The sequence below is a fragment of the Shinella sp. M31 genome (assembly GCF_049199205.1).
In the GTDB taxonomy this organism is placed as follows: Bacteria; Pseudomonadota; Alphaproteobacteria; order Rhizobiales; family Rhizobiaceae; genus Shinella.
The window spans coordinates 1-45485 of the sequence record NZ_JBLZPH010000079.1 but is presented as its reverse complement, the minus strand read 5'-3'; the positions used below and the strand labels follow the sequence as shown (position 1 = coordinate 45485).

Below are 45485 nucleotides of genomic sequence, written 5' to 3'. Positions count from 1 at the left end.
GCCATATTCCTTGAGCGACTTTTCCGAGGAATGGATCAGGCTTTCGGCCTGATTCTTCGCCTCGACGCCCTCACGGCGCTTCTTGTCGTTCTCGGCATTGGCTTCGGCGTCCTTGACCATCTTCTCGATGTCGGCGTCGGAGAGGCCACCGGAGGCCTGGATGCGGATCTGGTGCTCCTTGCCGGTGCCCTTGTCCTTGGCCGAAACCTGCACGATGCCGTTGGCGTCGATGTCGAAGGTCACTTCGATCTGCGGCATGCCGCGCGGGGCCGGCGGAATGCCGACGAGGTCGAACTGGCCGAGCAGCTTGTTGTCGGCAGCCATTTCGCGCTCGCCCTGCGAGACGCGGATGGTCACGGCCGACTGGTTGTCTTCGGCGGTCGAGAAGGTCTGCGACTTCTTCGTCGGGATCGTCGTGTTGCGCTCGATCAGACGGGTGAAGACGCCACCCAGCGTTTCGATGCCGAGCGACAGCGGGGTTACGTCGAGGAGCAGAACGTCCTTGACGTCGCCCTGCAGAACGCCGGCCTGGATGGCCGCACCCATGGCGACGACTTCATCCGGGTTGACGCCCTTGTGCGGCTCCTTGCCGAACAGCTGCTTGACGACTTCCTGCACCTTGGGCATGCGGCTCATGCCGCCGACGAGAACGACTTCGTCGATCTCGGCCGCCGTGACGCCGGCATCCTTGAGGGCTGCCTTGCACGGAGCGACGGTGCGCTGGATGAGGTCGTCGACCAGAGCCTCGAACTTGGCGCGGGTCAGCTTCATCGTCAGGTGCTTCGGGCCGGATGCATCCGCCGTGATGAACGGCAGGTTGATTTCGGTCTGCTGCGAGGACGAGAGTTCGATCTTGGCCTTTTCGGCAGCTTCCTTGAGGCGCTGCAGAGCGAGCTTGTCGTTCTTCAGATCGATGCCCTGGTCCTTCTTGAACTCGGCCGCCAGGTACTCGACCAGGCGCATGTCAAAATCTTCACCGCCGAGGAAGGTGTCGCCGTTGGTCGACTTCACTTCGAAGACGCCATCGCCGATTTCGAGCACCGAGATATCGAACGTGCCGCCGCCAAGGTCGTAAACGGCGATGGTCTTGCCGTCCTTCTTGTCGAGGCCGTAAGCGAGGGCCGCAGCCGTCGGCTCGTTGATGATGCGCAGGACTTCAAGACCCGCGATCTTGCCGGCATCCTTGGTTGCCTGGCGCTGCGCGTCGTTGAAGTAGGCGGGAACCGTGATGACGGCCTGCGTGACCTTTTCACCGAGGTAGGATTCGGCGGTTTCCTTCATCTTCTGAAGGATCATCGCGGATATCTGCGAGGGGGAATAGCCGGTGCCCTGGGCCTGGACCCAGGCGTCGCCATTATCGCCCTTGACGATCTTGTAGGGAACGAGACCCTTGTCCTTCTCGACGAGCTTGTCGTCGTAGCGGCGGCCGATGAGGCGCTTGACGGCGAACAGGGTGTTTTCCGGGTTGGTGACGGCCTGGCGCTTTGCCGGCTGGCCGGTCAGGCGCTCGCCATCATCATTGAAGGCGACGATCGAAGGGGTCGTGCGCGCGCCTTCCGCATTTTCAATGACCTTCGCGTCCTTGCCGTCCATGACGGATACGCAGGAATTGGTCGTCCCGAGGTCGATACCGATTACTTTAGCCATGTCATTCTCTCCTTCAAGCGAACTGCCGGAACCCATTCAGGCATTCTGTTGGCAGCCCCTAATGGTATGGTCTTAGCGAAAGCATCGAACGGATCCGAAGCTTTGCGGGGTATATAAGGATGCCTCCAGACGACTGCAAGACATTGCCGCGCCGCAACGCGCGCAAAATCAGCAGGTCTAAGACGGATAAGCGATCCCCGGCGGCAATGTGGGGGCCTTCCTGACAGGCGTCAAGCCGGCAACAGCATCAGCCGCCCAGGAGAACGTCGAGAAGGGTCGTGCGCCGCGTGGCCGGCTGGCGCTGTTCGCCGACATCGGCTGGCGGCGTCATGCCGTCGTCGAGGGGGAGCGAACCGGTCTGGTCGGTCGCGACGGCCTGACCGTTTCCGGCGGGCCGTTCGTCCGTGCCGAGCGTGCGCGAGATGATGTCGAACAGCTGGTCGCCTTCGGGCGCGGGCTCCGTGCCGCCGGCCGCCGGCAGCTCGACGCCGCCATTGGCTGTCCCGAAGAGCGGCGAAGGCGAAAGACCGTTGTGGGCCGCGATCATGAACTGGCTGAAGGCCTTGGCCGGCAGCCCGCCCCCCGTCACCTTCTTCATCGACTTGCCGTCGTCGTTGCCGAACCAGACGCCGGTCGTCAGGTTGCTGGTATAGCCGACGAAGAGCGCGTCGCGGAACGACTGGGTCGTGCCCGACTTGCCGGCGACCGGCCAGCCGGGAACGCGGGCATTCTTGCCGGTGCCTTCGGTGATGACGCGCATCATCATGCCGTTCATCTGGGCGACAATATTTTCCGCCAGCACGCGCGGCGGGTTGTCATAGGTGTTTTCGTAGAGAACCTTGCCATCGGCCGTCGAAATGCGGCGAATGATATGCGGCGTCGCCTTGTAGCCGCCGTTCATGAAGGGCGCATAGGCGGAGGTGAGCTCCACCAGCGTCACTTCCGACGTGCCGAGTGCGATGGAGGCGTTCGACTGCAGCTCCGATTCGATGCCGAGCCGGCGGGCGAGCTTGATCACCTCGTCGGGGCCAACTTCCATGACGAGCTGGGCGGCGATGGTGTTCAGCGAATTGGCAAGCGCCGAGGCCAGCGTCACCTCGCCGCGATATTTCTGGTCGTAGTTCTCCGGCGTCCATTTGCCGATCCGGACCGGCGCGTCGTTGCGGATGGAGAGCGGCGAGCGGCCGGCTTCGAGCGCCGTCGCATAGACGAAGGGCTTGAAGGCCGAGCCGGGCTGACGCTTGGCCTTGGAGGCGCGGTCGAACTGGCTTTCGGCATAATCACGCCCGCCGACCAACGCGCGAATGGCGCCCGTACCGTCGATGGAGACGAGGGCAGCCTGCGAGGCGTTCAGCTTGGCGCCTTCCTTGTCCATGACCATGGTGATCGCCTCGTCGGCCTTCTTTTCAAGGTCGAGGTCGATCGTCGTGTCGATGACGAGGTCTTCCTTGGTGTCGCCGATCATGCCGGGGAGCTGGGCCATGACCATGTCGGCGGCATAGTGCTGCGCGCCCGACCAGTAGCTTTTCGCCCGCGCCGGCGTCTGCGACATGGCGGTCTTGATCTCGTTTTCGGTGACGAAGCCTTCTTCACGCATAGCTCCGAGCACGACCTGCGCGCGGGCTTCGGCGGCTTCCGGATCGCGCGCCGGGGACAGTCGGGACGGCGCCTTGAGAAGACCGGCGAGAAGGGCGGCCTCGCCGAGGTTCACGTCACGCGCCGACTTGTTGAAATAGCGCCGCGAGGCGGCCTCGACGCCGTAGGAATTCGAGCCGAAGAACACGCGGTTGAGATACATCGCAAGGATCTGGTCCTTGGAATATTTGTGCTCCAGCCACAGCGCGAGCAGCACTTCCTGCACCTTGCGCTCCAGGGTGCGGTCCGGCGAGAGGAACATGTTCTTCGCCAGCTGCTGCGTCAGCGTCGAGCCGCCCTGCACCATGCGACCGGTCGTGACATTGGTCAGCATCGCGCGGGCGAGGCCGAGCGGATCGATGCCGAAATGCGAATAAAACCGGCGGTCCTCGATGGCGATGACGGCCTGCGGGATATAGGGCGACATGTTTTCGAGCGACAGAGCCTCGCCGCCGGTCAGGCCGCGATTGGCGATCGTATCGCCGCTGACGGCGAGGATCTTGATGTTGGGCGGCCGGTCGGGGATCGACCAGCTGGTGGCGCTCGGCATGCGCGCGCCGTAATAGAGCACCAGACCGCCGACGCCGATGGCGCCCCAGATGCCGAGCACGACGCACCAGTAGATGAGCCGGCGCACAAGGCCGAAAAGGCCGCCGCCGCCACCCGAACCACCGCGCCTGCGGCGTGCGCCGCGCTGCGGCTTCTCGGCCTTCTGCGCCTTGCCGCGCGGCTTGCGCCCGCCGCCCCCTGCCACGCGATCGCCGGCGCCGACATGAAATTCGTCGTCGTCTCGGCCCCCGGATGCCTGGAACGAGGGCTCGATGCGCTGGGATTTGCGATTGGCTACCATGAACGGTCGGATATACCCTTGAAAACGTTGCGGTCCCTGAACCTTAAATGAGGCGATTTAAGGGGTGGTTAAGGAATAGCAAACGCCCCATTCCGGTTTTGAGGCTTTCCACCGATCCTTCCTCCGCCGCAAAACCCGGACCATTTCAGCCACGCGCATTAAAGCCATAGCTAATCCATTGAGATGTTTGGTAAAAATTGGGTGATTTATATTTCGTTAACCATAATTCCGCTTAATCGGCGCGACCTTCCAGGCCCATGACGGGCACAATCCCCTTTTGAATGATTTGATATGACCAGCATCCTGACGAATGCGGGCGCGGTGTCCGCGCTCCAGACCCTTCGCGCGGTCAATTCCAGCATGATAGATGCGCAAGGCCGCGTTTCCAGTGGCCTTCGCGTGCAAGCCGCCAGGGACAACGCCGCCTATTGGGCCGTCGCCACCACCATGCGCTCCGACAGCATGGCGCTGGATGCGGTGTCCGACGCGCTCGGCATCAGCGAAAGCATCGTCAACACCGCTTATGCCGGCATGTCCTCGGCCATCGAGGTGATGCACGAGGTCAAGGCCAAGCTCGTGGCCGCCCACGAGGATGGCGTCGACAAGATGAAGATCAACACGGAACTCGACCAGCTGAAGGATCAGCTGCGGTCGATTGCCGCCTCGGCCTCGTTCGCCGGCCAGAACTGGCTGCACATGACGGATCCGACCGACCCGACGCAGAACGGCATGAAATCGCTGCCCGCCTCCTTCGTGCGCAACGAGGCCGGCGGTGTCTCGATCACCGATATCACGTTCGACATGACCGCCGTCTTCGACACGGACCAGGTCTTCTACCTCGTCTCGGATGGCGGCTGCGACGGCATCATCACCAATTCCGGCTTTGCCACCATGCAGGGCTACAGCCAGGACTGGGTGCTGATCAGCGGCGCCAACCATACCGGCCATCCGGAAATCACGCTGACGCCGGAGACGACGCGGCAGGAGCTCGAGGAAATGACCGTGGTCGTCGACCTGATGACGGAACGCATGATCAAGGTCGCTTCGATGTTCGGCGCGCTGGAGAGCCGTATCTCCCTATCGTCGGCCTTCCTGGAAAATCTGAGCGACGCCATCGGCCAGGGCATCGGCCGGCTCGTCGATGCCGACATGAACGAGGAATCGACCCGGCTCAAGGCTTTGGAAACCCAGCAACAGCTGGGCATCCAGACGCTCCAGATCGCCAACACCAATGCCGAGGGCGTGCTGCGGCTGTTCCAATAGTTCCCTGAAACAGATCGGGCGGCTTTCAAAGCCGCCCGATCGAAAATCTTAGTAGTAAGGCGAATAGCACTGGCGGCGGCCACCATAGTTGGGCTGGAACGTGTTGTCGTAAGCCCGGTAGGAACGATAACGCGAATAGCACCATTCGGTGTGACGCGGGTTGATGCCCTCGTAGCGCGGCTCGGCATAGCCGTCATTGGCAATGGCGCCACCGATGATCGCGCCAGCGCCGAATGCGGCGAGCGGGTACCACCAGCCATCCGAATGGCGGCGATAGCCGTGGCGATGATGCCTGTAGCCACGATGGCCACCATGCCAGCCGCGACGCTCACGGTACTGCACCTGTTCGACATCGCTGGTCTGCGCAACGCCGGCCTTGGCCAGCGGCATGGCGATGGCCGGTGCCGAGACGAAGGTGGTGGCGAACATGGCGACGGCCATGGCAGCGGCAAAGCCGCTCTTGATCGTTGTCTTCATGTCGATCTCCCTTGATATCACTGTTTTACAGTGCACTAGACGGATCATACCATGAAAGAATTCGACTGAACCCGCGATGAACCAAAACTATCCGTTGTATCAGTCCTCGCCGCTGCCGAGCCGCGCGAGGAACCGCTGGCGCTCGTAGATCAGAATGACCACCAGCGCCATGATGAACGGAATGATGAGGTAGAACAGCCGGAAGACCGCGAGCGCCGCCAGCACCTTAGCCGGATCGATATCCGGCAGGCCGGCGAGGAAGACCAGCTCCAGAACGCCGATGCCGCCGGGCGCATGCGAGAGAAGGGCCACCGAGAAGGAGGCGAGGAAGATGCCGAGCACGACGAAGAAGCCGGGATTGCCCTCCGCAGGCAGCACGAAATAGATGATCGCGGCCGCGCCGATCAACTCGATCGGTGCGATGAACAGTTGGCGGAAGACCAGCGAGGGTTTGGGATATTCGAGCTTCAGCCAGCGCGTGTTGATCGGCCGGAAGCCGACGAGGCTGCCGATCACGTAGAGCGCGACCAGCGCCAAGATGAAGATGCCGGTCGAAAAGGCTGCCTCGATCGGCAGAACATGGGAAAAGCGCCCGACGATCTCCGGCTCAAACACCAGAACGAGGCCGAACAGCATCACCGTGCCGAGCGCGAAGGTGAACGAGCAGAAGGCGACGAGAACGCCGACCTCTGAGGCCGTCAGGCCCTTTGCCGTATAGGCCCGGTAGCGCACCAGCGCACCGGAAAAGACCGAGGCGCCGATATTGTGCGAGAGCGCATAGGTCGTAAACGATGTGACGGTGATGAACCACAGCGAGATGCGATGGCCGAGATGCTCCAGCGCCAGATGGTCATAGGCCGCCAGCGCCGCATAGGCGACGAGCGTCGCGCAGCAGGCCAGCACCCAGCCCGAGACGGGAATGGCATGGATGCTCGCCATGAACTCGTCGAGCGACAAGCCCCTCAGGTCCTTATAGAGGATGTAGAGCGACAGAATGATCGCGGCCGTACTGACCAGCGGCCAGAAGAATTTCTTCAGTCGCTTCATTCCGCCTTCCCCCGCGTGCCCGGCGTCCCACCGCCGGGGCAGCAGGGTTTCCCCGCATTTGCCCCGTAAAAAGCCATCTCGTTATCCCCACCGTCCGGTCCTGTCATTCGCCCTGAAGCGACGCGGCCCTTTGTTCGGTCAGTGGACCAGCATTTCCGTGTCATCGGGTTAACGCTGGTCCAGATCGTCATCACATCTTGGTCAGTGCGCCGCGAGCGCGGAGAGAATGCGCACCCACGAGCGGATGCCCTTTTCAAAGGAACGCAGCTCGTATTTCTCGTTCGGCGAATGGATACGGTCGTCCGAAAGCGCGAAGCCGACCAGCAGGGATTCCATACCCAGCATCTTCTGGAAATCGCCAACAATCGGGATGGAGCCGCCCATGCCGATGACGACGGCGGGTTTCGGCCACTCGTCGGACAGAGCCGATTTCGCCTTGGACAGCAGCGCCGAATCATAGGGCAGCTGGATGGCCGGCGAGCCGCCATGGGCGTGGAACGTCACCGAGCAATCCGCCGGGATTCTTGCGCGGACATAGGCGCGGAAGGCGTCGCGGATCTTTGCGGGGTCCTGCTTGCCGACGAGGCGGAAGGAGACCTTTGCCGAGGCTTCCGCAGCGATCACCGTCTTGAAGCCCTCGCCGGTATAACCGCCGGTGATGCCGTTCACCTCCGCCGTCGGGCGCGCCCAGGTCAGCTCCAGCACGGAACGGCCCTTTTCGCCCGAGGGGATCGACAGACCGATCTCGCCAAGGAAGCTTTCCGCCGTCTTGCCAAGCGTTTCCCAACCCTGCTTGATCTGCGTCGGGGTCTCCTCGACGCTCTCATAGAAGCCGTCGAGCGTCACGCGGCCCGTTTCGTCGTGCAGGCCGGCGAGAATGGTCGAAAGGATATGGATAGGGTTTGCAGCGGCACCGCCGAAATAGCCGGAATGCAGATCGCGATCGGCCGCCTTGACGACGACCTCCTCGCCGACGAGGCCGCGCAGGCCCGCCGAGATCGCCGGCGTATCGGCATCCCACATGCTGGTGTCGCAGACCAGCGCGAAATCGGCGGTGAGCTCTGCGGCATTGGCTTCGAGGAACGGCTTCAGCGACGGCGAGCCGGATTCCTCTTCGCCTTCGAACAGGATGGAGACGCGGCAGGGCAGCGACCCCACGGTTTCCTTGTAGGCACGGCAGGCTTCGACGAAGGTCAGGAGCTGACCCTTGTCGTCGGACGTGCCGCGGCCGGTGATGATGCGGCGGCCCTCGCCGGCATCGCGCACGGCCGGATCGAAGGGATCGTGATCCCAGAGGTTCAGCGGATCGACCGGCTGGACGTCGTAGTGGCCGTAGAACAAGACATGCGGCGCATCGGGTTTGCCGCCATCGTGATGGGCCACCACCATCGGGTGGCCGGGCGTGTCGCGCACCGTCGCATCGAAACCGAGCGAGCGCAGCTCGGCCACCAGCCATTCGGCCGCCCGGCGGCACTCCGGCTTGAAGGCCGGATCGGTGGAGATGGACTTGATGCGCACCAGCTCGAACAGTCGGTCGAGGCTCGCCGGAATATTGGCGCTGGCGCGGTCGAGGACAGGCAGGATGTTGGTCATGGCGAATTCCCTAAAACATGGCGCGCAAGGCCGTTTGGCAGCCTTGCGTGGACACCACGCGCAAATCAGATGACGTTCGGGCGCGACATTAGACCGATCGCGTCGGGGAGGGCAAATCGTATGACGATTCTGCGACGTCAGATCCTGGGATCGCGACCAAGATTGGCCAGAACCATGCGCATATATTCGAGCAGCAGCTCCCGCTCGAAGCGCCTGAAGCCGCGGAACAGGGCATCTTCGGTTTCCGAGGCCGCCGCCATCGCCGTCTCGCGCAGCGCCTTGCCGCGTGCCGTGAGGTAAACGAGCTGGGCGCGTTTGTCCTTGGGGTGTTTCCTGCGCGAGACCAGCCCGTCGCGCTCCATGCGCGCCAGCGTATTGGCCATAGTCGCCTGCTCGATGTCGAGCCGGTCGAGAAGTTCGCGCTGGGTAAGGCCGTCGCCGCTCCACAGTTCGAGCAGGACCGGAAACTGGCCGGGCGCCAAACCGCTGCCATCCGCCCGGGCCTGCAGCGCGCGGGACGCTCCCTTCGCCAGGAGATTGGCGAGGTACGCAGCCGACTCCTTCCGGTCAAAATCCATGGATGGAGGCTATGCCGGTTCGCGGCGGCTGGCAATGATGGATCGCAGGCAATGCAACCCGCCTCAAAAGGAGAAGCCGCCGACGACAGGAGGCTTGTCGCGGCGGCTTCTCACGAAAGATGGACAAAGGCCCGGAGAGGGGGATGAGGCCTTTGTCCTTGTCTGGCGCGGCGGGGGACAAGCCGGGATGCCAGACAGCGGCTTGATCAGGTGCCGATGGGGAATATTTGTGGGTCCGAATGTGGCTTTTCAAGGGATTCCGAGGCGTCCGAGAATTACAAATTGGTAACGTTCGTGTGAGGCTTTCGCGAGCCTCGAAAGCCCTTCTCGGCCGCAATGAAAGATGGACGCGGAAGGGCGCCCGCGCTATCCATTCACCCCATGAAAAAAGGTGATCATCTCTTCCTCGTCGACGGCTCCGGCTTCATCTTCCGCGCCTTCCACGCCATCCCGCCGCTCAACCGCAAATCGGACGGTTTGCCGGTCAATGCCGTCTCGGGTTTCTGCAATATGCTGTGGAAGCTCCTGAAGGATGCGCGCAATACCGATGTGGGTGTCACGCCGACGCATTTCGCCGTCATCTTCGACTATTCCTCGAAGACCTTCCGCAACGAACTCTACGACCAGTACAAGGCGAACCGCACCGCGCCGCCGGAAGACCTGATCCCGCAATTCGGCCTCATCCGCCATGCGACCCGCGCCTTCAACCTGCCCTGCATCGAGAAGGAGGGGTTCGAAGCCGACGACCTGATCGCCACCTATGCGCGGCTTGCCGAAGCCGACGGCGCCGATGTCACCATCGTCTCCTCCGACAAGGACCTCATGCAGCTCGTGACCGACAAGATCTCGATGTATGACAGCATGAAGGACAAGCAGATCTCCATTCCCGAGGTCATCGAGAAATGGGGCGTGCCGCCGGAAAAGATGATCGACCTGCAATCGCTGACCGGCGACAGCACCGACAACGTGCCCGGCGTGCCCGGCATCGGCCCGAAGACCGCCGCCCAGCTTCTGGAGGAATACGGCGATCTCGACACGCTTCTGGCCCGCGCCGAGGAGATCAAGCAGGTCAAGCGCCGCGAGAACATCATCGCCAACCGCGAGCTCGTGCTGATCTCGCGCCAGCTCGTCACCCTGAAGACCGATACGCCGCTCGACATGGGTCTGGACGAACTGACGCTCCATCCCCAGGACGGGCCCAAGCTCATCGCCTTCCTCAAGGCCATGGAATTCACTACGCTGACGCGCCGTGTCGCCGAGGATTGCGCCTGCGACGCTGCTGCCATCGACGCGGCCAATGTGCCGGTCGAATGGGGTGCGGAGGCGCATGGTCCCGATCTCGACAAGGGCGATGTCGCCGGTCCGGCGCTCGATCTCGACGGCAACGAAACGGCGGCGGAAGCCGCCGAGACGCTGCTGCCCACCGCCGGCCCTGACGGTGCCACACCGACATCGCTTGCCAGGGCGCGAGCCGAACGCTTCTCCGCCGCCCCGATCGACCACTCGACCTACGAGACGGTGCGCGATCTCGAAAGCCTCGACCGCTGGATCGCCGCCGCCCGCGAGACCGGCCTCGTCGCCTTCGATACCGAGACGACGTCGCTCGATGCCATGCAGGCCGAGCTCTGCGGCTTCTCGCTCGCCATCGCCGATAATGCCAAGGACCCGACGGGCCTGAAAATCCGGGCCTGCTACGTGCCGCTCAACCACAAGACCGGCGTCGGCGACCTGCTCGGCGGCGGGCTCGCCGAGGGGCAGATCCCGATCCGCGCGGCGCTGGAGCGGCTGAAGTCTCTGCTGGAGGACCCATCGGTCCTCAAGGTCGCGCAGAACCTCAAATACGACTATCTCGTCATGCGCCGCCACGGCATTACCGTGCAGAGCTTCGACGATACGATGCTGATGTCCTATGCGCTCGATGCCGGTGCCGGCACGCACGGCATGGACACGTTGTCAGAGCGCTGGCTCGGCCACAAGCCGATCGCCTACAAGGACGTCGCCGGCTCCGGCAAGGGCGCGCAGACCTTCGACATGGTCGATATTTCCCGCGCCACGGCCTATGCCGCCGAGGATGCCGACGTGACGCTGCGCCTCTGGCATGTGCTGAAACCGCGCCTTGCGGCAAACCGTATGACGACCGTTTACGAGCGGCTGGAACGCCCGCTGGTGCCGGTGCTGGCGCGTATGGAAGAGCGCGGCATCACCATCGACCGGCAGGTCCTGTCGCGCCTGTCGGGCGAACTGGCGCAGGGTGCGGCCGGCTACGAGGAGGAAATCTACGAGCTGGCCGGCGAGCGCTTCAACATCGGCTCGCCGAAACAACTCGGCGACATCCTGTTCGGCAAGATGGGCCTGCCCGGCGCCTCGAAGACCAAGACCGGCCAGTGGTCGACCTCCGCCCAGGTATTGGAAGATTTGGCCGCCCAGGGCATTCCGCTGCCGCGCAAGATCGTCGATTGGCGACAGCTCACCAAGCTGAAATCCACCTATACCGACGCGCTGCCCGGCTTCGTGCATCCCGATACCAAACGCGTGCACACGTCCTATGCGCTCGCCGCCACCACGACCGGCCGCCTCTCCTCCTCCGAACCGAACCTGCAAAACATCCCGGTCCGCACCGCCGAAGGCCGGAAAATCCGCACGGCCTTCATCTCGACGCCGGGCAACAAGCTGGTCTCGGCCGACTACAGCCAGATCGAACTGCGCGTGCTCGCCCATGTGGCCGAAATCCCGCAGTTGAAACAGGCCTTTGCCGACGGCGTGGATATCCACGCCATGACGGCATCCGAAATGTTCGGCGTTCCCGTCGAGGGCATGCCGTCGGAAGTGCGCCGCCGCGCCAAGGCGATCAATTTCGGCATCATCTACGGCATCTCGGCTTTCGGCCTCGCCAACCAGCTGTCGATCGAGCGGTCGGAAGCGAGCGACTACATCAAGAAGTATTTCGAGCGCTTCCCCGGCATCAAGGACTATATGGATTCAACCAAGGCCTTCGCCCGCGAGAATGGCTATGTCGAAACCATCTTCGGCCGCCGCGCGCATTACCCCGAGATCAAGTCGTCCAATCCCTCGGTGCGCGCCTTCAACGAACGCGCCTCGATCAACGCGCCGATCCAGGGTTCCGCCGCCGATATCATCCGCCGCGCCATGGTGAAGATGGAGCCCGCACTGGCCGCCGCCGGCCTGTCGGCCCGCATGCTGTTGCAGGTGCATGACGAACTGATCTTCGAGGTCGAGGACGGCGAGGTCGAAAAGGCCATCCCCGTCATCGTCGACGTCATGGAAAACGCCTCCATGCCGGCGCTTTCGATGAAAGTGCCGCTGAAGGTGGACGCGCGGGCCGCGACGAACTGGGACGAGGCGCATTGAGGCGTGCCGCCACGCCAACGCGCGGCGGTTGCAATCTCTTAATCCTGTTTGCGGAAGGCCGCGCGGCTTAACGCGGCCTTAACATCGCAGGCGCCTTGATCGGCGCGATTGGGCGCGATGGTGTCGCCCGGCAGCGTCGTCGCTTACGCGGCTGCGCCGCTCGATCCCCTGCTACGGATGACCGCGATGAGCCCTGCCACCCTTGCCGCCTCGACTATCTCAGCGCCGCTGGCCGTGCAGGTCGTGCGCCAGTACATACCGAACCGCGGCGGGCTGGAGGATGTCGTGGCGCAACTGTCGCGCCAGCTTCTGTCGCGCGGTTTTCGCGTGCGGGTCGTCACGCTCGACCGGCTGTTTTCCGCGCCGGACAAGACCTTGCCGGCGCGCGAGATCATCGACGGCGTCGAGGTCGTGCGCATTCCCTATTCCGGCAGCACGCGCTATCCGATCGCGCCGCAGGTCTTCCGCCATCTCGCGGACGCCGCCATCGTCCATGTGCATGCGATCGATTTCTTCTACGACGCCCTCGCTTGGGGCTGGCTGGCGCACCGCAAGCCTTTGATCGCCACGACCCATGGCGGCTTCTTCCACACCGCGAAATTCTCCGGCCTGAAGACGATCTGGTTCAACACGACGACGCGGCTTTCGGCGCTCGCCTATCGCCGCATCATCGGCTGCAGCGCGCAGGACACCCGCACCTTCCAGACGATTGCCGGCAAACGCGTCGTGCGCATCGACAATGGTGCGGATACGCAGAAATTCGGCGATGCGGGCGCGCGCGACGCCCGCCGCCGACTGATCACCGTCGGCCGCTTCTCCGTCAACAAGCGCCTCGACCGGCTGATGGACGCCATGGTGCCTTTGGCCGCCGCCGACCCGACCTGGCATCTCGACATTGCCGGCGTGCCCGGCGATCATTCCGCCGACGATCTGGCCACCATGGTGCGGGCGCGCGGCCTCGATGCCAATGTCACCGTGCATATCGGCCTCTCCAACGAGGCCGTGCGCGGGCTGATCGGCAATACTTCGCTCTTCGCCTCGGCCTCCGAATACGAGGGTTTCGGCCTCGTCGCCATCGAAGCGATGAGCGCCGGCCTCGTACCGGTGCTGCACCCGAATGTCGCCTATAGGGACCTCGCCGCCAGCCACCCGGAAATCCGGCTCTGCGATTTCGCCGACGCCCGCACGGCCGCCGACGGCATTGCAGGCGCCCACGCCATGCTGGCGCTCGATCCCGCCGGCTATCGCCGGGCGGCGATGGCGGCGGCGGGGGCCTATTCCTGGGACCGCGTGGCGGATCGCTACGCAGACGTGTATCGTGCCACCCTTGGCGGGACCAAATACGGCGAGCCACACGGGCTTCTGGCGGAACGTCCCGGCGCCTGACACGTTCGCTCCCTTTGTTTTCACGCAGGTCCGGCGGCGCGAAGCCCGGAACGGAGACAGGCATGGTATCCTCGGGCCGCGCATCGGCACTCTCCAAACTGGTGGTGGCAGCCATGGTCTCGCTTGCGATCCCGGCTCAGGCGGGCGCCGCCTGCCTGCGCGGCGTCAATCTGGCCGGCGCCGAGTTCGGCAAGGGCCGCGGTACCCACGGCAAGGACTACGCCTATCCCTCCGCCGAGACGATCGCCTATTTCGCCGGCAAGGGGTTCAACGCCGTGCGCCTGCCGTTCAAATGGGAACGGCTGCAACCACGCCTCAAGCGCGGCTTCGACAAGGCGGAGCACAAGCGGCTTTCCGAGACCGTGAAGGCGCTGCGCGCTGCCGGCATGACTGTCATCCTCGACCCGCACAACTACGCTTATTACGGCGGCAACCAGATCGGCTCGGCCAAGGTGCCCGACAGCGCCTTCGCCGACTTCTGGAAACGGCTGGCCGAGGACTACAAGGACGATGCCGGCGTGCAGTTCGGCTTGATGAACGAGCCCCATGACGTGACGGCCACGCAATGGCTCGCCTCCGCCAATGCCGCCATCGCCGCCATCCGCGAGACCGGCGCAAAAAACCTCGTGCTGGTGCCCGGCACGATCTGGACCGGCGCGCACAGCTGGGAGGCGGAACGCGATGGCGGCGCCAACGGCATCGTCATGCTCGGCATCGAGGATCCCGCCGACAACCATGCCTACGAAGTGCACCAGTATCTCGACGACGACTTTTCCGGCAAGGCGGAAACCTGCGCGCGCGCCAACGATGCGGTGAAGGCCCTTGAGGGGTTCACCGACTGGCTGAAACGCAACGGCAAGCGCGGCTTCCTCGGCGAGTTCGGCGGCTCCGCCGACAAGGCCTGCCTCGACGGCCTGGCCCGCATGACGGCACTCGTCAACAAGGAACAGGCGGTCTGGACCGGCTGGACCTATTGGGCCGGCGGCGACTGGTGGCCGGCGACGGAAGCGCTCAACATCCAGCCCACCGCCGACGGCGACCGGCCGCAGCTCGCCGCCCTCATCGCCGGCGGCGGCCTACCGGCAAAGCCTGGCACCTGCCCGTCCCTTCCCTGAACGGATTTTTCAAGTCCCGAAGCCGCCGATCCCACACGCTTTCAGAGTATGGCTAACGCAATGCAAATGGCGCGGTAACGTGCCATTGCAATACAGTGAAGATTGCGCGCAACACGCTGAAAAAGCAGGGCCATTCGGTATTTCTTCACGAAGCCTCGGTGATGCCCGGTTCAGGACGGAGCGCCCACTTTTCCGGCTTCACAAAATCTTATCCATGTCCCTTCAGCCGATCTTATCAACCGTCGGTTATGTCTTTCTCGAAGAATACGCACAGCCAGCCCCGGCCGGCCGAGAAACCGATGGAGACGAACATGAAGCAGAAGATTCGCGATATCCTGGGCAAACATGGCGGCCTCCCGGTTCCGGTCGAGACGCTCGCCGACGATGCCGATCTCTATGCGGCAGGCCTGTCCTCCTTCGCCTCCGTGCAGGTGATGCTCGGCATCGAGGAAGCCTTCGACGTCGAATTCCCCGACAACCTGCTCAACCGCAAGTCCTTCCAAAGCGTGGACGCGATCACGCGGGCGGTGTCGAGCCTCGTCGGCAATGCGGAGGCTGCCGAATGACCCTCACCGTCGGTTCGAGCCTTGCGGAACGCGCCGAGCGCGTTTCCGCCGTGGCCGCAGCGCATGCCGACGATGTGGACGTCAAGGGCCGCTTCCCGCGGGAAGCCGTCGACGCGATGATCGCCGAACGGCTATTGTCCATCCAGATCCCCGCCGCGCTTGGTGGCGAGGACGCAACGCTTTCGCAGATCGCGGAAGTCTGTTCGCTGCTCGGCCAGAGCTGCTCGGCCGCCGCCATGGTCTTCGCCATGCACCATATCAAGCTGTCGAGCCTCGTCTCGCACGGCGCCGGCGATGCCTGGCATTCCGGCTTCATGCGCCGTGTCTCCGACGAACAGCTGCTGCTCGCCTCGGCGACGACCGAAGGCGGTATCGGCGGCAACCTGCGCAACAGCATCTGCGCCATCGAGATCGACGGCGACACCTGCCGCCTGACGAAAGACGCCACCGTCATCTCCTACGGGGCGCATGCCGACGCGATCCTCATCACGTCGCGCGCCCATGCGGATGCCGCCTCGACCGACCAGGTCATGACGGTGTTCACCAAGGACCAGTACACGCTCGAGCAGACCCATGTCTGGGATACGCTCGGCATGCGCGGCACCTGCTCGGACGGCTGGCTGTTCAAGGGCGAGGCACCGAAGGAACAGATCCTGCCGAAGCCCTTCGCCGAGATCGCGGCCCAGTCGATGCTCGCCACCTCGCACCTGCTGTGGAGCGCGGTCTGGTACGGCATCGCCGTCAACGCGGTCGCTCGCGCCCAGGCTTTCGTGCGCGCCGCCGCCCGCAAGAGCCCCGGTGTTGCACCGCCCGGCGCGCTACGCCTCGCGGAAGCCTCCAACCTGCTGCAGCTCGTCAAGTCCAACACGATTGCCGGCCTTCGCGAATACGAGGCGGCCAAGGCGGATCCGGACCGGCTCTCCTCCATGGGCTTTGCGGTGGCGATGAACAACGTGAAGATCGCGTCGTCGGAAACGATCCTGTCCATCATCAACCAGGCCATGCTGATCGTCGGCATAATGGGCTACAAGAACGGCACGCCGTTCAGCCTCGGCCGGCATCTGCGCGACGCGCATTCCGCCCAGCTGATGATCTCCAACGACCGCATCCTCGGCAACACGTCCAACCTCCTGCTTGTTCACAAGCAGGACACCAGCCTGATCGGGTGACACCATGGATATGCAGACTTCGCTTCTCGACCGGCTCTTCGATTCGGGCCTTCTCATCGATACCGGCGTCGAAGGCCTCTATGGCCGCTCGGGCGCCTTCGAGGATGTGATCGCCCGCTTCGAGCGGCTGATCGATGCCTTCGGCGGTGCCGATGGCGCGGAAGCCATGCGCTTTCCGCCGGGCATGAACCGCGCGCATTTCGAGACCTCCGGCTACATGAAGAGCTTCCCGCAGCTCGCCGGCACCGTGCACAGCTTCTGCGGCAACGATGCCGACCACATGAACCTGCTGCAGTGCATGGAAGTGAACGGCGACTGGACCAAGGACCAGAACGCGACGGACATCGTGCTGACGCCGGCGGCCTGCTATCCGCTCTACCCGACCATCGCCAAGCGCGGCCGCCTGCCGGCCAAGGGCGGTCTCTACGACCTGCAGTCCTATTGCTTCCGTCATGAGCCGTCGAACGATCCGGCCCGTCAGCAGCTGTTCCGCATGCGCGAATATGTCTGCATGGGCACGCAGGAGCATGTGACCGAGTTCCGCCAGACCTGGATGGACCGCGGCCTGGAAATGATGGCCAAGGTCGGCCTCGATGTGACGATGGATGTGGCGAACGACCCGTTCTTCGGCCGCGCCGGCCGCATGATGGCCAACAACCAGCGTGACCAGAACCTGAAGTTCGAGCTGCTCATTCCGGTGACCTCGGCCGCCAAGCCGACGGCCTGCATGAGCTTCAACTACCATCAGGACGCCTTCGGCGCGAAGTGGGGCCTCAACCTCGAAAACGGCGACGTCGCGCACACCGCCTGCGTCGGCTTCGGCCTGGAGCGCATCGCGCTTGCCCTCTTCGCCCGCCACGGCATGGACATCGCGACCTGGCCGGCGGATGTCCGCAAGGTTCTGGGATATCAGGACTGAGCATGGCTGCCGTCTTCGCCGGGGCCAATCCCGAGACCTACCGGCCGCATGCCCTGCACGATGCGGAGCGCATGTGGCCGGAGACGAATTGCTACGTCGACCTCTGGATCGAGGTGCTGAATGCGTTCGGCACTCACCCGGAGGCGATGCTCGGCTTCTCGCTGACCCAGGATTTCGAGGGCGACCAGTTCACCTTCTTCAAGGTGCCGCTGGAGGACCTTGAAACGCTTTACGGCATCCGCGCGACGGAACTCGCCATCTTCGATAAAGTGGAAAGCCACTTCGCGGCGCAGATCGCCCGCGGCCGTCTCTGCCTCGTCGAGATGGACAGTTTCTACATGCCGGACACCCGCGGCGTCGCCTACCGCCAGGAGCACGGCAAGACGACGGTCGCGATCAACCGGCTGGATCTTGAAGGCAAGCAGCTCGACTATTTTCACAATGCCGGTTTCTTCAGGCTGGAGGGCGAGGATTTCGACGGCCTGTTCCACCTGAACGACGGCCCCGAAGACCTGCCCTTCCTGCCCTACACGGAATTCGCCAAATTTCCGGACAAACGGCCCGACGAGGCGCATCTGCGCCGAGAGGCAAAGCGCCTGCTTACCTTCCATTTCGCCCGGCGCCCAACAGAAAACCCGGTTGCGGCCTTCGCGAAGGTGTTCCCGAAGCAGGTCGAGGTGGTGGCGGATCGCCCCTTCGGCTTCTTCCACAAATACGCCTTCAACACGCTGCGCCAGCTCGGCGCCAATTTCGAGCTGGCCGGCAGCCATCTCGACTGGCTCGGCTTCGACGGCGGCGATGCCGCGCGCAAGATTTCGGAGACGGCGAAGTCGGTGCAGTTCCAGCTCGCCCGCGCCGTGACGCGTCGGAAATTCGATCCGCTGGCGACAGCGCTCGATCCGGCGATCGAAGCGTGGGATACACTGATGGCTGAATTGGCCACCCGCATCGACTGAAGCCCGTATTGACTTAAGGAAGACGTGATGTCCGAGACCGGAAAGGCGCTTTCCACCGGCTGGCGCATGGCGCTGACAGCGGCCAATGCTGCCGCCGACCCGGCCGCGCTGGAAAACCTTTCCGACTTTCTCGATGCCCCCGTGCCCGGCACGGTCGCCGGTGCGCTGGAACGCGCCGGCCGCTTCGACCGCACCGCCCCCGTCCCGCTCGACCATCTCGACGCCTGGTACGTGCTCGACCTCTCGAGCGAGGCGCCAGGCGAGGCCGTGCTGCATTTCGATGGCCTCGCCACGATCACCGAGATCTGGTGGAACGGCGCGCTTGCCCTGTCCTCCGGCAGCATGTTCGTGCGCCATGCGCTTCCCGTCACGCTGACCGGCAACGACCACCTTGCCCTTTGCTTTCGTGCGCTGAAGCCGCATCTGGAAAAGCGCGGCCCCCGTGCCCGCTGGCGCCCGCAGATGATCACGCCGCAGGGCCTGCGTCTCGTGCGCACCACCCTGCTCGGCCGCATGCCCGGCTGGTGCCCGGAGGTCCATGCATCCGGTCCATGGCGGCCGGTGCGCCTCACCCGCCCGACACCTGCCATCGCGACCGATATCCGCCTCTCTGCGCGCCTTCATGAAAACGGCAAGGGTCAGTTGGAGATCGGCTTCACACTCGACAGTGCGATGGCACCGGTCGTGGAATGCGCCGGCGTTTCCGTGGAAGCGATCCCGAACGGCGAACGCAGCTTCAGCGCGAGCCTCACCATCCCCGGCGTCGAGGCTTGGTGGCCGCACACCCATGGAACACCCGTCCTGCACGACATTTCCCTCGTGATGGATGGCGTACGCCAGAAACTCGGCCGGTGCGGCTTCCGCCGCATCGAGATCGACCGTGGCGCCGACGGCCGCGACTTTGCGCTTTTCGTCAACGGTGTCAAAATCTTCTGCCGCGGCGCGGTCTGGACCAATGCCGATATCGTCGATCTGCCGGGCACGCGCGACCGCTATGAGCCGCTGCTCAAGCTCGCCGCCGACGCCCATATGAACATGCTACGCATTGGCGGTACCATGGCCTATGAGACGCCGGACTTCTTCGCGCTGTGCGATGAGCTCGGCATTCTCGTCTGGCAGGATTTCCAGTTCGCAAATTTCGATTATCCGGCAAACGACCCGGCCTTCGTCGCGACTGTGCAGGCGGAAGTTTCGCAGTTCCTCGACGCCACTGCCGCCTCGCCCTCGCTCGCCGTGCTCTGCGGCGGCAGCGAAATCGATCAACAGGCGGGGATGCTCGGCCTGCCGCAGGCGGCCTGGGCCGGGCCGTGGACGCTCGACATCCTGCCGGCGCTCGTCGCGGCGCACCGCCCCGACGTGCCCTATGTCGAGAATTCCCCGAGCGGGGGCGCCATGCCCTTCGCGCCGAATGCCGGTGTGGCGCACTACTACGGCGTCGGCGCCTATTGCCGGCCGCTGGAGGATGCACGCCGCGCGGAAGTGCGCTTCGCCGCCGAAAGCCTCGCCTTCGCCAATGTGCCGGAGCAGGAGACGCTCGACACGCACCTGCCCGTGCCTGCCGTGCATGATCCGCGCTGGAAGGCTCGCGTACCGCGCGACCGTGGCGCCTCCTGGGACTTCGAGGACGTGCGCGACCACTATCTCGGCCTGCTCTATGAAGAAGACCCCGCCCGCCTGCGCCGTGAAGACCCTTCGCGCTATCTTGATCTCTCCCGCGCCGCAGTCGCCGAGGTGATGGAAGCGACCTTTACCGAATGGCGGCGCGAACAGTCGACCTGTAACGGCGCGCTGGTCTGGACTTATCAGGACCTCCTGCCCGGTGCCGGCTGGGGCATTGTCGATGCGACGGGCCTGCCGAAATCGGCCTGGCATGCGCTGCGTCGTGCGTTTCGGCCCGTGCAGGTCACGCTGTCGGACGAGGGCACGAACGGCCTCGACGTGCATGTCCTCAATGAAAGCGCCTGTGAACAGCAGCTGACGCTGGAACTCGCCTGCCTGCGCCATGGCCGGCAGACCGTCGTTTCCGGCAAGCGCGACGTGGCGCTCGCCCCGCATTCCGCCCTGACGATGCCGGCGACCGACCTCTTCGGCGCATTCTTCGACACGACCTATGCCTTCCGCTTCGGCCCGCCCGCCCATGACGTCACGGTCGGCCGATTGGTCGATGGCGAGGGGCGGATGGTGGCCGAAGCCTTCCATTTTCCACGCGGCCGGGCGAAAGCGATGGCGACGTCCCTGCTTTCCGCAGAGCTGCGGCAGGATGCGGAGGGCTGGGTACTCGATCTCTCGACGGACCGCTTCGTTCAGTCCGTCGCCATCGAGGCGGAGGGTTTTGTGGCCGACGACAGCTGGTTCCATCTGGCGCCGGGCAGAGTCAAGCCGATCAGGCTCTCGCCGCGCATCGGCACCGACCCTGCGGCAAAACCGCAGGGCACCATCCGCGGCATCGGCGCGGAAACCGTTATTTCCTTCTAAAAAATCAGCCGGCCTTCAGGGCCGCATCGAGCAGCAGCGCGCGATAGGCCGCCTGCGCCTGTGGCGGCGACAGGTTGTGATCGGCGTCAGGGATCGTCTCAACCCTGACATTGCCTTGGTGCGAGAGACCCCGGCGGCCGAAATCCATCTTCAGGCGCTCCAGCCCGACATCGCCTTCGCTGTAGATCAGCAGGACGGGAACCTCGCGGGCCGCAAGACCGTGGAAATCGCCATGTGCCGCCAGGCTCAGCCGGCCGGCGCGGGTGAAGCGGCCGAAAAGACCGGGTGCCAGCGCGACAAGCCGGCGCAGAATCTGCAGGCCGACATTGGAAAGCGCCCGACCGAGATTGATCTCTCCGGCGAAAAGCCGGCGGAAGGTCGCCGGATCGAACAGGCGCTGGCGATAGTCGTCGAGCGAGCGCGGATTGACCTTGAGCGCCTCGTCGACCGACATGTCGGGATCCCAGCGGAACGTATAGGCATTGACCGGCACGACGGCGGCGATACGGCGGTCATCGACGGCGGCGCGGAAGGCGAGATAGGCGCCGCTGCACCGCCCCGCCGCCACGACCGGTCCGAGACCGCGTTTCTCAAGCAGATCAACGGCGGAGCGGGCATCGGCCAGTTGTGTGTCACTGTATTGCACCTGCTCGGGTGCAGCCGGAGCCGGCGGGCTGTCACCGACATTCGCGGCATCGAAGCGTAGCGAGGCAACGCCGTTTCCGGCCAGGTGCCGCGCCGTTTCCGTCACGCCCCGCGCCCAGCCGGCCTGCCGGTCATAGGCCGTGCCGAACAGCAGGACCGTGGCGCCACGGCGCGGACCATCCGGCAGGCAGAGCGTGCCGAACAGCCGGGCATTGTCACCGAACCGCAGCGGCTCCTCGACAAAACCTTGACCGGCCAGATGGACCGTGACAGGCAAAGGCTCCGGCGCGTCCGCATTCGCGCCTTTATAGGCAAGCTGCGCGAGCCATTCCGCAACACCCTCGATCACCGCCAGCGGCTGATGCGCCAGCGTGGGGTTGGAAACGAGATCGTCATAGCCGGCATAGTCCAAACGGGAGACCGCAGTACCCAGCGTGGCGAGATGGGCGGCGAATGCCGCATCCTTCTCCCGCCCCGGCCGCTCCACGACGAGCGCCCTGCCGAAGGGCTGGGCCTCCAGCCGTTCGAGATTGAAGCCGCGTACCGTCTCGGCGATCTTTTCCGGCAGGACGAGGCCGGCAATGGCAGTGCCTTCGGTGATGCGCTGCTCCTGCCGCAGGCCCAGGCCTTCATCGACCATCTTCGACCAGGCGGAGAGTTCGCGCAGATAGAAACGGCCGCTGACGACGGGCGCCATCAGCACGCCGGCATCGGCGCCAAGTGCCGTGCCCAGCCGCGCGGCGAAGGTCGCGCCGAGGCCATGGCCGATCAGGACCAGCCGGCGGGCGCCGGAAAAGCGACGCAGCGTGCGAGCCGCCTCGACGATGGCGTCGTCCCAAGCCGCGAGATCGGCGGGCTCTGAAAGATCGAGCGCATCGCCGGTCCCCGGATAATCGAAGCGCAGGCTGGCGAGACCCAGCGTCGCGGCGCGCTCGGCCAGCAGACGCCAGAGTTTTCGCGTGCACATTTCCTCGAACCCCCAGGGGCTGAGAAACAGCACGGCGGCATCCGAGAGCAGGCTTCCGGCCGCCGGCGGCGTATAGAGGCCGACGGTTGCGCCAAAAACGACGGGATGCGCCGCCTCACCGGAATGCCAGGCGGATCTGACGATCTGCTCCGACTTCGCCTTTGTCTTCTCCTCGCCCGAATACATACGCCCCCTCATTCCCCCGCCGGCTGGGCGGCCGGCATCGGCACCACGAAGGCCAGCAGACGGCGTGCGATGCGGCCGGGTTTCATGGGCAGCGATTTCAGCATGCCGTCAATGACTGCGCCGTCTTCCGGTGGCACGGCGCGCAACAGGCGCAGCAGCGCCGCATAGGCGATGGCGCCGGCCAGGATACCCGCGACAACGCCCGCAAAACCGCCGATCTCCTCGGCGACCGGCCAGGCGGCGAGGCCGCAGCCCGCGCCCGCCAGCGCCACCTTGATCAACACGCCCGGCAGCTGCGCCGACATGGCGCCGCGGCCGACGCCGGTCAGAAGCAAAACGGCGATTACGGCAAAGACCACGCCGCGCACGGTCGCCGCTCCCGCCCCGCCCCAGGTCGGCACGACGAGCAGGCAGCCGATGACCATCAGCGTCGCGCCGATGCCGGAGGCGGCAAGCCGGATTTTCACCCGGTCCATGGAGTAGAGATATTGCGTGATGAGCTGGCCGAGCACATAGGCCGGCGAGCCTGCCGCGAGGATTGCGACGATCAGCCCGGCCTCGGCAAATGGCGCACCATAGACCGCCGTTACCAGCGGGTGGGCGATGGCCGCAAGGCCGAAGCACAGCGGGAAAGTGATATAGGCGAAGCTGCGCACCACACCGTCGAACACCGCGACATGCACTGTGCCGCCTGAGGCTTCGCGCCGTTCTGCATAGTAGGGCAGCAGGCTACCCGTCAACTGTACGGGAAGCTGCAGCGCCAGATTGGCGAGCGACAGCGCCACGGCATAATAACCGACCTCGCCGAGCGAGCGGAAATGCTGCAGGAAGAACAGTTCCGGGCGGCTCAAGAAGACGGCGCTGACGACATATTCGAAAAACAGCACCGCCGAGGTGGCGAGCAGATAGCGGCGTCGATAGCCGGCATTGTCGCGGCGCGCGCCGAACAGGCCGAGCGTGTAGAGGAACTGCACGCACTGGCCGGCAATGTAGCCGAACAGCGCGCCATCGATGCCGTAGAAAACAGCGCCGACGACGACGAAGGCCATCTGGAGCAGAGACGAGAGCGCCGTGATGCGGAAGAAGGTGCCGACGCGCTGCTCGCCGATCAGGAAATTCTTGGAGAACGAGCCGATCGACTGGATCAGCAGCAGGGCGGCCGTGAGCACGACGATGCCCGTCGTGACATCCGTGCCGTAGAGCAGCGGGGTCTTGAAGGCGAGGCCGAAATAGAGCGCGACGAGCAGGAGGGTGGAGGCGATGACCGGCAGTGCGAGATAGGCGGCAAAGCCGCGCCGGCCCGCCTCGTCGACGCCGCGCGCCTTCAATTGCGGCAGGAGGCGCAGCAAAAGGACTCCGGTACCGAGCTCGGCGACCAGCGCACCGGTGGCACCGATCCACAGCGCGAAGGCGATCGTGCCGTTCGCCTCCGGCCCGAGCAGGCGCGCCACGAGGATCGAACAGGCAAAGCCCGTCACCAGCAGCAGCATTCCCGCCGCCGCGTTCATGATCGAATTGGACATGATGCCCTTGCTCATCGGTCGTTCCATCCGCCGCATGCGACCGCGGAAACGCCGCGGTTCTTCAGCGGGAAACGCTAGAGCGAAACCCTTAAGATATCGTCGTTCCCGAGGGGGCCGTGCGCCAGCCGGACCAGCGGCCGGCAAGGATTTCCCGCGAGCGACGGGCACGCGCGGCGCGGCCGGTCAGCGTAAAGACCGCCATGCCGGCGATGGGGCGCAGGAGATGAGGCAGGTAATCCAGAAAGCGGTAACCATGTTTGCGCATCACGTAGCCTAGACCGGCACCATAGATGCGCATTTTCCGCGCGCCGTCCGGCGTTTCGGCGAGCAGGCGATCATCGGGATGGTGCCCGGTGAGCGCGGGGTCGTAACGGCCCTTCGCGCCGTTCGACAAGAGGTTCAGGGCAAGGTCCTGCACCTCATAGGCTCCCCAGGGCGTGCCGGAGCCGGGGCCGATGCGCGCATCGAAGCCGCCCGCCTTGGCGAAGGCCTCGCGGCGGACGAACAGCATCCATTCGATCAGCGTCGTCCAGACATTGTCCCGCACGATCGGCTGCGGCTCCAGCGAAAACCGTCCCATGATGGTCTCGCCTTCGGCATTGACGGCCCGTCCGCAGTAGAAATCCGCAGGCTCGGCAGCGGAGATGGCGTCGAAGCGCTTCAGGAGATCGGCGGGATACCAGCAATCGTCGTCCGGAAAGATCAGCCATGTGCCGCGCGCCTCGGCAGCGCCGAGATTGCGGGCTCGGCAGACGCCGGCGCGGTCGGTCCTCAGATGGCGGATCGTCAGGCGGTCGGCCCAGCCGGCGACGATGGGAACGAGCCGGTCGTCCTTGTTCTGGTCGACGAGAATGACTTCGAAATCGCGCCGGCCGAAGGCGGCAAGCGAAGCGAAGAGCACATCGAGTTCACTGGAACGGCCGAGCGTCGCGACAATCATCGACAGGAGGAAAACCGGATCGTCCGGAAACATGAGCAGGCCTTGCAAACGATCGATGATAGCGCCGACGTGGCGGTCTTCCGCCGTCTCACGCAATTTGTCTACAAAACCTTAACCCAGGATGAACGCTACCGGGAATAGCCAGCCGATGCGTTGCGTCTCCGATCGGGCCGTCAAACCCGACGACAGGAATTCATCCATCATTTCCTGTAGGTGCGTATGGGTCGTCAGAAGAAGACGTGCAGCGGCCATTGCACCTGGCGCCGGGCCGAAGAAAGGCGGCTGCCTTCGAGGGGCAGGCGCTCCTCGGTGACGCTGCCGGCCGTGTCGGCCTGCGCGGATTGTTCGTCCTTGGGCTGGAAGCCGACCGGATAGAGGTTGAAATAGCCAAGCGTCACGCCGCCGAGATACATCATGTGCAATTCCCGTTTTTAACGTCCCGGCAAACATGATGGCGAAATCGTGGCGGCTGTCAATAGTCTATAGAATTGGTGCATTATTCTGCACTTGCCGGCGAGCCCTCCGAACGGCTAGGAGGCAATAACCCGAATGGACGCTGCCCCCTTGTACACGCTGGACCAGACCGAGCATTTCGAGCAGGAAATCCGCAAGAGCCGGTTTCTGGCGATTGCTTGCCCGGTCGAGACCGAGGCGGAGGCGAAAGCGCTGATAGCGGGGGTTTCCGACCTCTCGGCAAGTCACAATTGCTGGGCTTGGCGCATCGGCCAGGCCTATCGCTTCAGCGACGACGGCGAGCCGAGCGGTACCGCGGGCAAGCCGATCCTGCAGGCCATCGACGGGCAGGCGCTGGACCGCACGCTGGTGGTCGTCACGCGTTGGTTCGGCGGTATTCTTCTCGGCAGCGGCGGGCTGATGCGCGCCTATGGCGGCACGGCGGCGCTTTGCCTGCGCGCCGCTGCCAAGACGGAGTATGTCGAGCGTGCGGCGCTTTCCGTCTCGCTCGGCTTTTCCGACCTCGCCCTCGTCAAGGCGCGGCTTGCAGCGCTGCCGGGCTTGATGATCGACGACGAGGTTTTCCATGACAGCGGCGCGCGCCTGTTCTTCCGCATTCCCTCGGAGCGGGCGGAAGAGACGCTGCGGCTGATCGTCGATCTGACCAGCGGGCGCGCCGAAATCGGCGAATAGCGCCTATTTCGAGCTTCCCAAGAAATAAAATCACCTTTCCATTCGCAAGCGACTTGGCGGAACGGTTTGGCGTGCGATTCAGGAGTCGCCGAAAGCCTTCTTTCCAGCGGCGGAAACGGCGCAAAGATGCGCTCCCCGCCCCTCCCTCGCCGGGGCCCAGCCGCTATAGGCAATCGGAGATTTTCGGTCTATTGAGCCGCCTGGATACACTTTTCGCGGGCTCTGCCTGCGATCGCGCACGACAGAGAGGACCATCCCATGAGCCTTCGCATCAACGACATCGCTCCTGATTTCACCGCCGAAACCACTGCCGGCACGATCAATTTCCATGAGTGGATCGGCAATGGCTGGGCCGTGCTCTTCTCGCACCCCAAGAACTTCACCCCGGTCTGCACCACCGAGCTCGGCGCCATGGCCGGCATCGAGGGCGAGTTCCGCAAGCGTGGCGTCAAGATCATCGGCATCTCCGTCGATCCGGTCGACAGCCACGCCAAGTGGAAGGCCGACATCCGCACCGCCACCGGCTTCGACGTCGACTATCCTCTGATCGGCGACAAGGACCTGGCGGTCGCCAAGCTCTACGACATGCTGCCGGCCGCCGCCGGTGACAGCTCCGACGGCCGCACGCCCGCCGACAACGCGACGGTCCGCTCCGTCTTCGTCATCGGCCCGGACAAGAGGATCAAGCTGATCCTCACCTATCCGATGACGACGGGCCGCAATTTTGCGGAAATCCTGCGCGCCATCGATTCGATCCAGCTCACCAGCAAGCACCAGGTGGCAACGCCAGCCAACTGGCAGCAGGGCGACGACGTCATCATCACCGCCGCCGTCTCCAACGAGGACGCCATCGCCCGCTTCGGCTCCTTCGACACGGTGCTGCCCTACCTGCGCAAGACCAAGCAGCCGGCTGCCTGATCGGGCATGACCCGAGCATCCACCCGCTGCGAGTGGGGCGTGGATCCTCGACTCAAGGCCGAGGATGACGTTGGTGGGGAGGAAAAGGACCGCCTATAGCAAAACAGCCCCGGCTTGCCGGGGCTGTTTTCGTTCGGGCTACTGTATCAGGATCGCCCTGAAGTCGTTGACGTTCGTGCCCGTCGGCCCCGGCACGAAGAGGTCGCCGAGCGCATCGAAGGCGCTCCAGCTGTCATTGCGCGACAGGAACTCCGCGGCATCCTTGCCCTTGTCGGCAAGGCGCGCGACGGTGGTGCCGTCGGCGAAGGCGCCGGCATTGTCCTCCGAACCGTCGATGCCATCCGTGTCGGCAGCAAGCGCGTAGAGGCCTTCGAGGCCATCGGCGGCGCAGGCGAAGGACAGCAGGAACTCGCCATTGCGGCCGCCCTTGCCCTTGCCCTTGATCGTCACAGTGGTCTCACCACCCGAGAGGATGACGACCGGCTTCTTGAACGGCCGGTCGCGGCGCACGACTTCGGCAGCGATGGCGGCATGCACGCGGCCGACTTCCGAGGCTTCGCCCTCGATGGCATCGGATAGGATGACGGCTTCGACGCCAGCCTTCTTCGCCGCATCGGCGGCGGCCTCCAGCGACACGGCGGCGGAGGCGACCAGCTTCACCTCGTTGCGGGCAAAACAGGCGTCGGTCGGCAGCGGCGGCTCGTCCTTGCCGCCCTGGATATGGCGCATCACGGCTTCCGGCAGGTCGAGGCGGTAGCGCTCGATGAGGCGCAGCGCGTCGGCGCGCGTGGTGGCGTCGGCAATGGTCGGGCCGGAGGCGACGAGCGCCGGATTGTCGCCGGGAATATCGGACACGACCAGCGAGACGACGCGGGCCGGATGGGCAAGCGCGGCAAGCCGGCCGCCCTTGATGCGCGAGACCTGCTTGCGCACGGCGTTCATGGCGCTGATCGGCGCACCGGAGGCGAGCAGCGCCTTGTTGACGGCGATCTCGTCGGCGAGCGTCAGATCGCCGGCCGGGGCCGGCAGGAGAGCGGAGCCACCGCCGCAGACCAACGCCACGACGAGGTCGTCTTCGGTCAGGCCACGCACGGCGGCCATCAGCCGGCCGGAGGCGAGCAGGCCACTGTCGTCAGGCACGGGATGGGCGGCTTCCAAAACCTCGATGCGCTCACACGGGACGGCATAGCCGTATCGCGTGACGATCACGCCGGTCAGCGGCGCATCCCACAGGCGCTCGAAGGCGCGGGCCATCTGCGCGGCGCCCTTGCCGGCGCCGATCACCACCGTGCGGCCCTTCGGCTTTTCCGGCAGGTTGGCGGCGAGCACCTTGTCCGGATCGGCGGCGGCGACCGCAATGGAGAACAAATTTTTGAGAAAGGCGCGCGGGTCTGCGATAGCGGGCATCGGGTTCCTCCAAGTCTGCGGTGCGCAGGTCTTATAAAACATAACCCCTCATCCGCAAGCCGCACCGTTCCCCGATGAGAGAAGGCGCGGCGGGATGAGGGTCATGTCTCCTCCAGAAGGGGTGACCGGGCGGGGCTCCCCTCCCCGCCCGGTCAGGCCGTCGTCAAGCGACGGCGTGGTTCGCCATGCGCTCCAGCGCCGTGACGAGACCTGAGTGATCGAGGCCGGCATCGCCATGGGCGGCGCACTGGTTGAAGAGTTCCTGCGTCGAGGCGGTGTTGGGCAGCGAAACGCCCAGCGCCTTGGCGCCCTGGAGCGCCAGGTTGAGGTCCTTCTGGTGCAGCGAGATGCGGAAGCCAGGATCAAAAGTACGCTTGACCATGCGGTCGCCATGCACTTCGAGAATGCGCGAGGAGGCGAAGCCACCCATCAGCGCTTCCCGGACGCGGGCCGGGTCGGCGCCGGCTTTGGATGCGAAGACGAGCGCTTCCGCAACGGCCTCGATGGTGAGGGCCACGATGATCTGGTTGGCGACTTTGGTCACCTGGCCGTCGCCGCAATCGCCGACGAGCGTGATGTTCTTGCCCATCAGCTGGAAGAGCGGAAGCGCGCGGTCGAAGCTTTCCTGCGAGCCGCCGGCCATGATGGAGAGCGAGGCGTTCTTGGCGCCGACTTCACCGCCCGAGACCGGGCCGTCGACATATTCAGCGCCGGTTTCACGGACCTTCTTGGCGAATTCCTTGGTGGCGATCGGCGAGATCGAGCTCATGTCGATGACGAGCTTGCCGGCCTTGAGGCCGAAGGCGACGCCGTTCTCACCGAACAGGACGTCCTGCACTTCCGGGGTGTCGGGCAGCATGAGGATGATCGTGTCGACGGTCTCGGCCAGCGCCTTGGGGCTGTCGACGATCTGCAGGCCGTTATCGACCAGGTCCTTGTGCGGCGGGATGAAGAACTTCGAGGTGATGACCGTGTGGCCGGCATTCTGCAGGTGGCGCGCCATGGGGGTGCCCATGATGCCGAGGCCGATGAAACCGATATTTGCCATGATGTTTACTCCCAATCAGAATTTGTGGTTTAGCGACCGACTTCGGCCAGCCAGCCGAGGCCTTCCTCGGTGTTCTTGCGCGGCTTGTATTCGCAGCCGATCCAGCCGTCGTAGCCGAGCGCGTCGAGCGTCTTGAACACGAAGGGATAGGCGATCTCGCCGGTGCCCGGCTCGTTGCGGCCGGGATTGTCGGCAAGCTGCACGTGGACGATCTGCGCCTGGTGCTTCTTGAACGTGCCGATCAGCTCGCCCTCGGTGCGCTGCTGGTGGTAGAGGTCGTACTGGATGTAGAGGTTGTCGGAACCGACCTCCGCGATGATCGAGGCCGCCTGGTCCGGGGTGTTCAGGTAGAAGCCCGGAATGTCGAAATGGTTGATCGGCTCGATCAGGAGCTTGATGCCGTGCTTGCCGAGTTCGCTTGCGGCGAGCTTCAGGTTGGCGACGAAGGTGGCGCGCAGCACGCTGTCCGAAACACCGGCCGGTGCGATGCCCGACAGGCAGTTGATCTGCTTGCAGCCCAGCGTCGTCGCGTAGTCGATGGCCTTGGCCACGCCTTCGCGGAATTCGTCGACGCGATCCGGCAGGACCGCGATGCCGCGCTCGCCGCCGGCCCAGTTGCCGGCCGGCAGGTTGTGCAGCACCTGCGTCAGGCCGTGTTTGTCGAGTTCGGCGCGGATCGCGTCCTTGTCGAAATCGTAGGGGAAGAGATATTCGACCCCTTCGAAACCCGCCTTGGCGGCGAGCGCGAAGCGCTCCATGAAGGGCGCCTCGTTGAAGAGCATGGTCAGGTTGGCCGCAAATTTCGGCATTGTCTTCTCCTATTCTTTCGCATTTCCGGACGGAAAACCGCTTCGCACTTTTCCTGGAAATGTTTGTAATCAATCCAGCAGTGCGGCAAGCGTCGCGGTGGGTGCATCTTCGCCGCGTTCTGCCAATTCCTCGAACTCAACGACAGCGTTGATATCGGCGCCCATGGCGATGTTGGTGACGCGCTCGAGGATGAACTCGATGACGACGGGGACCTGGTGTTCCTTCATCAGCTTCTCGGCCGTATTGAAAGCTTCCTGGAACTCGTTGGCGCTGCGCACCCGGATCGCCTTGCAGCCGAGACCTTCGGCGACCGCGACGTGGTCGACGCCGTAGCCGGCTTCCGAATCGCCCGTTGCATTGATGTTGTCGAAGGCAAGCGAGACTTCGAAGTCCATGTTGAAGCCGCGCTGGGCCTGGCGGATGAGGCCGAGATACGAGTTGTTCACGACGACATGCAGGTAGGGCAGCTTGTGCTGGGCGCCGACGGCCAGTTCCTCGATCATGAACTGGAAGTCGTAGTCACCCGAGAGAGCGACGATCTTGCGGTCCGGATCGGCGGCGCGCACACCGAGCGCTGCCGGCAGCGTCCAGCCGAGCGGGCCGGCCTGGCCGCAGTTGATCCAGTTGCGCGGCTTGTAAACGTGCAGGAACTGCGCGCCGGCAATCTGCGAAAGGCCGATGGTCGAGACGTAGCAGGTGTCGCGATCAAAAGCCTTGTTCATTTCTTCATAGACGCGCTGCGGCTTCAGCGGCATCTGGTCGAAATGTGTCTTGCGCAGCATGGTGCGCTTGCGGTCCTGGCATTCCCTGGCCCAATCCGTCCAATCACGCAGCTTGCCGGTGGCCTTCCATTCAGTCGCAACCTCGACGAAGACCTGCAAGGCGGCGCCGGCGTCCGAGACGATGCCGAGATCCGGCGTGAAGACGCGGCCGATCTGGGTGGGCTCGATGTCGACGTGAACGAAGGTGCGGCCTTCCGTATAGGTCGGGATATTGCCGGTGTGGCGGTTGGCCCAGCGGTTGCCGATGCCGAAGACGAAGTCGGAGGCGAGCAGCGTCGCATTGCCGTAGCGGTGCGAGGTCTGCAGGCCGCACATGCCGGCCATCAGCGGATGATCGTCCGGGATCGCGCCCCAGCCCATCAGGGTCGGGATGACGGGAACGCCGGTGATTTCGGCAAGCTCGACCAGCAGGTCGGAAGCGTTCGCATTGATGATGCCGCCGCCGGCGACGATCAGCGGGCGCTCTGCCGCGTTGAGCATCGTCAGGGCCTTTTCGGCCTGGGCGCGGGTCGCGGCCGGCTTGTAGGGCGTCAGCGGCTCGTAGGCATCGATGTCGAACTCGATCTCGGCGAGCTGGACGTCGATCGGCAGGTCGACGAGGACCGGACCGGGACGGCCCGAGCGCATGGTGTGGAATGCCTTCTGGAAGACGTAGGGGACCAGGCCCGGTTCCATGACGGTGACGGCCCATTTGGTGACGGGGGCAGCGATCTTGGCGATGTCGACCGCCTGGAAATCTTCCTTGTCGAGGCGGGCGCGGGGTGCCTGGCCGGTGACGCAGAGGATCGGGATCGAGTCGGCCTGGGCCGAATAGAGGCCGGTGATCATGTCGGTGCCGGCAGGACCCGAGGTGCCGATGCACAGGCCGATATTACCGGCGCGGGCGCGGGTGTAACCCTCGGCCATGTGGCTGGCGCCTTCGACGTGGCGGGCCAGGACGTGGCGAACCGTGCCGCGCGCCTTCAACGCCGAATAGAAGGGATTGATCGCAGCACCCGGAACGCCGAAGGCGCAATCGATGCCTTCCTTCTCCAGAACCAGTACCGCTGCATCGACAGCACGCATTTTTGCCATGGGTTTTTCCTCCGTCTCTTGGGATGGAAGGTAGCGCATCTGACGCCGGGCGCAATCAATAAATGGAAATCAATCCCATCAGATGGAAATAAACATTTTCAACGAATCTGGAACAATCGACGCGGGCGAGATATGGAATGATGACCGGTGGGGACGAGCGGCGTACTGCAAGCCCCCTCATCCGGCCCTCCGGGCCACCTTCTCCCCGTGGGGGAGAGGGGGAAGGAAACGTTGCGGCTCTTGTCCTTCTCCCCGCGGGGAGAAGGTGCCGGCAGGCGGATGAGGGGGCCGGCAACGGCGACGAGACAGGAACGGGGCATGGCGGAGCATCAGGAAAAGACACGCGGGCGGCCTGGCCGCAAACCGGCGGCGGACGCGGCACCGTCCTCTGTGCAGGTGCTGGACAGAAGCCTGAAACTGCTGGATCTGGTGGCGCAGGCGGATGGCGCCGGTCTCAGCGACCTTGCCGACCAGTCCGGCATGGCGCCCTCGACGGTACACCGGCTGCTGACCTCGCTTGCCCAACACGGCATGGTGACCCATGACGGCGAGACCGGCGCCTGGACGATCGGCGTCAAGGCTTTCGAGATCGGCACCGCCTATCTGCGTTTCCGCAAGCTCGGCACGATCAGCCGGCCCTTCCTCAAGCAGCTGATGGAAGGCTGCGGCGAGACCGCCAACATCGCCATCGAGGACGACGGTGACGTGGTCTTCATATCGCAGGTCGAGAGCCATGCACCAATGCGCGCCTTTTTTCGCCCCGGCCGGCGCGGGCCGATCCATGCCTCGGGCATCGGCAAGGCGATCCTCTCGACCTGGCACGATGCCCGCATCGAGGCGCTGCTCTCCGGCCGTACGCTTCAACATTTCACCGACAAAACCCGCGACACGATCCCGACGCTGCTTGCGGACATCGCGACAATCCGCACCCGCGGCTGGTCGATAGACGACGAAGAGCACACGCTCGGCATGCGCTGCGTGGCCGCGCCGATTTTCGATGAATATGGCGAGGCGGTCGCCGGCATTTCTGTCTCCGGCCCGGCCGTCCGGTTGCCCGACAGCAAGATCGAAGCCTTCGGCCCGGTCATCCGCGCCGCGGCGGAAGCACTGACCAAGGCGATGGGCGGGCGGGCGAAACGCGCTTGACTTCACCGGCGTGATGGCCAGTCTGGCGGCGATATCACGAAAGGATTTGCCGATGACCAAGATGCATTTTTCCGTTGCCGCCGCAGCCCTGTTTGCCGCGAGCCCGGCTTTCGCGAAAATCCCGCTCGTCAACGCCACATGCCCCGGCAATATCGAGGTGCATGCCGACGAAGGCGGGCCGGTCTATATCAACGGCAAGGAAGCGAAACTGCACGTCTTCAACGACAGCTACTACGAGGCCAAGGGCCACGGGGTGACGGTTTCGCTCTCCATCAACCCGGATGGTTCGGCCGCCGTCTCCTATACCGGACACGGCGGCGCGAATGGTGTTTGCACCGTCAAATAATCAGGCGTTTTCGAGGAAGCGGCTCGCTGCGCGTTTGCCCTTGGCCTTCATCGGCTTGCCGGCGACATAGACTTCGGCCACGCAGCGGTCGTCGCCCATGGTCTGGAGGATGAACAGCTCCTCCAGCAGCGATTTTGCCGTGCGCATGCGGTATTCCATCGCGGACTTGCCGCTGGAATCAAGCACGACGATATCCGCCTCCGCACCCGCATGCAGCGAGCCGATCTGCTTTTCCAGACCGAGCGCGCGGGCATTGCCGAGCGTCATGCGATAGAAAGAGTTGAACGGCGTCAGCTTCTGGCCGCGCAGGTGCAGCACCTTGTAGGCCTCATCCATCGTCTCCAGCATGGAGAAGCTGGTGCCGGCGCCGACATCGGTGGCGACCGACCAGCGCGCACCCGCCTTGTCGAACCGGTCGCGGTCGAACAGGCCCGAACCGAGGAAGAGGTTCGAGGTCGGGCAGAAAACGCCGACGCTGCGGGTCTCGGCAAGGACGCCGATTTCGCGATCGCTCAGATGGATGCAATGGCCGAGCAGCATGCGCTCGTTCAGGAGACCATAGCGCGCATAGATGTCCGTATAGTCCTTGGCTTCCGGATAGAGCGAGGTCGCAAAGGCGATTTCGTCGTGGTTTTCCGAAAGATGGGTCTGCACGTAACAGGTCGGATGCTCGGCGACGAGCGCCTGGCTCATCTCCATCTGCTCCGGCGTCGAGGTGATGGCAAAGCGCGGGCTGATCGCATAGAGCGCGCGGCCGCGGCCGTGCCACTTCTCGATCAAGGCCTTGGTCTCGTCATAGCCTTGTTGTGGGGTGTCGCGCAGCGCGTCTGGCGCGTTGCGGTCCATCATCACCTTGCCGCCGATCATGCGCATGCCGCGCGCTTCGGCCGCCGAGAAATAGGCGCCGACGCTTTCGGGATGCACCGAGCAATAGGCGACGGCGGTCGTCGTGCCGTTCGACAGGAGTTCGTCCATGAAGCGCTCCGCCACGGCGGCCGCATGGGCGGCCTGAGCGAATTTCTGCTCCTCGACGAAGATATAGGTGTTCAGCCATTCGAGAAGCTGCGCTCCATAGGAGGCGATCGCCTGGGTCTGCGGGAAGTGCAAATGCGTATCGATAAGGCCCGGCAGAACGAGGTTGGGTCGGTGATCGGCCACCTCGACATCCGCGCCGGCAAGCTTGCTGATGTCAGCATAATCGCCTGCGTCCACCACCTTGCCGCCACGCACGAAGACGGCACCGTCCTCGAAGTAGCGATAGGAGGCCGTGTCGTCGATGCCCTGGGGCTCGGCGACGAAGGTCAGCACCCGTCCGCGGATCAGGCGCTCGGTCATTGGGTCTTCTCCCCGCTGACCGCGCTCTCGTACCAGGCGACGAAGAGCTTGCGCTCCTCGTCCGAGACTTGGGTCACGTTGGCCGGCGGCATGGCATGCGAACGGCCGGCCTGCAGGTAGATTTCGCGGGCATGCTTGGCGATATCGCCGTCGGTTTCCAGCGTCACGCCCTTGGGCGGCGTGACCATGCCTTCCCAGCCCGGCTCCTTGGCGTGGCACATGGCGCAGCGGCCCGCTATGGTGTCGCGCACTTTCGGGAAGGCTTCCGCCGTCACGAAGGTCTGCTGGGTGGCCGAAAGCTTTGCATCGGCGGCTTCACCGGTCAGGATCTTCGGCACCGTGGAGAGCCACATGATGGCAACGAAGAGCAGGGCGGTGACGAGCCAGGTCCAGGTCGGATTGCCCGTGCCGGCACTGGTGGTGTTGAAGTAGTGGCGGATCGTGACGCCCATCAGGAAGACCAGCGAGGCGATAATCCAGTTGAATTCCGTGCCGAAGGCCAGCGGATAGTGGTTCGACAGCATCAGGAAAAGCACGGGCAGCGTCAGGTAGTTGTTGTGCGTGGAGCGCTGCTTGGCGATCTTGCCGTATTTCGGATCGGGCGTGCGGCCGGCAATGAGGTCGGCGACGACGATGCGCTGGTTCGGCATGATGATGAAGAATACGTTCGCCGACATGATCGTTGCCGTGAAGGCGCCGAGATGCAGGAAGGCGGCGCGGCCGGTGAAGAGCTGCGTGTAACCCCAGGCGACCGCGACCAGGATGAAATACAGCGCCACCATCAGCCGTGTGTTGTCATTGCCGAAGGGCGACTTGCAAATCAGATCGTAGATGATCCAGCCCAAGGCGAGCGAACCGAGCGAGATGGCGATGGCCACCGGCTTGGAGACGTTCAGCACGTTCGGATCGATGAGGTAGAGGTCCGCACCCGCATAATAGACGAGACAGAGCATGCCGAAGCCCGAGAGCCAGGTGGCGTAGCTTTCCCACTTGAACCAGACGAGGTGCTCCGGCATCGCGGCCGGCGCCACGAGGTACTTCTGGATGTGGTAGAAACCACCGCCATGCACCTGCCATTCCTCGCCATGCGCACCCGCCGGCAGGCCGGGATGCTTCTTCAGGCCCAGGTCGAGCGCGACGAAATAGAACGACGAGCCGATCCAGGCGATGGCTGTGATGACGTGCAGCCATCGGACGGCAAACATCAGCCAATCCCAGGCTATTGCGTATTCATACATGGGGACCTCCTCCCGATTTTCGGGGACATGAATGCCATCAAGTTATTTTCTAGGAAATCCCGGCGAATCACCAACACTTTCAAAAAAAACTAGAAGATAACCGCCTCTTTGCTCCACACGCCGATGTGGTAGAAAGAGCCATGTCCTATCTCGATAATGTGCGTGTCTTCGTTCGCGTGGTCGAACTCGGTACCCTCTCGGCGGCAGGGCGCGACCAGCGCGTCACCCCCGCCGTTGCCAGCAATCGCATCAAGGAACTCGAGCGTCATCTCGGCGTGCGGCTGTTCAACCGCACGACGCGCAAGCTCTCGCCGACCGAGCATGGCCGCGTGTTCTACGAGGGTGCGGTCAAGATCATCGAGGCCGTCAACGAGGCGGAGGCGGCGATCGCCGACCTCTCGCGCAACCCCAAGGGCTCGCTGAGGATCACCGCCCCGCTCGGCATCGGCCGCCGGCTGATCGCCTCGGGCATTCCCGAATTCCACGACAAGTATCCCGATATCGAGGTGCGCGTGCGCCTGTCGGACCACAATGTCGATATTCTGGCCGAAGGCGTCGACGTCGCATTCAAGCTCGGCGTGCTGGAAGACTCCAACCTGCGCATGCGCGGCATCCTCAAATGCGAGCGCGTGCTCTGCGCCTCGCCGGAATACCTCGCCCGCCGCGGCACGCCGAAGAATGCCGATGCGCTGATTGCCGACAAGCATGAATGTCTCCTGCTGCGCTATCCCGGCTCGAAGGAATATTTCTGGACGCTCGTCACGCCCGAAGGCCCACGCAAGTTCGAAGTCGGCGGCCCCTATGACAGCGACGATGGCGACGTCTTGACGCAATGGGCGCTGGAAGGTCGCGGCATCATCAACAAGCCGCTCTTCGAGGTGAAAGCCTATCTGACCGAAGGCCGCCTGGTGGAGATCCTGAAGGATACCCCGCCCGCCTCCGTCCAGCTCGCCGCCATCTATCCGCACAAGCGGTTTCAGGACCCGAAGGTGCGCCTGATGATCGACTTCATGGCCGAGCGATGTCAGCGGCTAATCGGCAAGCTGCTCGGCGAGGAGCCGGCAGTTGAAACGGCCGACGAGGACTGAGTTCCCTTCGCAGACCATGTCAGCGCCGCCGTCATGATCTCGGAGGCGGCAAGGGTCGCGATGACGGCCGGGCGCTTGTCCTTCACCGCCGTGCCGCCGATCGGGCAGACGAGGTTTTCGAAGAGATCGGGCTGGCCCACCTCGCGCGACAGCCAGTTGCGGAAGGTGGCGCGCTTGGTCTTCGAGCCGATCATGCCGACATAGGCGGCATCCGGGCGCTTCAGCGCCTCGGCGGCGACGAGGAAATCGAGCGCGTGATCGTGGGTGAGGATCACGAAGCTGCTGCCGGCGGGCGCATCGCGCACCACGGCTTCCGGCATCGCCGTCAGGCAGGTCTCGATGCGCGGCACCGTCGAGGCGATCAGCTCGTCCTCGCGCGTATCCACCAGAATGACGCGGAGCGGCGCAAGCGACAGCGCCATGGCAAGCGCATCGCCAACATGGCCGGCGCCGAAGACATAGACATGCGGGCGCGAGGCCATTTCACGGTCGCTGCGGGCGATCAGGTCACGGGCGATCAGCGGCGTTACCACCGTGAAGGAGAGCCCCACCCGGCCGCCGCAGCACTGGCCGATCTCCGGGCCGAGCGGCACGTTCATCGGTTCGGCGGCGACGTTGAAGCGCAGCGCACGCCGCGCATGGTCGATCGCCATATATTCGAGCTGCCCGCCGCCGATCGTCGCGAAGATGCCGCGTTCCGACACCAGCATGAAGGCATCCGTGTCGCGCGGCGTCGACCCCGCCGCGCCCGTCACTTCCACCAGGATGACTGCCTGCGCCCGGCGCAGAAAATCCCTGATATCTTCGCGCGCGGCGGACATCGTTTTACCCCTTCTTCCGGGCCTTGAGGCGCTCGATGGCCATCAGCACGCATTCCGGCGTTGCCGGCGCATCGAGCTGCGGGCAGATCGTGTGATCGGCCACGGCCGCCACCGCATCCGACAGCGCATGCAGCACGGCAAGGCCGAGCGGCAGCGGCGGCTCGCCGACCGCCTTGGAGCGATGGACCGTCGGCTCGTAGGCCTCCGACCAGTCGGTGAGGTTGACGTTGAAGATTTTCGGGCGATCCGAGGCGAGCGGGATCTTGTAGGTAGAGGGCGCGTGCGTGCGCAGCCGCCCCTTGCCGTCCCACCACAGTTCCTCCGTCGTCAGCCAGCCCATGCCCTGGATGAAGCCGCCCTCGACCTGGCCGATATCGATGATCTTGTTCAGCGAACGGCCGGTATCGTGCAGGATGTCGGTGCGCTCGACGACATATTCGCCGGTCAGTGTATCGACGGAGACTTCCGAGCAGGCCGCGCCATAGGCGTAGTAGTAGAAGGCGTGGCCGCGGCCCTTGGAGCGGTCCCAATGGATCTTCGGCGTCTTGTAGAAACCGGCCGCCGAAAGCTGGATGCGCGCCATATAGGCCTGCTTGACGAGATCGTTGAATGAAATCTCGGCATTGCCGATGCGCACGCGGTTCGGCAAGAAGACCACCTGATCGCGCGGAATCTGGTATTTTTCGGCGGCGAAATCGATCAGCCGGTCCTTGATCTGGCGCGCGGCGTCCTGAGCGGCCATGCCGTTCAGGTCCGCACCCGAAGAGGCGGCCGTCGGCGAGGTGTTCGGCACCTTGGCCGTCGTCGTCGCGGTGATCTTTACCCGGTCGAGATCGATCTGGAACTCTTCCGCCACCACCTGCGCCACCTTGAGGTGCAGGCCCTGGCCCATTTCCGTGCCGCCGTGGTTCATGTGCACGGAACCGTCCGTGTAGACATGCACCAGCGCGCCGGCCTGGTTGGATTCCGTTTTGGTGAAGGAAATGCCGAATTTCACCGGCGTCAGCGCCAGGCCCCGCTTGATGAAGCGACTGTTCGCGTTGAATTCCCGGATCGCCTTGCGGCGACCGGCATAGTCGGCGCTCTCTTCCAGCTCGGCGACGATGCGCTGGATGATGCAGTCCTCGACCTTCTGGTGATAGGGCGTGAGGTTGCGCTCGCCGTCCACGCCCATCGGGTCGTAGAAATTCAGCTTGCGGATATCGAGCGGGTCCTTGCCGACGGCGAAGGCCACCTCGTCGATGACGCGCTCTGCGCCCACCATGCCCTGCGGGCCGCCGAAGCCGCGGAACGCCGTGTTCGATACCGTATTGGTGTGTAGCAGCGCCGACTTGGCGTGCACATGCGGGTAGAAATAGGCGTTGTCGCAGTGGAAGAGGGCACGATCGCCCACCGGGCCGGAGAGGTCCGCCGAGAAGCCGGCCCGGAGAGCGAACGTGTAGTCGATCCCGAGGATGCGGCCCTCGTCATCGAAGCCGACATCGTAATCGATGGCGAAATCGTGCCGCTTGCCGGTGGCGACCATGTCTTCGTCGCGGTCGAGCCGCACCTTGACGGCGCGGTTGAGCTTCTTGGCGGCGATGGCGGCAAGTGCCGCGCACTGGTTGGCCTGCGTCTCCTTGCCGCCGAAACCGCCGCCCATGCGGCGCACTTCGACCGCAACCGCATTGCTCGGCACGCCGAGTGCATGCGCGATCATGTGCTGCGTCTCGCTCGGCCCCTGCGTCGAGCAGTGGACGAGAACCTCGTCATCCTCGCCGGGTATGGCTAGCGATACCTGCCCCTCGAGATAGAAATGGTCCTGGCCGCCGAGCCGCATGCGGCCCTTCACCCGGCGCGGGGCACTTTCAAGGGCAGCAGCCGCATCGCCGCGCTGCAGCGTCAGTGGCGGGAAGACTTGGGGATGCGTCGTCTGGTCGAGATTCCAGATATCGATATTGGCCGGCAGTTCCTCATATTCGATCTTGGCGAGGCGTGCGGCGCGGCGGGCCTCCTCGCGGGTTTCCGCGATGACGCAGAAGATCGGCTGGCCGTGGAACTGCACCTTGCCTTCCGCCAGAACCGGGTCGTCATGCATGCCCGAGGGCGAGATGTCGTTGACGCCGGGAATGTCCTCATAGGTCAGCACGTCGACGACGCCGGGGGCGGCGCGAACCGCCGAGAGATCGACGGATTTCAGCAGGCCGTGCGCGACGGTGGAGAGGCCGAGGCCCGCATGCAGCGTGCCGGCCGGCTCGGTGATGTCGTCGATATAGACGGCGGTTCCGGCGACATGCTTGTGCGCGGAATCGTGGCGTACGCTGGCATGGACGCCGCCTTCGATTTTCTCGGCCTTGAGATCGGGAGTGTGCTTGTTCATGGCTTCACGCAGCCTCGTATCTGGACACTTGCGCGGATGCCGCGCCTGAGGTCGTTTCCGTGTAGAACCGCAGCAGCAGGTTTTTCGCCACCAGAGCGCGGTATTCGGCGGTGGCGCGCATGTCGGTCAGCGGGGTGTAATCCTCCGCATATTTCTCCATGGCCGCTTCTACCGTCGCCTCGGTCCATTTCTGGCCGAGAAGCGCCTTTTCGACGGCGAAGGCGCGCTTCGGCGTCGCCGCCATACCACCGTAAGCAATGGTGATGCCGATGACGGTGCCATCGGCCGAAAGCGCCAGGCGGAAGGCGCCGAGCGATGCCGTGATGTCCTCGTCGCGCCGCTTCGTCACCTTGTAAACGGCGAATTTTTCGCCGGCGGCGGGCGCGGGCACATGCACCGCTTCCACGAATTCGCCCGGCTGGCGATCCTGCTTGCCATAGGCGATGAAGTAATCTTCCAGGCGGATGGTGCGCCGCTTAGCGCCCTTGCGCAAGGTCAGCGTCGCATCGAGCGCGATCAGCGCCGGCGGCGTGTCGCCGATCGGCGAGCCGTTGGCGATGTTGCCGCCGATCGTGCCCATGTTGCGCACCTGCTGGCCGCCGATGCGCTCGATGAGCGGGCCGAGCGCCGGCACATGGTTCGCGAGCGTCTTCAACCCTTCCGTATAGGTGACGCCGGCGCCGATGGTGACGGTGTCGCCCGCGACCGAAATGGACTTCAGCTCGTCCAGCCCGGCGATGAAGACGACGGGCGAGATATCGCGCATATGCTTAGTGACCCAGAGGCCGACATCGGTGGAACCGGCGACGACCGTCGCGGTCGGCGCGGCCTCCAGAACGGTGGCGAAATCGTCCACGTCAGCCGGCACGACGAAACGGCTCTTACCCTCGCCGATTTCGACACGGGCGCCGTCCTTCAGCGCCTTGAGACGCGCAACCATCGCGTCGCGCTCGACAAGCAGCGGATCCTTGTCCGTCCCGCCGTAGCTGGAAATGGCGCGGGCGGCGCGCAGGATCGGCTCGTAGCCGGTGCAGCGACAGAGATTGCCCTGCAACGCGGTCTCGATCTCCCGGTCGCTCGGGTTCGGCGTCTGCATCCACAGCGCATAGAGCGACATGACGAAGCCCGGCGTGCAGAAGCCACACTGCGAACCGTGATAATCGACCATCGCCTGCTGCACCGGATGCAGCTTGCCGTCGCGGGCGGCGACATGCTCGACCGTCACGACATGACAGCCGTCGAGTGAGCCCATGAAGCGGATGCAGGCGTTGACGCCCTCATAGACGAGGCCGCCGGAGGGGGTGAGACGGCCGACCAGCACGGTGCAGGCGCCGCAATCGCCCTCGGCGCAGCCTTCCTTGGTGCCCTTGAGCAGCTTGGAAAGGCGCAGCCAGTCGAGCAGCGTCTGGTCGGGCGCGACGTCGCGCAGCGAGACGTCCTGACCGTTGAGGATGAAGCGCAGTTCGGAGCGGATTTTTGGGGCCGCCATGGCATTAGCTCCCGCGGTAAGTGGAATAGCTGAAGGGCGAGACGAGCAGCGGCACATGATAATGCGCGCCCTCGTCGGCAAGGCCGAAACGGATCGGGATGATATCGAGGAACAGCGGGCCATCGCCGGATCGGCCGAGATAGTCGCCGGCGTGGAAGCGCAGCTCGTAGGTGCCGGATTTCATGGTCTCGCCGGACAGCAGCGGCGCATCGCATCGGCCGTCGTCGTTGGTCTGCGTGGTCTTGATCAGGTGGAAGGCCTCGCCCTCGACCCGGTAGAGATCGATGCGCAGGCCTTCTGCCGGCTTGCCGCGCGCCGTATCCAGAACGTGGGTCGTGAGCCGCCCGGCTCCCTGGCTATGAGACTGCATGTTTTCCTCCCGAGCACACTACGCCTGCCATCACTATCCGTCACCCTTTATCCACTGAAAAGCGGTGAGATCGTTCGAGACTTTCAAATTTTCCTGAGGAATGTCACGCGCAAATTTCGGGTTAGCATTTGGCAATCGAAAGCGTTTGGAGGAGCGTTCCATGCGATATTGCCGCGACATGCACGGATATGGTCAGACCCCGCCGAAGGCTCAGTGGCCGGGCGATGCGCGCGTCGCCGTCCAGTTCGTCCTGAATTACGAGGAAGGCGGCGAGAACTGCGTGCTGCATGGCGACGCGGCCTCGGAAGCCTTCCTGTCGGAGATCGTCGGCGCCGCGCAATGGCCTGGCCAGCGCCACTGGAACATGGAATCGATCTACGAATACGGCGCTCGCGCCGGCTTCTGGCGCCTGCACCGGTTGCTCACGGAAAAGAACGTGCCCGTCACGGTCTATGGCGTGGCGACCGCGCTGCAGCGCTCGCCCGCCCAGGTCGCCGCGATGCTCGAGGCCGGCTGGGAAATCGCCTCGCACGGCCTGAAATGGGTCGAGCACAAGGACATGAAGCCGGAGGAGGAGCGCGAAGCGATCGCCGAAGCCATCCGCCTGCACACGCTGGTGACCGGCGAGCGGCCGCGGGGCTGGTATACCGGCCGCTGTTCGGTCAACACGGTCGATCTCGTGGCCGAGGCCGGGGGCTTCGACTACATCTCCGACACCTATGCCGATGACCTGCCCTACTGGTACGAGCACGACGGCAAGCAGCAGCTGATCATTCCCTATACGCTCGACGCCAACGACATGCGTTTCGCCACGCCGCAGGGTTTCAACAGCGGCGACCAGTTCTTCACCTATCTGAAGGATTCGTTCGACGCGCTCTATGCCGAAGGCAAGGCGGGCAGCCCGAAGATGATGAGCATCGGCCTGCATTGCCGCCTGATGGGCCGCCCCGGCCGCGTCATGGCGCTGGCCCGCTTCATCCATTACATCCAGAGCCATGAGAAGGTCTGGATCCCCCGGCGCGTCGACATTGCCGAGCATTGGGCGAAGACCCACCCGCCGCAGCCGCAAGCCGAGCGCCCCTCGCAGATGCCGAAGGAGGCGTTCGTCAAACGCTTCGGCGATATTTACGAGCATTCGCCGTGGATCGCCGAGCGCGCCTGGGCGGGCGAGCTTTCGCCGGCCAACGACACCGCCATCGGCCTCGCCGCGGCGCTCGCCTTCCAGTTCCGCGCCGCCAGCGAGGAGGAGCGCCTCGGCGTGCTCGTCGCCCACCCGGATCTCGCCGGCAAGCTGGCTGCCGCCAAGCGCCTGACGGCAAGCTCGACCGACGAGCAGGCCTCTGCCGGCCTCGACGCCCTGACGGACGAGGAGCGTGCTCGCTTCACCGATCTCAACGCGCGCTATGTTGCGAAGTTCGGCTTCCCCTTCATCATCGCCGTGCGCGACAACACCAAAGCCAGCATCCTCGCCGCCTTCGAAAAACGCATCGCCCATGACCGCGACGCCGAATTCGCCACCGCCTGCAAGCAGGTGGAGCGCATCGGTTACCTGCGGCTCAAGGCGCTGCTGCCGGCCTGAGAGACGCGGCCATGTCGACCGCCGCCCTGCCCGCCTTCGCGCGCGGAACGATCAACCTCGCCTCGGCCGGCCTCGGTGCGAAGGGGCTTTCTGCGACGGACGAATTTTTCGGCCCGCTGTCGCGCCTGCTCTCCGACGAGCCCGCCGTCTACCATGCCGGCGTCTATGACGCGCATGGCAAATGGATGGACGGCTGGGAAACCCGGCGGCGGCGCGGCCCGGGCCATGACCATGCCGTGATCACGCTCGCCACCGCGGGCCGCATCCGCGGTTTCGATGTCGATACCGCCTTCTTCACCGGCAACTATCCGACGGCCTGCGCCATCGAGGGCTGTCTTGCGCCTGACGGTCCCGACGAGGCATCGGAATGGGTGGAGCTTTTGGCGCCGAGCCCGCTCGGGCCGAGCGCCCAGCATTTCTTCGACTGCGCCGCGGACGGTCTCATCAGCCATGTCCGGCTCAGGATCTATCCCGATGGCGGGGTGGCACGGCTGCGGGTCTATGGTATTCCCGCGCTGGCGCCGGCCGACGGGCCGATCGACCTCGCTTCCGCGCTTTGCGGCGGGCAGGTCGTCGCCTTCTCCAACGGGCACTACGGCCATCAGCGCTTGCTCGCGCCCGGCCGTGGCGTCAATATGGGCGATGGCTGGGAAACCAGCCGCCGCCGGCAGCCGGGCCACGAGTGGATCGTGGTCAAGCTTGCCGCACGCGCGACGGTGGAAAGCATCGTCGTCGATACCGCCCATTTCAAGGGCAACTACCCGGACGCCTGCTCCATGCAGGCCGCCGATCTGACGGGCACGACGGGGGACCTCCCCACCCTTGTCACCGCCGCGTCGATGTTCTGGCAGGAAATCCTGCCCGAGCAGAAACTGGCTGCCGACCGTATCCATACGTTCGATGGCCATCTCGTGAAGCAGGCGAGTGCCGTGACGCATGTCCGCCTGAACATTCATCCGGACGGCGGTATCAGCCGTCTGAGGGTTTTTGGCCACACGGCTGAGGGAGAAAAGACATGAAAACCATCGAAATCAGAGAGTTGACCCGCGAGGCCTTCGCGCCCTTCGGCCAGGTCATCGAGCAGGACGGCGCCCACAACTTCCCGATCAATGCGGGCAAGTGCACGCGCTACCACGATCTCGCCCATATCGAGACGACGGGCGAGAAGGCCCGGCCGATGATCAGTCTCTTGCGCGGCGAACCTTATCCGCTGCCGCTGGAAC

Annotated in this window: 37 protein-coding genes; 17 read left to right on the top strand and 20 right to left on the bottom strand. The window is 64.5% G+C overall.

The window, feature by feature from the left end; translation table 11 throughout:
* On the bottom strand, positions 1 to 1647 hold a 1647-nt coding region (dnaK, locus tag ACOZKU_RS12785; protein ID WP_421579206.1), incomplete at its 3' end, for a molecular chaperone DnaK.
* 247 nt (positions 1648 to 1894) lie between these two features.
* Positions 1895 to 4132 (bottom strand): transglycosylase domain-containing protein, encoded by a 2238-nt coding sequence (locus ACOZKU_RS12780; protein WP_421579205.1) that lies wholly within the window; start codon positions 4130 to 4132, stop codon positions 1895 to 1897.
* Positions 4133 to 4423: 291 nt separating this feature from the next.
* Here ACOZKU_RS12780 and ACOZKU_RS12775 point away from each other — a divergent pair, with 291 nt between their 5' ends.
* Positions 4424 to 5395 (top strand): flagellin, encoded by a 972-nt coding sequence (locus ACOZKU_RS12775; RefSeq protein WP_421579204.1) that lies wholly within the window; start codon positions 4424 to 4426, stop codon positions 5393 to 5395.
* Between the two features lie 48 nt (positions 5396 to 5443).
* On the opposite strand, the gene ACOZKU_RS12770 is transcribed toward ACOZKU_RS12775, so the two are convergent.
* The 4 genes from ACOZKU_RS12770 to ACOZKU_RS12755 all read right to left on the bottom strand — a co-directional run bounded on the left by ACOZKU_RS12770 (position 5444) and on the right by ACOZKU_RS12755 (position 9090).
* On the bottom strand, positions 5444 to 5872 hold the full coding sequence (locus tag ACOZKU_RS12770; RefSeq protein ID WP_421579203.1) for a BA14K family protein: 429 nt from the start codon (positions 5870 to 5872) through the stop codon (positions 5444 to 5446).
* 99 nt (positions 5873 to 5971) lie between these two features.
* A complete protein-coding gene (locus tag ACOZKU_RS12765; protein ID WP_421579202.1) occupies positions 5972 to 6919 on the bottom strand; it encodes a lysylphosphatidylglycerol synthase domain-containing protein in 948 nt (315 codons plus the stop codon).
* Between the two features lie 201 nt (positions 6920 to 7120).
* Positions 7121 to 8512, bottom strand: a complete 1392-nt coding sequence (locus tag ACOZKU_RS12760; RefSeq protein WP_421579201.1) for a M20/M25/M40 family metallo-hydrolase — start codon at positions 8510 to 8512, stop codon at positions 7121 to 7123.
* Between the two features lie 137 nt (positions 8513 to 8649).
* The gene (locus ACOZKU_RS12755; protein ID WP_314094253.1) at positions 8650 to 9090 is read right to left on the bottom strand and encodes a MarR family transcriptional regulator; all 441 of its coding nucleotides are present in this window, start codon (positions 9088 to 9090) and stop codon (positions 8650 to 8652) included.
* Between the two features lie 381 nt (positions 9091 to 9471).
* Here ACOZKU_RS12755 and polA point away from each other — a divergent pair, with 381 nt between their 5' ends.
* The 8 genes from polA to ACOZKU_RS12715 all read left to right on the top strand — a co-directional run bounded on the left by polA (position 9472) and on the right by ACOZKU_RS12715 (position 21045).
* On the top strand, positions 9472 to 12459 hold the full coding sequence (gene polA / locus ACOZKU_RS12750; RefSeq protein ID WP_421579200.1) for a DNA polymerase I: 2988 nt from the start codon (positions 9472 to 9474) through the stop codon (positions 12457 to 12459).
* A 186-nt stretch (positions 12460 to 12645) separates the two neighbouring features.
* Positions 12646 to 13845: a glycosyltransferase family 4 protein gene (locus ACOZKU_RS12745; RefSeq protein WP_421579199.1), complete on the top strand. Its 1200-nt coding sequence runs from the start codon at positions 12646 to 12648 to the stop codon at positions 13843 to 13845.
* 62 nt (positions 13846 to 13907) lie between these two features.
* Positions 13908 to 14960 (top strand): glycoside hydrolase family 5 protein, encoded by a 1053-nt coding sequence (locus ACOZKU_RS12740; RefSeq protein ID WP_421579198.1) that lies wholly within the window; start codon positions 13908 to 13910, stop codon positions 14958 to 14960.
* Positions 14961 to 15271: 311 nt separating this feature from the next.
* Entirely contained in the window at positions 15272 to 15526 is a 255-nt protein-coding gene (locus tag ACOZKU_RS12735; protein WP_117368358.1) for an acyl carrier protein, read from the top strand.
* Positions 15523 to 16695, top strand: coding sequence for an acyl-CoA dehydrogenase family protein (locus ACOZKU_RS12730; protein WP_421579197.1), 1173 nt, complete (start codon positions 15523 to 15525; stop codon positions 16693 to 16695). The genes ACOZKU_RS12735 and ACOZKU_RS12730 overlap by 4 nt, the downstream gene beginning before the upstream one ends.
* A 4-nt stretch (positions 16696 to 16699) precedes the next feature.
* Positions 16700 to 17614, top strand: coding sequence for an amino acid--[acyl-carrier-protein] ligase (locus ACOZKU_RS12725; RefSeq protein ID WP_421579196.1), 915 nt, complete (start codon positions 16700 to 16702; stop codon positions 17612 to 17614).
* 2 nt (positions 17615 to 17616) lie between these two features.
* Positions 17617 to 18570, top strand: coding sequence for a DUF1839 family protein (locus tag ACOZKU_RS12720; RefSeq protein WP_421579195.1), 954 nt, complete (start codon positions 17617 to 17619; stop codon positions 18568 to 18570).
* Positions 18571 to 18597: 27 nt separating this feature from the next.
* Complete coding sequence (locus ACOZKU_RS12715) at positions 18598 to 21045, top strand: glycoside hydrolase family 2 protein (protein ID WP_421579194.1); 2448 nt, start codon at positions 18598 to 18600, stop codon at positions 21043 to 21045.
* A 4-nt stretch (positions 21046 to 21049) separates the two neighbouring features.
* Here ACOZKU_RS12715 and ACOZKU_RS12710 read toward each other — a convergent pair whose 3' ends face one another.
* The 4 genes from ACOZKU_RS12710 to ACOZKU_RS12695 form a co-directional block, all read right to left on the bottom strand.
* Positions 21050 to 22855 (bottom strand): alpha/beta hydrolase, encoded by a 1806-nt coding sequence (locus ACOZKU_RS12710; protein ID WP_421579193.1) that lies wholly within the window; start codon positions 22853 to 22855, stop codon positions 21050 to 21052.
* Positions 22852 to 24381, bottom strand: a complete 1530-nt coding sequence (locus tag ACOZKU_RS12705) for a lipopolysaccharide biosynthesis protein (RefSeq protein WP_421579192.1) — start codon at positions 24379 to 24381, stop codon at positions 22852 to 22854. Before ACOZKU_RS12705 ends, ACOZKU_RS12710 begins: the two co-directional genes overlap by 4 nt.
* A gap of 73 nt (positions 24382 to 24454) precedes the next feature.
* Positions 24455 to 25402: a glycosyltransferase family 2 protein gene (locus tag ACOZKU_RS12700; protein WP_421579191.1), complete on the bottom strand. Its 948-nt coding sequence runs from the start codon at positions 25400 to 25402 to the stop codon at positions 24455 to 24457.
* A 131-nt stretch (positions 25403 to 25533) separates the two neighbouring features.
* Positions 25534 to 25722 carry a hypothetical protein gene (locus ACOZKU_RS12695; RefSeq protein WP_421579190.1) on the bottom strand — a complete coding sequence of 63 codons (189 nt, stop codon included), beginning with the start codon at positions 25720 to 25722 and terminating at the stop codon, positions 25534 to 25536.
* Positions 25723 to 25870: 148 nt separating this feature from the next.
* On the opposite strand from ACOZKU_RS12695, the gene ACOZKU_RS12690 reads away from it, so the two are divergent.
* Both ACOZKU_RS12690 and ACOZKU_RS12685 read left to right on the top strand, forming a co-directional pair.
* A complete protein-coding gene (locus tag ACOZKU_RS12690; RefSeq protein ID WP_421579340.1) occupies positions 25871 to 26452 on the top strand; it encodes an IMPACT family protein in 582 nt (193 codons plus the stop codon).
* A gap of 258 nt (positions 26453 to 26710) precedes the next feature.
* Positions 26711 to 27370: a peroxiredoxin gene (locus ACOZKU_RS12685; RefSeq protein ID WP_421579189.1), complete on the top strand. Its 660-nt coding sequence runs from the start codon at positions 26711 to 26713 to the stop codon at positions 27368 to 27370.
* Between the two features lie 138 nt (positions 27371 to 27508).
* Here ACOZKU_RS12685 and ACOZKU_RS12680 read toward each other — a convergent pair whose 3' ends face one another.
* From ACOZKU_RS12680 to gcl, 4 genes are all read right to left on the bottom strand, one after another.
* The gene (locus tag ACOZKU_RS12680) at positions 27509 to 28777 is read right to left on the bottom strand and encodes a glycerate kinase type-2 family protein (protein WP_421579188.1); all 1269 of its coding nucleotides are present in this window, start codon (positions 28775 to 28777) and stop codon (positions 27509 to 27511) included.
* A 163-nt stretch (positions 28778 to 28940) separates the two neighbouring features.
* Entirely contained in the window at positions 28941 to 29825 is an 885-nt protein-coding gene (locus ACOZKU_RS12675; RefSeq protein ID WP_421579187.1) for a 2-hydroxy-3-oxopropionate reductase, read from the bottom strand.
* Between the two features lie 29 nt (positions 29826 to 29854).
* Positions 29855 to 30634 (bottom strand): hydroxypyruvate isomerase, encoded by a 780-nt coding sequence (gene hyi / locus ACOZKU_RS12670; protein WP_421579186.1) that lies wholly within the window; start codon positions 30632 to 30634, stop codon positions 29855 to 29857.
* A gap of 69 nt (positions 30635 to 30703) precedes the next feature.
* The gene (gcl, locus tag ACOZKU_RS12665; RefSeq protein ID WP_421579185.1) at positions 30704 to 32491 is read right to left on the bottom strand and encodes a glyoxylate carboligase; all 1788 of its coding nucleotides are present in this window, start codon (positions 32489 to 32491) and stop codon (positions 30704 to 30706) included.
* Between the two features lie 318 nt (positions 32492 to 32809).
* Between gcl and bhcR the strand changes: the two genes are divergently transcribed.
* Positions 32810 to 33637 (top strand): HTH-type transcriptional regulator BhcR, encoded by an 828-nt coding sequence (gene bhcR, locus ACOZKU_RS12660; protein WP_314094282.1) that lies wholly within the window; start codon positions 32810 to 32812, stop codon positions 33635 to 33637.
* Positions 33638 to 33689: 52 nt separating this feature from the next.
* A complete protein-coding gene (locus ACOZKU_RS12655) occupies positions 33690 to 33983 on the top strand; it encodes a hypothetical protein (protein ID WP_421579184.1) in 294 nt (97 codons plus the stop codon).
* On the opposite strand, the gene guaD is transcribed toward ACOZKU_RS12655, so the two are convergent.
* Together guaD and ACOZKU_RS12645 are read right to left on the bottom strand one after the other, a co-directional pair.
* Positions 33984 to 35318 carry a guanine deaminase gene (gene guaD, locus ACOZKU_RS12650; protein ID WP_421579183.1) on the bottom strand — a complete coding sequence of 445 codons (1335 nt, stop codon included), beginning with the start codon at positions 35316 to 35318 and terminating at the stop codon, positions 33984 to 33986.
* Positions 35315 to 36556: a urate hydroxylase PuuD gene (locus ACOZKU_RS12645; RefSeq protein ID WP_421579182.1), complete on the bottom strand. Its 1242-nt coding sequence runs from the start codon at positions 36554 to 36556 to the stop codon at positions 35315 to 35317. The genes guaD and ACOZKU_RS12645 overlap by 4 nt, the downstream gene beginning before the upstream one ends.
* Before the next feature lie 140 nt (positions 36557 to 36696).
* On the opposite strand from ACOZKU_RS12645, the gene ACOZKU_RS12640 reads away from it, so the two are divergent.
* Complete coding sequence (locus ACOZKU_RS12640; protein WP_314094289.1) at positions 36697 to 37644, top strand: LysR family transcriptional regulator; 948 nt, start codon at positions 36697 to 36699, stop codon at positions 37642 to 37644.
* On the opposite strand, the gene xdhC is transcribed toward ACOZKU_RS12640, so the two are convergent.
* From xdhC to uraH, 4 genes are read right to left on the bottom strand one after another with little or no spacing between them, the layout of a single operon-like run.
* Positions 37581 to 38465, bottom strand: coding sequence for a xanthine dehydrogenase accessory protein XdhC (gene xdhC, locus ACOZKU_RS12635; RefSeq protein WP_421579181.1), 885 nt, complete (start codon positions 38463 to 38465; stop codon positions 37581 to 37583). The genes ACOZKU_RS12640 and xdhC overlap by 64 nt on opposite strands.
* A gap of 4 nt (positions 38466 to 38469) precedes the next feature.
* Positions 38470 to 40824, bottom strand: coding sequence for a xanthine dehydrogenase molybdopterin binding subunit (xdhB, locus tag ACOZKU_RS12630; RefSeq protein ID WP_421579180.1), 2355 nt, complete (start codon positions 40822 to 40824; stop codon positions 38470 to 38472).
* Between the two features lie 4 nt (positions 40825 to 40828).
* On the bottom strand, positions 40829 to 42313 hold the full coding sequence (xdhA, locus tag ACOZKU_RS12625) for a xanthine dehydrogenase small subunit (RefSeq protein WP_421579179.1): 1485 nt from the start codon (positions 42311 to 42313) through the stop codon (positions 40829 to 40831).
* Between the two features lie 4 nt (positions 42314 to 42317).
* Positions 42318 to 42683 carry a hydroxyisourate hydrolase gene (uraH, locus tag ACOZKU_RS12620; RefSeq protein ID WP_421579178.1) on the bottom strand — a complete coding sequence of 122 codons (366 nt, stop codon included), beginning with the start codon at positions 42681 to 42683 and terminating at the stop codon, positions 42318 to 42320.
* Between the two features lie 160 nt (positions 42684 to 42843).
* On the opposite strand from uraH, the gene puuE reads away from it, so the two are divergent.
* The 3 genes from puuE to ACOZKU_RS12605 form a co-directional block, all read left to right on the top strand.
* The gene (gene puuE / locus ACOZKU_RS12615; RefSeq protein ID WP_421579177.1) at positions 42844 to 44262 is read left to right on the top strand and encodes an allantoinase PuuE; all 1419 of its coding nucleotides are present in this window, start codon (positions 42844 to 42846) and stop codon (positions 44260 to 44262) included.
* An 11-nt stretch (positions 44263 to 44273) separates the two neighbouring features.
* The gene (gene alc, locus ACOZKU_RS12610; RefSeq protein WP_421579176.1) at positions 44274 to 45281 is read left to right on the top strand and encodes an allantoicase; all 1008 of its coding nucleotides are present in this window, start codon (positions 44274 to 44276) and stop codon (positions 45279 to 45281) included.
* Positions 45278 to 45485, top strand: a 208-nt coding sequence (locus ACOZKU_RS12605; RefSeq protein ID WP_421579175.1) for an ureidoglycolate lyase, incomplete at its 3' end; no start/stop codon positions are given. The genes alc and ACOZKU_RS12605, both read left to right, overlap by 4 nt.

What these genes read in the sequence shown, in the direction of transcription:
- ACOZKU_RS12780 (WP_421579205.1), bottom strand. Translation starts at nt 4,132, where the DNA reads ATGGTAGCCAATCGCAAATCCCAGCGCATCGAGCCCTCGTTCCAGGCA.
- ACOZKU_RS12775 (WP_421579204.1), top strand. Translation starts at nt 4,424, where the DNA reads ATGACCAGCATCCTGACGAATGCGGGCGCGGTGTCCGCGCTCCAGACC.
- ACOZKU_RS12770 (WP_421579203.1), bottom strand. Translation starts at nt 5,872, where the DNA reads ATGAAGACAACGATCAAGAGCGGCTTTGCCGCTGCCATGGCCGTCGCC.
- ACOZKU_RS12765 (WP_421579202.1), bottom strand. Translation starts at nt 6,919, where the DNA reads ATGAAGCGACTGAAGAAATTCTTCTGGCCGCTGGTCAGTACGGCCGCG.
- ACOZKU_RS12760 (WP_421579201.1), bottom strand. Translation starts at nt 8,512, where the DNA reads ATGACCAACATCCTGCCTGTCCTCGACCGCGCCAGCGCCAATATTCCG.
- ACOZKU_RS12755 (WP_314094253.1), bottom strand. Translation starts at nt 9,090, where the DNA reads ATGGATTTTGACCGGAAGGAGTCGGCTGCGTACCTCGCCAATCTCCTG.
- polA (WP_421579200.1), top strand. Translation starts at nt 9,472, where the DNA reads ATGAAAAAAGGTGATCATCTCTTCCTCGTCGACGGCTCCGGCTTCATC.
- ACOZKU_RS12745 (WP_421579199.1), top strand. Translation starts at nt 12,646, where the DNA reads ATGAGCCCTGCCACCCTTGCCGCCTCGACTATCTCAGCGCCGCTGGCC.
- ACOZKU_RS12740 (WP_421579198.1), top strand. Translation starts at nt 13,908, where the DNA reads ATGGTATCCTCGGGCCGCGCATCGGCACTCTCCAAACTGGTGGTGGCA.
- ACOZKU_RS12735 (WP_117368358.1), top strand. Translation starts at nt 15,272, where the DNA reads ATGAAGCAGAAGATTCGCGATATCCTGGGCAAACATGGCGGCCTCCCG.
- ACOZKU_RS12730 (WP_421579197.1), top strand. Translation starts at nt 15,523, where the DNA reads ATGACCCTCACCGTCGGTTCGAGCCTTGCGGAACGCGCCGAGCGCGTT.
- ACOZKU_RS12725 (WP_421579196.1), top strand. Translation starts at nt 16,700, where the DNA reads ATGGATATGCAGACTTCGCTTCTCGACCGGCTCTTCGATTCGGGCCTT.
- ACOZKU_RS12720 (WP_421579195.1), top strand. Translation starts at nt 17,617, where the DNA reads ATGGCTGCCGTCTTCGCCGGGGCCAATCCCGAGACCTACCGGCCGCAT.
- ACOZKU_RS12715 (WP_421579194.1), top strand. Translation starts at nt 18,598, where the DNA reads ATGTCCGAGACCGGAAAGGCGCTTTCCACCGGCTGGCGCATGGCGCTG.
- ACOZKU_RS12710 (WP_421579193.1), bottom strand. Translation starts at nt 22,855, where the DNA reads ATGAGGGGGCGTATGTATTCGGGCGAGGAGAAGACAAAGGCGAAGTCG.
- ACOZKU_RS12705 (WP_421579192.1), bottom strand. Translation starts at nt 24,381, where the DNA reads ATGAGCAAGGGCATCATGTCCAATTCGATCATGAACGCGGCGGCGGGA.
- ACOZKU_RS12695 (WP_421579190.1), bottom strand. Translation starts at nt 25,722, where the DNA reads ATGATGTATCTCGGCGGCGTGACGCTTGGCTATTTCAACCTCTATCCG.
- ACOZKU_RS12685 (WP_421579189.1), top strand. Translation starts at nt 26,711, where the DNA reads ATGAGCCTTCGCATCAACGACATCGCTCCTGATTTCACCGCCGAAACC.
- ACOZKU_RS12680 (WP_421579188.1), bottom strand. Translation starts at nt 28,777, where the DNA reads ATGCCCGCTATCGCAGACCCGCGCGCCTTTCTCAAAAATTTGTTCTCC.
- ACOZKU_RS12675 (WP_421579187.1), bottom strand. Translation starts at nt 29,825, where the DNA reads ATGGCAAATATCGGTTTCATCGGCCTCGGCATCATGGGCACCCCCATG.
- hyi (WP_421579186.1), bottom strand. Translation starts at nt 30,634, where the DNA reads ATGCCGAAATTTGCGGCCAACCTGACCATGCTCTTCAACGAGGCGCCC.
- gcl (WP_421579185.1), bottom strand. Translation starts at nt 32,491, where the DNA reads ATGGCAAAAATGCGTGCTGTCGATGCAGCGGTACTGGTTCTGGAGAAG.
- bhcR (WP_314094282.1), top strand. Translation starts at nt 32,810, where the DNA reads ATGGCGGAGCATCAGGAAAAGACACGCGGGCGGCCTGGCCGCAAACCG.
- ACOZKU_RS12655 (WP_421579184.1), top strand. Translation starts at nt 33,690, where the DNA reads ATGACCAAGATGCATTTTTCCGTTGCCGCCGCAGCCCTGTTTGCCGCG.
- guaD (WP_421579183.1), bottom strand. Translation starts at nt 35,318, where the DNA reads ATGACCGAGCGCCTGATCCGCGGACGGGTGCTGACCTTCGTCGCCGAG.
- ACOZKU_RS12645 (WP_421579182.1), bottom strand. Translation starts at nt 36,556, where the DNA reads ATGTATGAATACGCAATAGCCTGGGATTGGCTGATGTTTGCCGTCCGA.
- ACOZKU_RS12640 (WP_314094289.1), top strand. Translation starts at nt 36,697, where the DNA reads ATGTCCTATCTCGATAATGTGCGTGTCTTCGTTCGCGTGGTCGAACTC.
- xdhC (WP_421579181.1), bottom strand. Translation starts at nt 38,465, where the DNA reads ATGTCCGCCGCGCGCGAAGATATCAGGGATTTTCTGCGCCGGGCGCAG.
- xdhB (WP_421579180.1), bottom strand. Translation starts at nt 40,824, where the DNA reads ATGAACAAGCACACTCCCGATCTCAAGGCCGAGAAAATCGAAGGCGGC.
- xdhA (WP_421579179.1), bottom strand. Translation starts at nt 42,313, where the DNA reads ATGGCGGCCCCAAAAATCCGCTCCGAACTGCGCTTCATCCTCAACGGT.
- uraH (WP_421579178.1), bottom strand. Translation starts at nt 42,683, where the DNA reads ATGCAGTCTCATAGCCAGGGAGCCGGGCGGCTCACGACCCACGTTCTG.
- puuE (WP_421579177.1), top strand. Translation starts at nt 42,844, where the DNA reads ATGCGATATTGCCGCGACATGCACGGATATGGTCAGACCCCGCCGAAG.
- alc (WP_421579176.1), top strand. Translation starts at nt 44,274, where the DNA reads ATGTCGACCGCCGCCCTGCCCGCCTTCGCGCGCGGAACGATCAACCTC.